We start from the raw sequence: 57,311 nt of genomic DNA, 5'->3' as shown, positions 1-57,311 counted from the left end.
CACGGCCCAGGTCTTGCCGGATGAAGAATCGTCCGGCAAAGGATATCAGGCCAAAACGGATCAACATACATTCTCGATGGCTCGGGGCGTCAACCGCGTAGATACAACTCCCCGCGAGTGGCTGCCGCGTCAGTCCGGTAGTCAGTGGAAGCACACGACTGCCGATTTTAACCCGCAAAACCAGCCCGATCCGGGCCCGGTTACGCAGGACATGGGCGGCATGTTTGAGGCGGAAGCGCCGCCGTTCCAAACGGGGTTCTTCATGACGAACTCTGGTTCGACCCCGCCCGACCCCATGATGGCCGTCGGCCTCAGCGACGTGGCGGCGGTGGTGAACTTCTCGCTCGTGATCCGGGATTTCGACGGAAACCTCATATCCTCGACCGGCCTCAACACGATTTGCAACAACTCGGGCGACTTCGTGTTCGACCCGCATATTCGTTACGACACCTTCCGAAACCGATTCATTGGCATTGCCGCCTCGAAGAACTCGGGGACGGACAACGGGGATGCCCGTTGGTGGATTTTCTATTCCGACAACTCTTCGGCAGAGGGTGATTGGACGGCGTTCTCGGTGAACGCTCGCCTAAACGGGGCCACGGATGACAACGCGTGGATGGACTATCCGCACCTCGCGGTTTCCGACCAAGCGGTTTGCGTAGCGGGAATCATGTTCTCCAACGACGCGACTCCGAGCTACGGCAAGGTGCGCTTTATGGATGCCACCGACGTTTATGACGGCGGCGGCATTGGCTGGTACGACAACTGGAATCTCAGCAGCGACGGCACCGACGATTTTCGTCCCGTGCCGGTGAACTTCAATTCCAGCACCAACAGCTTCTGGGTGTTGGTGGGGAAGGAAGGCGGTTCGAGCCGGGTCACGGCTCGCGAGTACGCGGACTCCGGCACCGATTTTGGTAACAACACGAGTTTGCTCGCTACGCGCCTGATAACAGTGAGTGCCTACGCGCCCGCGCCCGACGCGGACCAGCCGAGCGGGGTTCAAGACCTCGACAACATTGACTGCCGAATCATGCAAGCCGAAGGCATTGACGGCGACATTTACGCGGTGCAGACCGTGGTCGCCAACAGCCGTAGCTACATTCGGGCGTACAAGTTTGATGCGCCATCGGGAGCAACGCCGACCGTAACGTTCAGCACGACGTTCGGTAACTCGGACTTCGACTACACCTATCCTGGCGTGACCGGCACGACCGACGGTGACATGGTCGTCGTGTTCTGCCGTTCGAACTCAAGCACGTTTGCTGAATGCCGTTACACCGGCAAGCTCAGCGCAGACACCTCGCTCGAAGGCAGCGCCTTGCTTAAGGCCGGCGAGGGCACGTATCTGCGCCTCGTGGGTTCGCGCAATCGCTGGGGCGACTACCTGGCCTGTGCGCTCGACCCGTACGACGATCGCAACGTGTGGTTCATCGGCGAATACGCTGAGAGCAACAACTTCTGGGGAACCTGGGTTGGCTCGGCCAACTATAAGGACGACTACGTTGTGGTGGCCAACAACGCCAACATCGCGACCTCGGGCACCGGCAACCTGACGGCAAACGTCAAGGTGAACGGCGTAAATCAGAACGGGAAGTTCCTTTACTTCTATGTCAACAACGTGTACGTCGGTGCCGATGCCAGCGATGCCAACGGCAACTCGAGCTTGCAGTACACGGTTCCCTCGGGAACGGTCCCTGGCCCGGATACGATTCGGGTGGACGCGCTCCGCACGACCACGATCAACGCTGATAGCGATACGGCGACCTTGACGGTGTCGAAGGCCAACTCGGCCATCCAAATCACCAATGAAGCGGGCACGCCGGGCGAAGTGGTGAGCTTCACCATCCAGCTGATTCGGACGACGGACAGCACGGGGCTTTCGGGCAAAACCGTGAACGTCACCGTAAATGGCGTGGGCATCGGTGGCGCCGTCACCAACGCCAGCGGCTTTGCGCAGAAATCGTACACGATCACCAATCCGGTGGGCGTTTACAACGTCACCGCGAGTTTCGCGGGCGACACGCTCTACAACTCGGTCTCGGACAACACTGGGGTCCTGACGGTCAGTAAGGGTCTCACCAACATCGCCGTCCCGGCGGTCAATGGCACGATCGGCTCGAATGCGGCCCTGACCGGCACGCTCACGCGAACCGTGGACGGCCTGGCCCTGAGCGGCCGCACGCTCACCTTTACGGTGGATGGCGTTGGCGTAGGCTCGGCGGTGACGAATGCGAGTGGCCTCGCGACGCTCAACTGGAATGTCACCGCGGGTGTGCTTGGCGCCCGCACATACAGCGTCAGCTGGCTCGGCGACACTCAGTATAACTCGGACTCGACGGCGAGCACGTTTAATCGCTACGCGAACACGACGCTCACCGTGCCGGCCGTAACTGGTCAACGCACGCAAAACGTGGTGCTGTCGGCGACCCTACGCCGAGCGCACGACAGCGCGCTCATCACCGGCCAAACCGTGAACTTCACGGTGGATGGTGCTGGCGTGGGTTCGGCGGTCACCAACGGTAGCGGCGTGGCGAGCCTGAACTACGTGATTCCGGCGGGGGCAACCTTTGGTGCGCACCCGATTGGGGTCACCTTCCCAGCCGCTGGGTTCTTTAACAACTCCAGCGGATCAGGGACGCTGACGGTGGGCTTGCCCAGCTTCAATGGCAACCTGACCTTGCTGCAGTGGGGCGGCTCCAACGCGGTTAACGCGGTGGTGACAGTGCGCAACAACGCCAACGCGATCGTACAGGGTCCCTCAACGGTCGCGACGAACGTATCGGGCAATTGGTCGTTGCCGACCTCGCTCCTCCCCGGTACCTACCGGGTGACGGTGAAGAGTAGTCACTGGCTGAGTCAGCGCGTGCTGAACGTGAGCCTGAACAACACGACGGGAACCGGCACCATTCTGCACGACCTGCTGAATGGCGACTGCGACGGGAACGACATCATTGACGTAGGCGACTACTCAATCCTCGCCGCCGCGTTCGATGCGCTTCTCGATACGGACCCGGGCACGATCGGCAACCAAAGCAGCCCGAACTGGGATATCCGGGCGGATCTGAACGGAGATGGCATCGTTGACATCGCCGATTACAGCATCCTCGCCGGGAACTTCGACAAGTTCGGCGACGGCTAAACCAGGGGTTGGGGACTTGGACTTCGGTCTGGGTCCCCAACATTTTGGGTACACTGATCGTAAGAAATATTGCTGAATCCCAAATGGGCGGCTATGGCCGCCTTTTTTGTTACGGAAGATCGGCGATCGAGGAGAATTTATGGATATCTTGCAACAGTTGAAACAAGTGGCCACCGAGCGCGACATCCCCTTGGACGAACTCGTGTACGAGCTGGAGCAAGCCCTCGCCGTTTCTTATCGCAAGTCGGTCGGCGGAAGCGGGGAAGTCTCGGCCAAACTCGACGGCAAGAAGGGCTGGACCATGACGATCGAAAAGGAAGTCGTGGGCGAAGTCCTCGATCCGAGCTACCAAATGGGCATTGAGGAAGCGCGCAAGCGCCGCGCTGATATCGAAATTGGCGATACATTCCCGGTGGAAGTGGATCCCAATCGCTTTGGTCGCATCGCCGCCAGCACGTTTAAGCAAGTTCTCCAGCAAAAGCTTCGCGAAGCCGAAGTCCGCAAGATTCACGCGACGTTTAGCGACCTGATTGGCGACCTCGCCAGCGGGCTCGTGGCACGCCGCGAAGAAAGCAGCGTGATGATTCAGGTGGACAAGCTCGAAGCCGAGCTTCCCAAGTGGGAGCAAGTGCCGACCGAGCCTTACCGCGCCAACGATCGCCTGAAGGTGTACGTGGTCAAGGTCGAAGACGGCCGCCGCGGCCTCAAGGTCATCGTCAGCCGCACTCACCCGAACCTGCTCCGCAAACTGTTTGAACTCGAAGTTCCGGAAATCGAGCAAGGCATCGTCATCATCCGTTCGATCGCTCGCGAACCGGGTCAGCGAAGCAAAATCGCGGTGGCCACGACCGATGAGCGCATCGACGCCGTTGGTGCATGCGTCGGCCCGCGCGGGGCCCGCGTGCAAGCGATTGTTGACGAGCTCTACGACGAAAAGATTGACATCGTGCCCTTTAGCGAAGACCCGACGACGTTCATCACGAACGCGCTGAGTCCGGCGAAGGTTAACTCAATCAAGATCAACGAGGAAGAGCGCAGCGCGCTCGTCGTGGTGCCGGATGGCCAACTCTCGCTCGCCATCGGCAAGGGCGGTCAGAACGTCCGATTGGCCGCGCGCCTCACCGAATGGAAGATTGACATTCGCAGCGAGACCAACGCGAACGAAGCGAAGTAACTAGCGGTCTGAAGCGTAGACCCCAACTGGCAGGCCAGCCGCATCAAAGAGTGTCGGCTGGCCTGCCGCACTCCACATGTAGCGCACTCCGGTGGGATTCACCACGGAGAAGTTGCTCACGCGCACATTGTTGCCCTCCATCACCGCGGTCGCGGCGATGGGCATCCCCGCCTGGTTCACCAAACTAAAGCCGTTGTTCGCCGTGAGGTGATAGGGCGGGGCGCCCCCAAACACCGGCAGCAACACCGAACCATCGGGTTGCCACGAAGGCGAACCCAAGCGCGGACGAACCGGATTGGCGCCTTGCCCGAACGCCACTTCAAAGAAACTCGCAATGCGAGTCCCGAGCGCTTGTTTGCTCACCGGGTGCGGGCTGGTGATCTCGGGCGTAAGGTCGGCGCTCGGCACCATGGTCGTCGTCGGCGTATCCGCCACGCGATTCTGAATCGCCCGAATCCAGGGGCGGCCATTTGCATCGGCCGTGGTCAGGGGCGTGATCTCGACCACCTGCTGCACGAGATGTTTCCCGCGGATATGGAACATGCGCTGGGTCATATCAAGGAACGCCTTGAGCCGATCTTCATAGGTATCGGCATACTGCGCGTTCGCCTCGCCCTGATACCAAATCAGGCCGTCAACTTTGAAGTTCCGGAGCGGGAAGAGCCCCGCGTTATACACTTGACCGTAGCTAGATGAGGCTTCCTCATTGAGCTCCGCCGGGCCGCCGGGGAGCGTCGCGATAAGGTTGCGCGGCATCCACTCTTCAATGCGCGATCCGCCTCGCGCGACCTGAATAATGCCCACCGGGACCCCAGTTTCCAGGTGAAGTGCCTTGCCCGTGAAGTAGCCAATCGCCGAAAGCGCGCCCACGCTCGGGCTGGTTGCGCCATACCAATACGTGGTCAGGCTCGTAATCGGCGTCTCCGACGGGTTCGAAGAAATGCGTGCGTACCGCAGGTTCGGCAAGTTCACCGAGTTAATTTCGTTGAGCGCGCCGGGAATCTCGGGGTAACCACTTGGCGGAGCGTAGAGCGGCATCTCGGCGTTGCTTTGCCCCATCACCAAAATGACCTTGCCAAACGCCACGTTCCACAAGGTTAGGGTGCCGTCGGCATCGGTGAAGTGAAAAAGGTAGGGACCACCGGCGGGCGGCGTGAAGACTCGGAACGAGAATCGCCCATCTTTGCGCGTGCGAAACGTTTTTGTGACCGAGTTCCACGACTTGGTGAACGTGATGTTCTGCTCTTCGGCGAGAGTGGAGCGGCCTGAAATGGTGAGGTGAGCCCGCGCCGGAAGCACCATGTGCGAGTTGAACGGCGCGTCCAAAATGATCGTCGCTTGGGCAAGCCCAAACGTCGCAATTCCCGCTCCCGCTAGCAGTGCTCGTTTCATTGTTTAATATTCATCAGCCCGAACATCAGGCTTGCAAAAATAAGCGCACGGCATACGGCAAAGAAAATGCTGAGCGAAGTACCCCGCTTGTATCCGTACGTTGCGGCGGCCAAAAAAGCACCGGTTGTATAGATCGCGCTCCCCAATAGCAGACCGATCGTGACGAACTGGCCGTTCAGCACCCCTTGAATCTGAAGCGCCAGCGCCAAAATTGTGCCCACCACCGCCAGGCCGAGCCCGATTTTGCCCGCGATGGGCGGCAGCGGCGATCGCGCGTGACGCGCCGGAGGCGTGGGGGAATCCATAATGACAATTCTTATTGTGACGCATTCCCCCGTTTGGGACAAAAATCTCTCGCAGCTTCGGCAGTTTCTCACCGAGGCTTGCCTTTCGTGTTCGGACGAGCAAATCGCCCGATTCGCGACGTTTCGCGAGGCGCTCTACGATCGCAACGAGGTGATGAACCTCACCCGGGTTCCGCCGGAGGGCTGCGAGCTCCGCCACTTCATTGACTCGCTGCTGTTTGTGGACATGATTCCCACGGGCGCCCGGGTGCTCGATATCGGCACGGGTCCGGGGCTACCGGCGTGGCCGCTGGCGAACGCGCGCCCCGACCTCGACGTGGTCGCCCTGGATAGCTCGGGCAAGATGCTGAGCCTGTTGCGAAGTCAACCGCTGCCAAACGTGGAGGTGGTGGAAGCCCGCATGGAGGACGCCAACTTGCGCGAAGAGTTCGACGTCGTGACGGGGCGCGCGCTCGCGCCGCTGCCGATTCAGTTGGAACTTAGCGCGGCCGCGGCCAAGGTCGGGGGCGCAGTGATCCCGATGCGAAGCTCCAACGACCTTGAAGTCATGAATGGTTTTGTCGGCGAAGGGCTCGGCCTCAGCCTGGAAAGCCACGAGGTCCGATTACTGCCCGGCACGGACGTCGCGCGCATGTTCCCCGTCTATCGCAAAACCGAGGCGACCCAGCCGCGCTACCCGCGCAAGTGGGCCGATATCAAGCGCAAACCGCTCGTCTAGAACAGCGGATTCAGCTTGCCGGTGCTGTCGCCGAACTTGTCAATGTTGATCCCGGCGCGGTCGAACATGCCGAGGAACAGGTTTGTCATCGGCGTGCGATCGTTGTATGTGAGGTGCTGGCCGGTCCGGACGGCGCCGCCCGCCGAACCCGCGAGCAAGATCGGCAAATCGTCGTGGTTGTGACGGTCGCCGTCGCCGATTCCTCCCCCGAACACGAGCAGTGTGTTGTCGAGCAGCGTGCCCGTGCCTTCCTGAATCGAGTTCATTTTCGTGAGAATGTAGGCGAGTTGCTGCATGTGGAAGAGGTCAATCTGGCGCTTCATCTCCATCTTGTGCGCGTCGCGACCGTGGTGTGAAATCTCGTGGTGGCCCTCGTTCACGCCGACCATCGGGTAGCTACGATTACTGCCTTCGTTGGCGAACATGAACGTGCAGACGCGGGTCATGTCCGACTGGAACGCGAGGATCATCATGTCGCCCATCAGGCGAATGTGTTCGCCAAAATCGCTCGGGACGCCGGTGGGCGCCTTGGCCCCCGCGAGTTGGTTGTCCTTTTCAAATTTGACCAAACGCTGCTCAATCTCGCGCACGCCCACTAGGTACTCGTCCAGTTTGCTGGCGTCCTTGGCCCCCAGCCTGTTGCGTAGACTCGCGGCATCTTCCAAAACAAAGTCGAGGATACTGGCGTTCTGCTTGGCCCGTATGGCGCGACTCGCGGCGTTGTCGCTTGCATCGAGTGAACCGAAAAGGCGTTCGAAAACGAGCCGCGGATTGACCTCTTTGGCGACGGGCGTGCTAGCCGTCCGCCACGAAATCGCGCTGCTATAGGCGCAGCTATAACCGCTATCGCAGTTGCCGGCGAGGCCGCCGCGCTCGCAGCCGAGTTCGAGGCTCGCAAACTTGGTGTCCTTGCCCAAGGTTTGGGCCGCCAACTGGTCGGCGCTCAAGCCAACGCGGATGTCGCTGCCCGCGGTCTTAAACGGCTGGACGCCGGTGAGCCATGCGGCGGCGGATCGGGCGTGATCGCCCGGACCATCGCCATTGGCCTCGGCGTACTTTTGCGCCAAGCCCGAAAGCACGTTGATCTTGCCCTGCACGCCCTTGAGCGGTCGCAGAAGCTCGGGGAGTTCGCCGAGTTTCCCGGTCGCCGCGGGTCGCCAATGCTCCATGCTCATGCCGTTGGGCACAAACAAGTAGGCGAGCCGCACCGGAGTTTTGGCCGGGCTCATCGCCAGCGCGCGCATCGGCGACATCGCCTCCAGCGTGGGCAAGGCGACGGCGGTTCCAAGACCGCGCAAGACAGTTCTGCGAGAGATCATTTTTTTGTAGGCGTGACGGGCGGGCGAGGTGCCGGACCAGCGTTCCGCATGGGCGCGCTGAGCACAACACTTTCAATGAGAGACTGAAATTTGAGGCCGTTGGTTTTGGCTTGCTTGATGATTTCGTCGATGTGGCAACGGTCTTCGAGCTTCATGCCACGACCGGTCGCGTAGGTCAGCAAGCGGTCGGCGAGGCTCCGGGTGAAGTCGTCTTTGCGTTCCATGAGCACTCGCTTCAGTCCGCTGGGGCCGTCGAACTTCTCGCCGGTCGGCAAGTCGCCGCTCGCGTCCACCACCGCATTGCCATCATCTTTGGTGCGCCACTGCCCAATCGCGCTGAAATTCTCCAGCGAAAGGCCGAGCGGGTCCATTTTGCTGTGGCACGAGTTGCAAGTCGGGTTTTTGCGGTGAGCGACCATGCGCTGGCGCATCGTGAGGCCCGCGATCTTGGCCTTGTCTTCGCTCAGCGCGTCCACGGCGGGCGGAGGCGGCGGCGGAGGCGTGCCCAAAATGTTCTCCATGATGAACTTGCCGCGCTTCACCGGGCTGGTGCGCGTCGGATTACTGGTCACCGTGAGGAAGCTTCCTTGCGTCAGCACGCCGCCGCGATTCTTGTCCGCGAGCGTCACACGCTGCATGGCCGGACCGCTCACCGGGGGCAGGCCGTAGTGGGCGGCGAGCTCCTGGTTCACATAGGTGTAGTTGGAGTCAATGAATTCCAGGATGCTGCGGTTTTCGCGCAGGATGCCGTCGAAGTACAGCTCGGTTTCATCGCGCATGGCTTGCCGCAAGCTCGGCGTGTACCGCTGGAACATCTCCTGGCTTGGCTGCACCACGTCGAGGCTCCGCAGTTGTAGCCATTGCCCGGCGAAGTTTTCGGCCAGAGCCCGCGAGCGCGGATCGGCGATCATCCGCCGGGTCTGGGCGAGTAGCGTGGCGTCGTCGTTGAGTTTGCCCGCGGCGGCGAGCGTCAGCAGCTCTTCGTCAGGGCAGGAACTCCACAGAAAATACGAGAGCCGCGTCGCCATTTCGTAGCCATTGAGCGGGCGGGTTTGGGTCGTGTTCTCCTCGATTCGGTAGATGAAGTTGGGCGACACCAGGCACGCGGTGATCGCGAGTTGGATGCCGCGCTCAAAGCTCTCGCCATTCTTGTAGGCGAGCCCGGCGATGTCGGTCAGCCGCGCCACCTCGGTGTCGGTCGGCGGCCTTCGGAAGGCGCGCCGCGCAAAGGCGCTGATAATCTGGTTCGCCACCGCATCTTGGTTCGTCGCGTTGGGGCGCGCGAACAGGATTTGGCGGTGACTCGCCGGCATCTGCGTCGGCGGATCCAGCGGCCCAACCTGATCGATGCGCATCACGATGAGGTTGCGGTCGCGCTTTGACGCGTCGTTCTCGGTGGGCTGGTAGTAGTCGTTGATGTAGGCGATCGTCAGGGTTTTCGGCCCCGCGCCAGCAATATCAAACGGGAAATCGAACTTGACGGCCTTGCCCGGCACATCCACGGTTTGGGGAGATTGCCCCTCCAAACTCACGGTCATGCGGGGAAGCTCGGGCCCGGCCAGTTGCCCTCGCGCGGTCACGCTGATTCGATAGCGTCCGGCGCGCGGAAACTCCAGCTTCAGGGTGCCTTTTGCGTTGGTAAAGTAGTTGATGCCTTCGGCGACCGGCGAAGTGCCGCCGATGGACTTGAGCTCGGCCGCTTCAAACTGACGGACTTTCACCTCGTGAACCAGAATCGCGCGGCGAGCCACTTCCTCGGCGGCGGCCAGATACTGCTCCACATGCAGCGGCGAAACGCTCAACACGTCGCCGATATTGTCGAAGCCGTAGCCCACGTCGTCGCTGGGAAAACGATCGGCCGGCTTAAAATCAAACCCAAACAGGTCGCGGATCGTGTTGTTGTATTCCACCTTGTTCAGGCGGCGCATCGTCACTTTGCCGGGCTCGGTCAGGTCGCAATCGGTGGCCACCGACTTGGCGATGGCGTCAATGAGGTTCGTGCGCTCGGCTTTGCTCGGCTGGGTGACGTGGCTCGGAGGCATATGCCCGGATTCAATCGCCTTAAGGACCTTGGTCGTCAGCGCGGATTTAGCGCGCAGATCGCCGGCTCGCTTGAGATCACCCAAGTAGATGCCGGCCATGCTGGCCTTGGCATCGCCGTGGCAGGAGTAGCAGTATTTTTTGACGAGCGGTAACCCCGCGGTCGCAAAGGGATCGGGTTCGGGCGCTTTGGATTGCGCGCCCAGCGAGGCAAGCAGAGCCACCGCGCCGCCGCCGAGAAGAATCGCGTTCTTCATTCTTTGATGCTGATGGCACCCGACGGGCAGGCGAGCACGGTCGCGATGACTTCTTCCCGACTCGCATTTTCCGGACGAATCCAGGGGCGTTCGCGCGGCTTAAAGACGGCCGGAAGGGTCTGCGCGCAGTGCCCGCAATGGATACATTTGCTCGCGTCCCAGTGAACGGTGACGTCGCCGTACGAATAGTCGCGCCGAATCTCGTGAGTACTCATTAACTTACACAATAGTTATACGGGAAGTTTGGCCCAAAACCAAGGGCTGGGGAACGGGTCGGCGTAAGTTGCTGTTGAACGCGGCACAGATTTGTATGGCGGCAGTGCTAAAGGTAGAATGGGCAACCATGTGGTTTCGGTCAAAAGACGCTCAACGCGAAAAGTTTGAGCGCCTTGCCGAACCTGCCTATCCGAGCATTTACGGCATGGCCCTGCGCCTGACCCACGATCGCGAGGATGCCCACGACCTGGCGCAAGAAGCCCTGGTGCGTGCATACGAGGCATTCGATCGGTTCGATGGACGCAACTTTAAGGCGTGGATGCTGCGCATCCTCACGAATCTCTACATCAATAAATATCGGCGGAACCGTCGTGGCCCGGGCACGCTGAGCATGGATGAAGAAAACTTCATGGAGCCGGCGGGCAGCGAATCGGACATTCCCGATCGCCAGGTCATCGAGACCCTGTTTGGCTCGGAAGTTGAACAAGCATTGGCCAAGGTGCCGGTGGATTTTCGCACGGCGGTTTTGCTGAGCGATGTGGAAGGCTTCAGTTATGAAGAGATCGCAGAAGCCACGCAGGTGCCGATCGGCACGGTGAGATCTCGAATCGCCCGAGGACGGGCAATTTTGCGACGCGAACTGGAACTGTTTGCCGAGCAAGAAGGTTATTTACGAAAGAGCAAAGCAGATGAGTGAGTGGCAAGACCTCAATTTATTGGCCGATGGCCAGCTAACCGGCGATGAACTCGCCGCCGCCCAGGCGCGGGTCGCATCCGACCCCGCTGCCAAAGCGGAATACGACGCCATTCTTCAGCTGAAGTCGGCCGTGAAGGCCGAAGTCGCCCCCGTGCCCAATCGCGAGTCTTGGCAGCAAGCCGTTCGCCGACTGGACGAACTGGACCGCGTTCGCCCCGTCGAGCGCGTGGTGCAAAAGTATTCTTGGGCTCTCTGCGGAGTCGTGGCCGCCACTCTTATCGGCGCGCACTTCACCATGCGCGGCGCGGGCAACACGCTTAATCCGGCCATGGCGCAAGCGGGCATCAGCCCCATTCGCGATCGCGCCAGCACTTCCGACATCAGCGATGTGCTGAAGAAAGAGGGCATCATCCTGCCGCCGATCACTCGGCGCGGTCTGCACCCCACCAACTTTGCGCGCATGAGCGTGGATGGTCGCCCCGGCACCCGCATTTGGATGTCGGATGAGCGCGGCGGCTTGATCCTGGATATCGTCGCGGGCGTCAGCGCCATCGAAGGCGGCGAAGTGCCCGGCACCGATCTTACGCGCGTCAAGGTGAACTCGATGAACGGCGTGGCTTGGGTGCGCGGCGGCAACGGCTACATGCTGGTCGGCGATCGCAGCGAGAACGAACTCGCCCAAATTTCGCAGCGCTTGAATCTGCGCTAAGTTTTCTGCAATACTCTCAACACTTCAATCCGGAGGCGAACACTATGATGACAAAATCTGCAACTGAAATCACCGTTCGGCTCCACTTTGCGCTGGCGTAACTTCTTCGCGAGCTTGTGGAAGCCCAATCCGCGCCCTGTTCTAGGGTGCCGACTTTCCATTTGGATTCCACAAACAATTGAAGAACGAGATTTCTCAACAGCTTATCGGCAAGCTGTCGCACCTCAGCGGCGACCAGCTTGAACAACTCAAAACCAAGGCCCTCGCCCTCAAAAAGCGATCCGACTCGGGCGTCGAACGCACCGACTTTGACACCTGGGTGACGCGCGCCCTCCGCAAGGAGGAGCGTCTGGCCGCGCAGGGCGAAGGCGCCGTGGCCGGGCAGATCACTGAGGTCTTTCGCGACCGCGTGATCGTCCGCGTGCCGGATGTCGGCGAGGTTGATGCCGACCTCGGCTTCCAGTTCGCCGTGATCGGCGACCGCGTCGAAATCGCGAGGATGCCCGACCAGTCATTCCGCGTGGCGCGCGTGTTTGACCGCGCGACCAAGCTCTCCCGACCCGATGTCGGCACCGGCCAGGAGCAGTTGATCGTCGCGAACGTGGACATCATCGCCATCGTGGTTTCGGTCGTGAGTCCGCCGCTGCACCCGCGCCTCATCGATCGCTACCTGATCGCGACCCAACAAGGCGGCGCACGGCCCCTGATCGTGGTCAACAAGATTGACCTGCTGGGAGGGGATCGCCGCGAACTTGACGTGCTGAAACCGTACACGGAAATCGGATTGCGCGTCATTTTCTGCTCGACCGCGGATTCGGAGGGGCTGCCGGAACTTCGCGAGGCGATCGCCGGTCAGTGCTCGGCGTTTGTCGGACACAGCGGGGTAGGGAAGTCCTCGCTAGTGAACGGCCTGTTGGGTGAGCAACTGGCCAAGGCGGGCGACATTAGCGATGGCAACCGGCGCGGCGCGCACACCACCACGCGCTCGAAGATTTACGATCTGGACGGCGGCACGCAACTGGTGGACACGCCCGGGATTCGGAGCTTCGGACTGCGCGGGTTAGACTCGGCCACGCTGCGCAGCTACTTCCCGGAGTTCAATGGCATCGCCTGCCGCTTTGGCAACTGCATGCACATTCACGAGCCGGATTGTGGTGTCCGCGAGGCGGTTGAGGAGGGCCAGATTGACGAGGGAAGGTACGAGGCGTACTGCAAAATGATCGACGATCTGTAAGGCGCGTATTAAGAGGCTTTCCGAGCCAACAGCGGACAGCTATCCGGCTGTATCTTAAGTAAGGCCAGCAGATTACCCGTCATGAAGTTGGCTCGCACCTCAATCCTTACAGGTACCACTTGTTTCATGTTCCGATGCCGTCTCCACCCTATGTCCTGTTCACACACTCTAGCTATCTCTAAGATTTGTCCTGTTCAACTCCAATAAATGTCAGAATCACAAGTCATCGGGGAGTGGTCTCAGACTTATCTGAAGCTCAACGCCATCTTCCAGCATTTTATGCAAGAAGTTATTGCAAGTTTCGTGTATTAACCTCAAATAATGGATGCTGTCGCCACTGTCGAGATATTCGTTGATAATCTCAACAATTTTTAAAACACCAGCTTCGTCTAGAAGCGCTGGAAAGGACGCGAGAGCAAGTTGTGTGAGGGAGTTGGCTTCGTGAATTGCAAGTTCTTCGGAGCAAAACAGCAAATACCTAAGCTCTCGATCGATGGTTATGTTATCGAGAAGTTGCATCGCCTCCGCAAACTGTCCTTCGGATGCCCTATTGGAAGCACTATCATACTTATGGATTCGCTGGATCCTTTCTTGTACATGTATGAACAGCTCGATATCTTTCTCGAGGAGAGGGCGGAAATGACTGGTAAGAGTTTGAAATTGCTGGGTTTGCTCATCTCTAAGAATATAGCCCGAGAGGACTCGTCGAACCGTGAGCATTCTATCTTGCGACAAGGTGTTCGGCAGTTCCTCAATCAAAAACGTCATCAGGGCGTGCGCCTTCTCTTCCTGCTTTGTTACCGGAAGTGCAGATAAGTAAACTGAAATTAGTGCGAGCGACTCTGAAAATGAGAAGGCATCATATTTTGAGAGCAGGTCACGAATTTCGGACACTGGTTCGAGCGAAGCAATCTCCTGTTGTAGTTCGTTACTAATTCCAGCTTGCGGGTCCCGATAGTACCTCGCAAACAAATTTGCAAAGCGTGCTTTCGATTCGATTTCTGACCTCAGTAGTTCAACCTCATCCATTCTTTTCACTCACACCTTTTCTAGTCGTTAATTGCGTAGTGTCTTGGCGATGTAAGAAAGGCGCCAACTTATCACACTGGACCTGCGCTAGCGTACTCCTCTGGCTTTCGTGCGCATCTTAAAGGTGCTGGCCGTGCCGCAGGGTCCGCCGTTAACCAAGCTGGGTTACATGGACCCGAATGCACGAGCGCAAAATCCGCCGGAGAGCCCGCTCTCACCCAAAGAGTGTAACCCATGTCTCCGGTATGGACAAGGCGAAAATGGCAGGGGCAACAGGACTCGAACCCGCGACCTACGGTTTTGGAGACCGCCGCTCTACCAACTGAGCTATACCCCTGCGCGGACTCCCATCATACCAAATCACAAGGAGGCTCCGCCCGGCGTAGGTATACTTATGGGCACCGCGCTGGAGCCTCATGGCTCGCGCTCCCAGACTCAAAACACTATGCTAGATCAGCACGATGGACCTTTCTTGACTGACGAACCCGAGCCGCGCTCGGCCGACGCCGATTACGACCAAGAAATGGAGGATCTGCTCCAGGCGGTCGACGACGAACAATCCAGCGACCAGAAGAATATCGAGACCCTGCTCGCCCGCATTGACGAACTGGAAACCAGCGTCCGCGCGATGGAGGACGAGAAGCTGCGGACTCTGGCCGAGAACCAAAATTTCCGCCGCCGCATGCAAGAGCAAGCCGAAACCACGCGCAAGTTTGCCAACGAGAATTTGGTGCGCGAACTGATTCCGGCGCTCGACAATTTTGAGCGTACGCTCGCGGCCTCGCAAAACGGCGCGACGCTCGACAACCTGCTCATCGGCGTGCGCATGATCGACAAGCAGATTCGCGACGCCCTCCGCGGCCTGAACGTCGAGCGCATCGTGGCGCTCGGCCAGCAGTTTGACCCTGAGGTGCACGAGGCGATTGCGACCGTGCCGACCGAAGGCAAGGAATCCGGCGAGGTGGTGGACGAACTCGAAGCGGGTTACACCATGAATGGCCGCGTGCTTCGCGCCGCGCGCGTTCGGGTGGCAGAATAATGTTCGGCACCGACGGCGTGCGTGGCGTGGCCAACACGTACATATCTCCCGACCTCTGCTTCAAGCTCGGGCGAGCCGCGGGGTTGCTCATTTTGCAAAAGGGCCTTGCGCCCAGCGTCGTCATCGGTCGCGATACGCGCATTTCGGGCTCCATGCTCGGCGCGGCGTTGGCCAGTGGATTCGCCCATGTCGGCGTAAATGTGACCACGCTCGGCGTGTTTCCGACCGGCGGCATCAGCTACATCACGCGCACGCAAGGGTTCTCCATGGGCGCGGTGATTTCGGCGAGCCATAACCCGGCGCCCGATAACGGCGTCAAGTTCCTGGCCCACGACGGCCGCAAGATCACCGAGGCCGACGAGGCCGCGCTGGTCGCGATGCTCGAACCGGCGTACGAAATTCCGGTCGGCGAACACGTCGGCACGGTGCTCCCGAACCCTACTTACACGCGGGCTTATCTCGATTTCTTGGTCGGCCTCGTGCCGGAGCGTCTGGACGACATGACCGTCGCGATTGACGGCGCGCACGGCGCGGGATACGAGCTCGGCAGTGAAGTCTTCAGTTCGCTCGGCGCGAAGGTTATCAAAACCGGCGTGCATCCGAACGGCAACAATATCAACCACGAAGTCGGCGCGACCCATCCGGCGACGATTCAGGAACTGACCAAAACCAGCGGCGCCGACTTTGGCATTGCTTACGACGGCGATGCCGATCGGGCCGTGTTTAGCGATCCACAGGGGCGCCTCATTAACGGCGACCGCTTGATGGCCATTTGGTGCGACCACTGGAAAGAAAACCTTGAGCCCAAGGCCGTGGTCGGCACGGTCATGAGCAACGGCGGATTCGCCTCGGCCATGGAGCGCAGCGGCATCTCGTTGCACCGCGCCAACGTGGGCGACAAGTACGTCGCCGCAAAGATGGACGAACTCGGCGGCAAAATCGGCGGCGAGCAAAGCGGCCACATTATCTTTAGCGAGCGCGGCCCCACCGGCGACGGCCTCATCACCGCGCTCGAATTCGCCCGCGTGGTTCGGCGCAGCGGGCGTCCGGTGACCGAGCTGTTCGACATTTACCAACCCTGGCCCCAACTGCTGGCGAACGTGCAGGTGAGCGATAAAGACGCCTTTAAGAACAGCGCCGAGGTGCAGCAGGCGATCGTCGCCGCGGAATCCGAACTCGGCGGACATGGCCGCATCAACGTACGCGCGAGCGGCACTCAACCGATGGTTCGCGTGATGGTGGAGGCCGACGCTTACGACCTCCGCGATCGCGTCTTGGATCAGGTGGTCGCCGCGTTCGAAGAGCATATTGGTGTGGAAAAGGTCAAGCGAGTAGACTTGACGCATGCTCTGGGCGATTGACGTCGGCAATACGCAAACCGTCGTCGGCATCTATTTCGATGGCGATTGGCGTTGTCTTTGGCGGCTGAAAACCGACCATTTTCAAACCGAAGACGAACTCGCGGCGAGCCTGAGCGCCCTGTGCGAGCTCGACGCTATTGAGTTTCGCGCCGACGAAATGATCATCGGCTCGGTGGTGCCGGGCGTCAACGAAACCTGGTCGCGATTCTGCTTTAAGTGGCTTGGCTTTGACCCGACGTTTCTGACCAAAGGCGAGGAAGTCGGCCTGACCGTGCTCTATAACCCGCCGCACGCGGTGGGCGCCGACCGGATCGCCAACACGCTTGGTGGGCTCGCCGTCGCCGAGCCGCCGCTCATCATTCTGGATTTTGGAACGGCCACGACCTTCGACGTGATTTCGCCCGAGGGCCACTATCTGGGTGGCGTGATCATGCCGGGCGTCAACGTTTCCATGCGCGCGCTCACGTCGTCCACGGCAAAACTTCCTCAAATTGAGCTCGCCGCCCCCGACACCGTGATCGGCATGACCACGAGCGCGGCCCTCCAATCGGGCCTCGTTTTGGGTCACGCTGCCGCCGTGGATGCGCTCGCCGCGAAGATTAAGCGCGAGCTGGGCGAGCCGGCCACAGTGCTGGCGACGGGCGGAGTCGGCAAGGCGCTGCAGGACATCTGCACGTGCATCGACCGATACGACGAAAATTTGACGCTCGATGGCCTACGCCTTGCGGCCCAGTTGCTGTCAAAATGATTGCGAATCTATCATTGATTGCGAAGCGTCTATCCTTGGTAGTGGCGTTTTTGGGCCAATCACCATCCGTGACTTCATCATGTTGAATCTGCGTACCCGTACACTTCGAGCCGGCCTCGGACTCGCCCTCTTGGGGGCTGTCGTTGCCGCGTTCGCCCAAAGCCTGACCGTGACTTCACCGAGTTCCGGCGAGTTCTTGGGTCTCACCAATCAGCTGAAGTTTCTGATTGACGGGGCAACGAGCCAAGCCAAGGTGGTGGCGACCACCACCAACACCGGCAACTCGTCCATCTCCTTCCGCACGGAAGGGCTGTTCGACCCCGATAGCAACAACAAGATCAACGGTTCGCTCAACTTGAACTTTGACGAAGCGACTCCCGCCGGGACTTACAACATCCGCGTGGAGTACTTCTCGCAGGGCAACATTATTCAAACGCGCAACATCAGCAATGTCCGCATCGACACGAAGGCGCCGAAGTTCCGAAACCTGGCCCCTGCCAACGGCTCGTTCCTGAGCGGCCTGATCCCCATTTCGGCTGAACTCGAAGAGCCGAACGTGGACCTCTGGACGGTCAAGGTCAACAGTCGCGACATTCCGAGCAACACCGGCTCGGGCACCGCGATCAGCGTCATTTGGGACCCTTCGACCATTGAGCGCGACGGTTCGCAAACGATTTCCATTGAAGCCAAAGACCTGGCTCGCAACTCGGCTTCGCGCCAGATCGTGGTCAACCTCGACCGCATCAAGCCGTCGGCCGCGGTGCGCAGCCCGAGCACGATCGGCTATCGCCCCGGTTCCACGATTCCGGTGCAGATTGATATCACCGACCAGTTCGACGGTTCGGTGCGCGGCACCGGCGTCAGCGTGATCCTGCGGACCATGGATGGCCAGTTCATTCAAACCGTGGCTCGCCGCGCGATTCGCCAGAACGGCAATGCGCTGCAATGGGTTGGTCGCATTCAAAAATCGAACCGCATCCCCAGCCAATTTAAGATGGTGGTGACGGTGCAAGATCGGGCGGGTAATCAGGCGGTTACCCAAGAAGTCGTGGTACGGTATGGGAATTAGGTTAAACGGAATGAACCTTCGTCATAAGCTTATTGGTGTTCTTGTCGCCGCGTTTGCCCTGGGGGCAAGCGCGGTTGCGCAGATTCCGGACCTGCTGACCGGCCTTGATGCCGGCGGTCGGGCCATGGGGATGGGCGGATCGCTCTACGGAACCTCCGCCGACTCGTTCTCCGCGCTGAGCAATCCGGCGGGCCTCGGCTACGTTAGTGGCCGTCAGGTGACGCTCGCGTTCCGCAACTTGCCGGAATCGGCAACCACCGCACAAAACAATTTCCGCAATCCGGACCTTTCCACCGACGCGGGCTCGGGCGATATCGGCCTGACGCATGCGGGCCTAGTGCAACGCCAAGGCAAGGGCGCCATCGGCCTGAGCTACACCAAACTCGGTCACATCAACGATTCGCGAGTGGGTCTCGGTGACCTGACGTTGGACGCGGGCACGAGCATCCGCAACTACCGCGAAAAGCAGCGCGCGAGCATTGACATGTTCACGCTTGCCTATGGCCAAGCGGCCAACGCGACCGGCTACACCTATGGCTTTGGTCTGGTGTTCGCTTCGACTTACGTACGCAACACACAGAGCTACGATCTGGTCTCGGGCGGCAACGCTAACCCGACCACTCCGCTGGATATCTCGGGCTCCGGGAACGGCGTTGGCGTCGTCGCCGGCATGCAATATGTCCCGAAGAATTCAAAGATGGTCTACGGAGTTTCGGTCCGCACACCGATTGATCTGCAGGGCAATGCGGGCACGTCGCAAATCCTCGACCGGATTCCTGGTCGGCTGGAACTAAGCGTGGCCAAGCGCCAAGAAAACTATCGTGGCGAAGGCAACTACCTCCTTTACGGCGCATCGGCCGGGCGAACCTTTGGCTCCAACTACGGGCAGCTGTTCCAGCGCAAAGGCCAGTTCTTTGGTGGCCTCGGCGTGGAGTTTAATCGCGTGATGGGGAACGCTCGCATTCCGCTTCGTGTTGGTTATCAAGTGATCCCGAACGCGGGTCGCGGCTTTAAGGATCGAAACTCGCTCACTTTCGGAGTCGGCTATCGTCCTTTTGATCAGAATTATTCGGTAGATCTCAACTTTGCCACATCGAGCGGCTCGTTCGATCGCGGCATCGCGATCACCTATCGGCTGAAGTAAGAGTACTTAAACATGGTTTCACGGAAGAGCTTAGTCCTTGTCCTTGCCCTCGCTTGCGGGGCCGTCTCGTTTGCCCAAAGTTGGAGCGAATCGTACGAGGCCGGTCTGCAACATGCGCGCACCCAAAAGTGGGTAGACGCGCGGGTGGCATTTCGCCGAGCGGCATCCATGCGGCCCGAAGATTTCGCCCAGGCGACCACGCTCCCCGGTTCGGTAACCGATCCGCAGTTGTGGCGCAACGGCGCTCCCTATAGCCCCAACTTCCTGGCTGCCTACGCGGGCATGAAGCACGCCGGCACTCTCAAGGAAGATGCCACGCGCACCGACCTGCTCAAGCGAGTCGCCGAAGAGTTTAAGATTTTGCTGGCCAAGGGCCAAAAGGCACCGGAAACGGTCTTCTTCCTCAACAACACCTACGGCATGCTCAACATGACCGAGGATCAGAAGGGCGTGTTCGCGCAAGCCACCAAGCTGAGCGAACTCACCTGGCGCGTGGATGGCGAAGTGATTGCTCCCGATGAAAAGGCGGGCATGACGGCGTTTCTTTCGCAAGCCGCGAACAGCGGCTCGGCTGCCACGGTGACCGTGGAACCTGCGGTCAAGCCCGAGACGGCTCCGGCCACAATTCCGGCCACTCAGGTCGCCCCGCCGGTGAATCCGCCCAAGAAGGACGACGGCCCCAAGCCGACGAACCCGACTAGCGACGACATGCCGGTGCGCACCAAGCCGCCCAAGACGAACAACCCCAACACCGGCCCGACCGGCATTCCGATGCCGCCGGAAAAGGTGCTGAGCAAGTACGCTTTGATCATCGGCAACAGCGCGGGCAGCGCGCCGGGCAGCATTGACTTTGCCAGCTCCGACGCCGAAGCGGTCAAGAATCAGTTGATTCAGTTTGCTGGCTACCAAGAAGAGAATATCCGCGTGCTCGCCAACGTAAGTGGCGTGGCCATGCTCGATGCCGCTCGCAAGCTTGCCGAGTCCGTGCCGGAAGATGGCGTGGTTCTCATCTATTTCTCGGGCGTTGGTGCCCATATCGGCGGCAAGGATTACCTGGCCGGCGTGGATACCGCCAAGCTCACCGACGCCAGCACCATGCTGGAGAAGTCGGCTCTGTTCCGCGTGTTCATGCAACGCTCGGCGAAGATTTTCGCCTTCTTCCAGGTCAACCGCCCGATGAATCGCGGCGACTTCTTCGGCAAGGAAGACATGATGGTTGGCCAGATCGCACAGATGCAGGCGACGATTCCCGGCGGGAAGGTCAGCAGCATTATGAAGGGCGGTAAGGCTGTCGGCCTGTTCACCGATGCCTTTGGCAACGCTCTGCAAGCAATGCGCACCAACAAGGTGCCGATCCTCGAGTTCGGATGGCAAGTCTTCGAAAAGATTCGCTCCGGCGGAGGCTCGGGTGCTCTGGCTGGCGGTTCGGCTCAGGTGCCGACGCTTCCGAGCTACACCAACATGAGCGCCGACACGCGCTTCTAATCGGAGGAGAGCCGTGCACGGTTCACTCCCGACATCACATCTCAAGGTGGTCCGAACCCTCGCTGGGTTCGGACCTGCCTATTTTGAGGACTTTGTTTTGCCCCAGTTTTATGGCGCAGCTCGCGTGGATCGCGGCGACGACGAGGCCCTAGCCGCGGCTCTCGATGATCCTATCGTCGCTCTGCGCTTGTTCCTGCGTTCCTACGCATTCGCGCGGCGCGGCAAAGATCGGCAACCGCTTTCCGACGCGGCTTCGGGCGCGCTCAAGCGCGCGGTCGAGGCCAACGGCCCCGACGCCCTGCTCAAGGGCGAAGACGGCGAGGCGGTGTGGGACTTCTTTGTGGAAGAGTGCGCCGAGCAGCGCATCAAGCCGATGGAGCAGCTCAATCGCGGCGTGGTCCAAGGCATGGTCGAACTCGCCCAGGAGGTCTATCGCCTGCCGGACCAGCCTTCCATTTGCACCTGGATCCGAGTGGCGATTGAGAATCGCGGTGAACTCGCGCTCCTCTTTGAGAGGATCGTGGACATTCGTGGGGTCGGCCCGAAAACCGCGTCGTGCTTCTTGCGGGATGTGGTCGCCGTGTTTGACCTGGAAGAGGATATCCCGAATGTGGACCGGCTGATCATGCAGCCGATTGACCGCTGGGTGCGGAGCATCACGCTGCGTTACGCGCCGGACATTCACGATGAGGACCCGGTGGATTGGGTGCTCGCGGGCAAGGCGTACCGCTTGGCGCGGCTGGCCGAGGTCGGCGGAATTGACTACAACATGGGTTGTACGTGGTTTGGCCTGAAACAAGTGCGGCGCCCGGAACTTCTGGACGCCGCACTGCGGGCCGTCGAGCGGGATTGACCTAGCCCACCAGAAAGTCAGCCGCCTCAATCGGGATCGCTTGGTGCTCGGGGAGCTTGCCCGCGAGCGTGGGTTGATAGGGAAAAACGCGGTGCGCCAAGAACGCGAGATGTCCATCGCGGTCTTGAGTTTCGCCGATGAGCGTGGCGTAGGGCGAGCAGATAATCGAGTGCCCATCGCGGCGATACGTCTCGTCGAAACAGGTCACGTTGAGGAGCCCCGTTTCGTCTTCGAGGTCAAAAAACACGACTCGGCGACCGCTTGGCGTCGGCGGGAATCGCAGCCGAATCGGGTTGCCGACCACGATCGCCTTTGCGCCGGGGCGCAGTTGCTTGGTTTGCTGCGTGGTGAGTCCGCCCCGCGCCAGCACGCGCTCTCGCTCAAACGCCATGAGGTGGTGGTGCACGTCGAGGTTGAGGATGCGCCGCTCAAACACGGCGCGCTCGGCGATGCTCCAATCGGCGACGCCCTCGGGCATGGGCGGGGTGGGGAAGTGCAGGTCCAGCGCCGGTTGGTGCGACGAGCCGCTCCGCACCGCGAATTCTAAAGCGTCGGGGATGGCCAGCATCATCGCCCGCCGATTGTCGTGGAGCGCATCGAGCGCGCCGCACATAATCAGCAGTTCCAGTTCGTCGCGGTTGGGATTGACCTGCCGAACGAACTCAAAAAGCGAGCGGGTGGCCGCCTCGGGCAGGGTAAGAATGCGTTGCCGCAGATTCATTGAGATGCCCTCGATCTGCATGAGCCCGATGCGGATGCCCGCGTTGGGGAGCACGATGCGCGGGTCCATGGCCGACTGCACGCTCTCCACCGAGAACTGCAATTGGCTGCGCTGCACGCACGGCGGCAGAATCGCGGCTCCGCGCGAGCGCGCCTCGTTGATGATGGTGCACGGCCCGTAATAGCCGGCGGGTTGCGCGCTCAGCAGGGCGGCGAAGTATTCGGCCGGGTAATTTTGCTGGCAATAGATGGAGCGGATGGAGACCTCGGCAAAGGCCAGGGCGTGGCCCTGAGCAAAGCCGTAACCCTTGAACGCGGCGACCAATTCGAAGACGTGCTCGGCGACCGCCGGCGCATAGCCTTGGCCCAAAATTCGGCTCATCACCTGCTCGCGAATCTGCCGTCCGTAGTCTTCGCCGCGCCGCTTATGAATCGCCTCGCGCGTGTCTTCGGCCTCGCCCGAGGAGTATCCGGCGAAGGTCTGGAGCAGCTGATCTACCTGTTCCTGGAACACCACCAGCCCGTAGGTGAGGCCCAGAATTTGCTCGAGGTCGGGGTGGACGTAGGTGAATGGTCGCCCGCGTCGCCGCGCGATGAGCTCGTTGATTTTGACCGCGCCGCCCACGCCGGGGCGGATGCCCGCCTGCACAAGGCTGGCGTCGTGCAGGTTCGCCGTGCGCATGCGAATGTGGGCTTGCCGCATGGCGGGTGAGGCCGATTGCGGGATGCCGATGAGCTCGCCCGAGCGCATCGCCCGGTAGGTCTCCTCGTCGTCAATCGGCACCTGTTCCACCGAAAATCCCGGTTCGCGAACCCGGAGCCGGGTCTGCGTGCCGGAAAGCACATCCTGCCCGCGCAGGCAAAGAATGTCGAATTTGTCGAAAAAGTGCTTGGCGCTGCGCTTATCCCACTGAATAATCCGCAGATGCGCGGGCTCGTCGGGGTCCGGTTGCCCGAGGTCATCATCAATCGTGGTCGCCGAAAATTGGAGCGGCACCGTCTCGGCCATCGGGCGATCGGAAATGACCACGCCCGAGGAGTGGCTGCGCATGTTGCGCGGCACGTCCATCATCCGCTCGGCAAGCTCCATCACCCAGCGAAATCGTTCGCGCGGGATGTTGCTGTTGCGGAGCTCGGGCCGGTTTTCCAGCGCGCTTTCGATATTGCGCGGCGAAATGCCGCCATGGAGTTTTTTGGCGAGGAATCCGATGACCGCCGGGGGCAGCCCCATCACCTTGCCGACCTCGCGAATGATGCCGCGCGAGCCGTAGGTGCCGACCGCGGCGACGGTGGCCACGCGATCCACGCCGTACTTTTTGGTCACGTAGGTCCGCACATCCTCGCGCCGCGCGGCCTCAAAATCCACATCAATGTCGGGTCGCTTACTGCCGTCGGCGGGCAAAAATCGGTCGAAGTGGAGCCGGTGGGCAAAGGCATCAATCCGCGAAAAGCCGAGGCAATACGAAACCGCGGCATCCACCACCGACCCGCGACCGGAGAACAAAATGCCGTGCTCGTTGGACCACTGGCAGATATCCCACATCGTCAAAAAATGGTCGGCAAAGTTAAGATCGCAGATGCGCGTGAGTTCAAAATCCAGGCGTTTGCGCAGGGCGGCGGTGATTTTGGGGTGCCGCGCGTGCGCGCCGGCCCACGTGATTTCGCGCAGGGCGTGCACCGGATCGGGATAGAGCTGCGGCAGGCGGGTGCGGCTGGGCAGCACGTCGTCATCGCAAAGCTCGGCAAAGCGCAACGTGTTGGCCAGCAGGTCGGGGCGATCGCCGAAAAGCTGCGTCATCTCGCGCGCGGTGCGCAAGTAGCGCTCGGCGTTGATTCCGCGCTGCGGAGCCTCCCAGCGCGGCGCGGGTTGGTGCTCGTCGCGGCGCGGTTTGCGGCCCGTAATCTCCTCCACCAGGCTCAGGCTCTCCACGCAAACTAGCGTGTCTTGGCAGAGAAAATGCTCGGGCCGGGCGTGGGTCACCAGACCGCCCGCCACGCAGGTGAGGCTGTGGGCGGCGGCCAAATCCTCCAAGCGGCGGTTGACGCTCATTTCCCACGGCACAAAACTGCGCTCGATGCTGATCCAAACCGGCATCAATTCGCGCATGCGCCCGATCCACTGCTCGGCCTCGCGATCTTGATTGTGGGCGAGCATCAGGTTGACGGGGCTGTTGTGGCCGCCGGTGAGGCAGACCAAATCGCCGGCGTAGCGGGCAAGATTCGCCCAGGTCGCCATGGGGAACCGCAGCGGCTGCTCCAAATGGCAGGCCGTGATGAACTGCGAGAGGTTGCTGTAGCCGCGCTTGCTCCGCGCAAAGAGGGCAAAGCTCCCGCCTTCGGGGAGCTCAATCGTCGCGCCGATGAGCGGCTTGATGCCCGAACTGAGCGCGCGCTTGGTGAACTCCACCGCCCCGCACAGACTGAATCGGTCGGCGAGACCGATCGCGCGCAAGTCGGCTTGCGCGGCCAGCACCGGAATCTCCTCGGCGAGCATGCAGCTTTGGCCGAAGCTGTAGCCGCTGAGCGTGGTGAGCAACCCCACCGATTCCGGGCGCGCCGATCGGATGAGCGTGGTCGGCCCATCGAGCGGGTCGGGTGGAAGGTAGCCGCACGCCTGCGCCACCTTTTCGTCGCGCCGCTTTTGGATCCGCAGACTCCAGTCTTCGGTGTGCTTTTCCGGTTCGGGCTCCGAGATCGGGGTGAGCGCCAGCGGGTTGAACTCGCGAATTTCTTCTCGTCGAATCCCTTTGGCGTCCAAAAATTGGGTGATCTCGCGGGGGCTTTCGTATTGCCACCACTCCCCAATTTCGCGCCATTGCGCCATCACCTCCCGCGACTTCATGACCTACACCCGCGCCGACCGTCCGGGGCCGAAGTTCCAGGCTTGCAGCACCTGCACGCGGCGGGGCCGCGGCAACTCGCCGGCGCGCTGCACCACGGTGTCGCCGAGCGCTTTCTTCAGCGTGTTCAGGGCCATGTGGGCCGCCGCTTGCGCCTCTTTGCGATCGGGCAAACCGTCCAGTCGCGGCTGCGCCTGACCCTTCTTTTCCAAGCCGCGCAGCTCCACCTGCAGGCGCACCAGGGCCTGATGGGCGGGCGGCAAGGTGAGTGTGATCGCCCGATAGAGCATCGCTTGACCCGAAAGCGGTTTGGCAAAGGGACGGCAAATCTCTTGCCGCTGACCATCTTCCCATTCGAGTTCCAGCACCAACTCCGAACTCGTCTCGTCGCGTTGCTGTAGCTGAGTCACCAGGCGCTCGCTCAGGCGGCGCGCGATTCCTTGCAACGTGGCCTCCTCGCTGCACCCACCGGGGAACTCAAACGCGGCCATGATGCGCTGGTCGGGGTAGCTGGTGCGCAGCGATTGCCACGGCCCGCCCTCGCGAGCCGCGACATAGGTGGAATACGCCATACCCAGCTGGCGACGAAGCACCGCGGCGGGCACGGTGTCCACGTCGCGCAGGGTGGGGTAGCCCAAAAATAGCAGACGCTCGCGTGCCTTGCGCTCCAGCGGTTCGCACTCCATAATCGGGCACGATTCCAAAAAGCGGCGCGGATGGCGAATGGCTTCCTCCCATTGCAATTGCCAAGCCAGGCGATCGTAATCGGGCATCAATTGCGCGCACCGACGCGCCACCCATGGGCTCGAACCCATGCCGATGACGGCGCGATATCCCGCGCGGCGCAAGGTTTCGTAAAGCTCCAGCGCCGGACCGGCCGGGTCGGGGTGACCCGAAAAATCGAGCAACGCCTCGTGCGCCAAAATCGGCTCCAGCCGATCCACGCAGGTGAGGCAGCGATTGAGCCACAGATTCCGCGCTTCCTCAAAATCCGACGCCGAATAGACGCGAAACGCGAGCGGCATCCGCAAGAGCGTGCGCGCCTCGCGGGTAGTCATCCCGAGGCGGATTCCAGCTTCCTGAGCCAGCGGACACGCGGCCAAAACCAAGTCGTCGTGAAGCAACACGCGCGGTGTCTCTTCGGCTTGGGGGAAGTAAAACCCATCAATTCGAATGTAGACGAAATGGTACATACGTCTACTATTATAACGACATGTCTACTGAATCACAAGAGTAAACAGGACCTTTTTTCGCAAAAAAGTGCGGTGGAAAACTCTAGCCGTAAACCAGCATGGAGCCGAAGTGGCCAGCGACCGTCAGCACGATGCAGGCCGTTGCCAAAAACGCCCAATATCCGGCGCTCACCGGTTCGCGACCCTTGCGCCACCACGCCACGCTCAGCATCAGCACCGAACTCGACACGCCCAAAATGAGGTGGATCAGCACGGTGCCCTCAAAGGTGTATTCGTTTAGATAGCGCGCTAACAGGCCGCTGACGACCGCCCCGATTGAGGCGATGGCGCCAAAGCCCAGGTTCCACAGCGCTGCGATCCGTAACTCGGGTCGCTTGCGCCAATGCCCCAGCGCATCCAAAAACGCGCCGAACAGAAACAGGGCTACGGGGAAGTGCACCACCAATGGGTGGAAGCCATGCTTCGGAATCGGGGAGGTCGCCGCTTCGGTCGGCGGCGTGGCGGCCGATGTCGAACCCGTCGCGGGAGTGGACAACGCATCGCCGGGGAGTTTGCCGGCTTCGAGCTCGGCCATGTTGCGCGCGCCGTCCTTGTCGGCATCATCGTTGGCAATCGCCCAGAGAACTTGCGCGTTCAGTTCGCGTTTGGTGAGCTTGCTCTTGATCTGCAGGCCAAACGGATTGAGCTTGGGCGGGCCGCCCAGATGGCACGTTTGGCACTTCGCCGCCTCGTAATCCGAGCCTTTGATGGGCATCACAATCTTGTGCAACGAATCCAAGAACGGCGGAATCGCCGCTGCCGGGATCACCAACCCCACGAGCAAAATCAGCGCCGCGAGAACTCTCATTGTCGTAGGTTGGCCGGAAGGCCGTTGGGGAACATCTCGCGGATGTGCTCTTTGATGTGGCCAATGCGGTTGCCCGGGTTCGGGTGCGTGCTCATGAATTCGGGTTGCCCGCGGCCCCCGCCGGTGGCGCGTTCCAAAATCTCCATCACGCCGATCATCGAACGCGGATCGTAGCCCGAATCCACCATAAACTGCAGGCCGAGTTTGTCGCTTTCAAGTTCGTCTTCGCGGCCATATTTCATGTTGATCATGTTGCCCACCATCATCGCCAGTTGCGCGGAGTTTTGGCTCCCGCTGGCCATCACCGCGGCCCCGGTCAATCCCTGCGTGAGTTGTTGTTTGGCCATGCGCTCCGCGCCGTGACGCGCCAATACGTGGCCAATCTCATGGCCTAAAACGCCGGCGAGCTGGGCCTGAGATTCAAGTTTGCCGAGCAAACACTCGGTGATGAACACCTGCCCGCCCGGCAGGGCAAACGCGTTCACCGTATCGCGATCGGCCAACAGGTGAAAATCAAAGCGATAGTCAGATTGCGCGGCGACCGAGTTGCGGACCAACTCGGCGCCCACTTCTTTCACCAGTTGCGTGGCGCGGGCATCGCGGCTCTCGCCACGGAATTCTTGCAGCATCTGCGGTAACGCTTGCAGCCCCATTTGAACTTCTTGGGCGGGCGTGATGCTGCCAATGTGCTGCACTTCGCCCGTCACGGGGTTCTTTTGCGAACTGGAATAGTAGGAGCAAAGCGAGAAAAGAGCAATGAGAACCGCAATTGCGAGCCTCCCCTTCATCATATCCATGCCGGAACCCTGGCGCATCATACGCTCATTTTAACCCGACCGGGTAGCCTAATTGCCATGCTTTACTTCCTGTGTATCGCGGTCTTGCTGATTGCCGGTGGGATCGTGGCGTACACAGCGAGCCAAGCACGCAACGGTAACAATCACGATGCAAGGTAAACGGGTTCTTGTCACTGGTTCTTCGCGAGGCATTGGCCGCGCGATTGCGCTTCGATTGCGCGAGGCGGGCGCCTCGGTCGCGGTTCATGGCGCGCGCGGAAAGTCCGCTGATTTCAGCACGATCATCAAGGAACTGGGCAACCAGGCCGCGGGCGCATATGCCGCTGACCTGAGCGATCCAAAGGCCTCGGAAAAGCTGTTCCAAGAAGTGATTGACGACGGACCCTTGCATGCGGTGGTCAACAACGCGGGCATTTACATGCCGATGGATTTTCTGCGCTCAACGAGCACCCAGTTCGACGCCACGTTCTATCGAACTTTCGCTGTTAATTTCGAGTCCCCCTTACGACTCTGCCGCGCGGCTGCGATCTATTTTGCCGAGCGCGATGGCGGCAAGATTGTCAACGTGTGCAGCCGGGTTGGATTCAAAGGCGAGGCTGGCGCGGCGCTGTATGCCGCCTCGAAAGCCGCGCTGATTAACCTCACAAGGTCGCTGGCCATGGAGCTTGCGAGCAAAAACGTGCGGCTGTTTGGCATTGCGCCGGGCTGGGTGGATACCGCCATGGCGCGCGAAGGAATGAACGATCGATTGGACCAAATTTTGCGAGATATTCCGGCGGGCCGCATGGCCTCGCCGAAGGATTGCGCGGCGGTGGTGAACTTCCTGCTCAGCGATGAGGCGGAGTATCTCAGCGGCAACGTGATCGATATCAACGGGGCGAGTTACTTCCATTGAAGCCGTTCGCCGCAGCTTTGGTGTGCCTGGCCGCGGCGAGCGCGTGGGCCGATTCGACCCGAATCCGCCGCACCTTGGTCGGCGGCGCGACGATCTTTGTCGAGTCGTTTAAGGATGCCGAGAAAGTCAGTCTCCAGGTCATTGCCTCGGCGCGCGGAACTGAAGATTCCGCCGAAACTCATGGCGCGCGCCACTTGCTCGAGCACCTCGCCGCGTTGGGACGAACCGGCCAAGTTGACGCGCTGCTCGAAGGCGAAGGGCTGTACCTCACCGCTGCGACGAACCTGGAAACGATGCGATTTGAGGTCAGCTGCCGGCGCAGTCAGGTGCCGCTGGCGATCCGCGCGCTCGACGACATTCTGAGCGGATTACGCGTCAGCGAAGATGACATCAAGCGCGAGGCCCGCCTGATCAAAGAAGAATTGGCTTTGGTTTCGGATCGCCGCAACCGGTTCCGCGAGATCACTGAGATGGCGCTCGGGTCGCCCGCGTGGGATCCGCTGGGCACGCCAGAACTCATTGCTCGCGTCACGCCGGATGCGCTGAAAAAGCTTCATCAAACTCACTTTTGTCAAGCGAACCTGACCGTGGTGGTGAGCGGCGCGGTGAGCCTGACCGAGGGCGAGACTTGGGCCGATCAGATTGCCAAACTTGCGCCAGCGAGCCCGGCGTTGCCACTGGAATGGCGAGCCCGTCCGATCGCGCAGACCGCGCGCATGCTCAACGATAACGCGTGGACCTTCGCCATGCCTTACCGAGAGCTCACCGCGCCCGATTCGATTGCCCGCATCGCGCAGGCATTTGGCTTGGCGACATTGGCCGGCGGGGAAGTGAGTTTTTCGCCCGCCCGCGACCACGGCTTGGCGATGATTGACGTGCCGAACGACGACACCTACCGCTGGGCCCTGGCGCAGAATGCGGACGCGATTACGTGGTACGGGCTGCGGGCGATGCGTCGTTGGTTCAACGCCGAGGCTGCGGATCCGACTCGAAGCGGCACGCTTCGCGGGCGTCTCATCGCCGCGCAACCCTTCTTGACGCCCGAAAAGGTGCTCGAGGCGATCGCCGATCTGAAGGCTCCGACCAAAGCCAGGGCCTGGGAGGAGTGGCAACGACTATGCCGATCTTAGCCTCCGCTTGGTTGTTGGCTCAGGCGGCGCTGCCGCCGGTTGATGAAATTTATCTGCCCACCAGTCCGGTGCTGGCGGTGGCGGCCGTCATTGATTTGAAGGGCGCGACCGACGGCGAAGAAGCAGCGCTGCAGGTGCTGGCCGGTTGCATGGAGCAAGGCGGAAAAACCTACACCCGCGCGGCCATGGCCAACACCGATGGCGTGGCCCAGCTGCCAGTGGTAGAAGCAGGGCAGGGGTACTTGCTCATTCGCATGGCAGTGCAAACAAGCACGCCCGATGTGGCCGCGCCGATGCTGGCCTCGCTGATCACCGAGCCGATTGTCAACGAGGATTCGGTGGCCGCGGCGCAGTCGCGGCTGTCGGTTTCGCCCGACCTGCTCAGACGGGTTTGGCGTCCGGTGGAGTTCAAGGGCGACGTCACCGAACGCGACGTGCAGTACGTGTTGCGGAAGTTTGTCCGACCCGAGCGGGTTTCATTTTGTTTGGCGGGGGCCTTTAAGGCGGGCGACGGCGTCGCCGCCATGCGCAAGGCGAATTGGACTTGGAGCGATCTGCCGGAGCGGCGCGAATTTTTGCGCCACAAGCGCTTCCCGCTGACCACCTCACTGGCCGAGGCGAATGCTTGGACGACCCGCTTGCCGCTCGCAAAATCGGGCGCGGGCGTGAGCACGGCGATGCTCGCGGCGAACCTGTTGGGCGTGGGCAAAGCCTCCACAATGTTCCGCGTGCTTCGCACCGACCTGGCCTACTCCTATCGGCAAGAGGCAACGTTGCTCCCAACCCGAGAAGGATGGCTTTTGGGCCTCTCCGCGTTTAGCACTCAACGCACCACGACCGAAACGGTCGCCGCCCAACGGCTGCGGCTGCAAGAGGCCGTGAGCAAGTGGACCGATGCCGACCTGCTGCGGGCGAAGCGGCAGTGGCTGGCCGCCAACGACGGCGTGTTTCCGTTTGATCCGGCGATGTCGAGCCCCGGCATCGCCATCGGCGACGGCGCGTGGGGCGAGTCGGCCATGGGCGCACTCAACCGCCTCATTATCGGGCGGCCACTGTCGCGTTCGATGCTGCTGAGCATGACCGACAACCCAAAGATCGGTGACGTCCGCGCGCTCGCGACGAAGCTGCTTACGGAAGGTCAGGTTCAGATTCTTCCGGCTCGTTGAAATCTCCGCTCTTGCGGCACAGCGACACGAAGTCGCAGTTGCGGCAGAGCGGTTTCCACGTCGGGACCACGTGTTCCCAATCGCGATTGAGCATGTGATCGCCCAGGAAGATGAGCTCCCGCCGAAACTCGGTGAGCTCGTCTGAGGTCGGAGTGTACGAGGTGCTGTCGCCGGTCTGGAGGGCCAGAATCGTGCTGGTCACGGGCCGATCCGGGAATTCTTCGCGGATCATGAGCTGGTAGCAGTTCATCGCGAGGTCGGATTTCAGCATGTCCAGCGGCGTGGCCGATCGCATGGATTTGTAATCAACGATCTCCAAGCGGCCATCGGGATATTCGTCGAGGCGGTCAATCTGCCCGACCAAATCGAACTGGCCGAGGTCAATTTTCATGCGCTTTTCCACCGCGATGGTGGTCGCCTCCGAGGGCCGGTCGAGGTGTTGCCGCACGTGGCCCTCCAAAATCTCGACGCCCGTACCCCAGGCTTCCTCCATCTCTTGCTGCGAATCGTAGCCGGATGTGAGCCACGATTCTTCTAAGGCGGCTTTCGCCTCGGTGAGGGTGCTCACGCCTTGATCCTCCGAATCATGAAATCGCTCCAAGACTTTGTGGAGCGACAATCCAAAGGAATAGTAGGAGTGCGAGCGCAGCAGGTAGCGGCCCCGCGGGTCCAGGAAGGTCCACCGATACTTGAGCGAGCAAGCCAGATAGGTGCTGAGCCGAGAAGGACTGACGGAGGGACGGCGCGTTGCCACGTTCAAAACAATACCCCGGCGGTTTGAAATGCCAACTTTCAGATAAAATTGAAATATGGCGACGACCACAAAGCATATTCAGTTGGGCCACTCCCCCGACTCCGACGACGCGTTCATGTTCTGGGGCCTCGCTTCGGGCGAAGTGAAGACCGACCTTGAGTTCGAGCACATTCTGCGCGACATTCAAACGCTCAACGTTTGGGCAATGGAAGGCAAGCTCGAATCCTCGGCGGTGAGCGTCCACGCCTTCGCTTATGTGGCCGACAAGTACGCGCTGCTCCGACACGGGGGCAGCTTCGGCGAACTCTACGGTCCGATGATTGTGGCGAAGCCGGGCGTGGAGAAGGAAGCCCTCAAGAGCATGGTGATCGCCGTTCCCGGCCTGCTGACCAGCGCCTTTTTGCAGCTAAATCTGTGGTTCGAAGACCAGTTTGGCCCGGAATTCAAGCCGAACTATGAGATCGTTGCGTTCGACGAGATCATCCCGGCGATTCAAGAAGGCCGCTTCGACGCGGGCCTCATCATTCACGAAGGTCAACTGACTTACGAGCGCGAGGGCCTGATCAAGCTCGCCGACATGGGCATTTGGTGGAATGAAAAGACCGGCGGGTTGCCGCTTCCGCTCGGCGTGAACGTCGTGCGTAAGGACCTCGGCCCGGATGTGGTGACCGAAGTGAGCCGCTGCATGCGCGAGTCGATCAGCGCGGGCCTCAATAATCGCGGCAAGGCCCTAGATTATGCGCTGCAATTTGCGCGCGGCATGGACACGCCGACCAGCGACGAGTTCGTGGGCATGTACGTGAACAATCGCACACTCGATATGGGCGACGAAGGCGTGAAAGCGATCAAGCTTTTGCTGGCCGAAGGCGCTCGCATCGGCTTGGTGCCGGCGGTTGAAGTCGAAGTCGTCGACTAAAACCCGACCCCCGGAAAACTAAAAACTCCATCCGGATTCGGATGGAGTTTTTTATGGCTAAGCCCCAGAAGTAGCCAGGTAGCCCCACACAAAATCCGTTGCATGGGGCCTTGGTTTGGGAGAGAGAGTTCCCGGTTTACTTTGTTCGGCGTCGGAGCAGCATGCCAGCGCCAAGGGCGATGGCGGCGATTCCGGCCGGTTCCGGCACGACTTCGATGCTTTGGTTGTTTACGGCAACCGCGGCGAGGTCGAAGGCCGGCGAGTTCGGCGCGCTCAGTTGGAAGTTCTTCACAACGTAGATCGCGTTAGCCGGTGTGCTCAGGCTGATGGTGCCCGAGAAGTTCGGGCTACTCATCGAGTTGAATGTGTGGCTGATCGAACCGAGGATTCCGCCAACCGTCATGGTCATGAGGTTGTACGAGTACACCGTTTCGGTGAAGACGACCATTCCCGAACCGAGTGCCGGAGCACCGATGTTGGAGAAGGCGTTGACTGCAACCATGGCCGGGCCGCTTGCGGCGACGTAGGTCAGGTTCATCGAATCAGCCGCAGTGGGGCTACCGTCACCCACAATCGCGTTCGGCGTGCTGAACGAGATCGAGTTGCCACCCATCACGGGGATGTTGTAAGTCGTTTGGTCGATGAACGGGTTAGCGCTCGAGAGGGGAACACCGGCGGCAAGGGCGTTTCCGTTCACCATCACGTTGCTGAACGTGATTGCGGCGGAAGCAACCTGCACCGAGGCTACAGCCAGACAGGCCATTACTAAGAATTGCTTTTTCATGAATCTCCTTTAAGGTGGCCAAATGGCCGAAAAAAAGTTTGCCAGGGTGAGGGAGTGGGAAACACTCCCTCACGAGTTGAGCTGATTGTTACTTGCTGCGGCGTCGCAGAACGAGCACACCACCAAGGGCCAATGCGGCGAGACCTGCGGGTTCCGGCACGATTTGGACGCTTTGGTTGTTGATGGCCACGGCGGCGAGGTCAAGACCTTGCGTATCCGGAGCAGCCAGGATGAGGCTCTTCTTCATGCGAAGGCAAGCGACTTGGCGGCTGAGGGTGATGGCACCACTCCAGTTGGGGTTGGATGCAGCCGTAAAGATGTGGCTGATCGAACCGATTGCGCCACCGACTTCGTTACCCAGCGAGTCAAGTTCGAAAACTTGCTCAAGGAAGTAGACCGAGCTGTTGGGGCCGAGGACGGCTGCGCCGAGGTTGACGTTGGCCGTCACCACGTTGGCGTTGCCAGCAGTCGACTTAGCGTCGTATTGAAGATTCACGATTGCGCTGCGGAGCGGAGCAACCGGATCGCCAACGAGTGCGCCCGGGGTGCTGAACGAAACTGCATTACCAGCGGTCGTGTACGACGCACCGTTAATGACTTGGTTCGAGCTGACGACGGGTACGCCGGCGGTCATGGCAACACTATTAATAAAGAAGTTGCTGAAAATGATCGATGCCTGGCTGGCGGCTGCCATCGTGGCAAGACCAGCTACTACTAAAGTTCTCATAAGTATCTCTCCTCTGATTCCTGGGTCCACACTCGTTGGTGCAGACTCCACTATTGTAAAGCATAAGAAAGGCACTGACCACCGTAAATATACGGGTTTCAGTGCCTTTTTTCCTTTCGAGGCAGAAAAAGCCTAAAGATTTAGACTGTTCTTACTTCTTGCGGCGAGCCAGGAAGGCGACGCCAGCCAGGCCGATTGCCAGGATGCTTGCCGGTTCCGGAACGACCATGGCAACCGATTGGTTGTTGATCGCGAGGGCGGCGAGGTCCAGAGCAGGAGTGTCGGGCGAAGCGGTCATGACGAACGACTTCTTGATGCGCAGGTAGCGCTTCGGAGCGAAGACGTTGGTGGCACCCGACCAGTTGCCGCTCGACATCGGCGTGAAGTTGTGGGTTGCGGTACCGATGGCGCCGCCAACTTCGTTGCCCATCGAGTCGAGTTCGAAGACTTGCTCAATGAAGTTGATTTGGCCGCTGCCCATGGTTACTGCGCCGAGGTTGGCGAGAACTTGGTTGATGGCCGAACCTGCACCTGCGTCCACATCGTAGATGATGTTCAGGATGCCGCTGCGGGTTGCTGCCGGGTCGCCAACGATGGCGTTCGGCGTGCTGAACGAAATTGCGTTGCCGCTGGTCGTCCATGACGCGCCAGTGCTAAGCGGGGCCGATGTGATCGAGATCACATTAAAAGTAATGGCAGCGTGCGCCGATGCGGCGGCAACCATAATGAAAGCGCTAAGTGCGAGCTTGTTATTCATTTCTACCTCTCCAAACGGATTTAAGATTCAAAGGAACCTACGGGATTAGTGTATCAGCGGGTCTCCAAATTTAGTACAGTAAAAGTACTAGGTTTAAAAAATACTGTCACAAACCGGATTTCGTTTGGTCACATCAGGATTATCGGCAACTTCCGGGCCAAAGCTCATTTTGGGACTTTCGAACCATATTATTAACAGGGCTCGAACAGACGAAGAATAGTTGGCGACAAACCCAAAGCGGGAAACAAAGGCCACCCCTAAGGCCGGCGGGACCCGCGATAGTTCGAGAAGAGCAATAAAAAAGGGCGCCCCGCGGGGCGCCCACATTTTTGTGCGCTCTTAGGCGAACGGGTACGTAGGAAGCACCTTTGCTAGGGGCCGATCCTGGCGGTAACCGAGCTCATACTCGGCTTGCATGATCGTGTGGATCTCGTGCGTGCCCTCGTAGATCATCGCGCCGCGCGAGTTGCGGAAGTATCGCTCCACCGGGAACTCGTCGCTAAAGCCGTATGCGCCGTGGATTTCAATCGCCTTGTTGGCGGCGTCAAAGGCGGCGGCGCAGTTGTGCCACTTCGCCAGGCTGCATTCCTTGGTGTGCCGCTGGCCGGTGTTCTTCATCCAACCCACCTTGTAGTAAAGCAGTCGCCCGATCTCGCGGCCTTGCACCATGCTTGCGATCATCTGTTGGACGAGCTGCTTGCGGCCGATGGCTTCGCCGCCGACCGTTCGCTCGTTGGCGTACTTGACGCTCGCATCAAGACAAGCTTCGATGATGCCCACTGCGCCCGCGGCCACCGTGTAGCGACCGTGGTCGAGCGCCGACATGGCGACCTTAAATCCGTCGCCTTCCTCGCCCAGCATGCAATCGGCAGGAATGCGCATGTCCTCGAAAAAGAGTTCGCCGGTGTTACCGGCGCGCACGCCTAGCTTGCCCTTGAGCGGTCGGCTGGAAAAGCCCGGCGTCGTTCGATCGACAATAAACGCGGCGTAGGGCGCTTTGGCGTTGCTGTCGCTCAGCCGCGTGACCACCAAAAACTGGTGCGCGTAGTCCGCAAGGCTGATCCACGTCTTGCTGCCATTAATAATGTAGCTGTCGCCATCCTTTCGGGCGGTCGTCTTGATGTTGGCCGCGTCGGAACCGGCGTTCGGTTCGGTCAGGCCAAACCCACCCCAGCGCTTGCCGGAAGCAAGGTCGGGAAGCCAGCGCTGCTTTTGCTCCTCGGTGCCCCATTGCATCAAGGTCATGCAGTGCAGGCCGCTGTGGACGCTCATGACCACGCGCGCGCTGGTATCGGCGCGCTCAAGCTCGTCGCACACGATGCCCAGCGAAATATAGTCCGTGTCGGTGCCGCCGTACTTTGCCGGGATCGACGTTCCCAAGATTCCTCCGCGGGCCATGGTTTCCAGCATTGTCGCGTCGCTCACATGGTTGCGATCGCGTTCGGCGAGGCCGGGGAGAATTTCGTTTTGGCCAAACTTGTAGGCCATCTCGCGGACGAGTTCGTGTTCTTGCGTCAGGGCAAAGTCCATGCCTAAGATTGTACCTAGGCGAGTTCGTCGGCCAAGGCCGCCATCGCGCCCCGATCGGTCCAATCCAGCGTAATCGGAGTCACGCTTACATAGCCTTGGCTCACGCTGTGAACATCGGTATCCGGCGCCTTCGCGTCCATCACCACCACGCCGCCCTGCCAGTAATAAGGCCGTCCCCAGGGATCGCTGCGGAGCTCGACGCGGTCTTCATAGACACGTTGCCCCATGCCCACCACCTTGACGCCCTGAATCTCGGGCGCGGCAATCGCGGGAATGTTGACATTGAGGAAGGTGCGCTCAGGCAGTTTGGTCTCCACCAATCGAGGCAGATATTCGTTCAGCCAGATTTCGGCGGTGTCCAAGTGAAGCGGTTGCCCTTCGACAAACAGCGCCATGCTCAGCGAAATCGCGCGGACATTATTAATGGCGCCCTCCATTGCCCCCGCGACGGTCCCGCTGTAGGTCACGTCGAACCCCAGGTTCGGGCCGTGATTGATGCCGCTCAGCACCAGGTCGCACTCGGGCCAGCCTTCGGTCAGGCCGACGTTGACGCAGTCCACGGGAATGCCGTTGACTTCAAACGCCTCGGCCCGGCTCGGTTCACCCCAATAGCCGCAGACTCGCTCCCAATTCACCTGACGCACGCGCAACGGATCGCGCAGCGTCATGCCGTGACCGCAGGCGCTGCGCTCGCGGTCCGGAGCGTAAATCTTCACGTCGCCGAGTCGCTGGGCAACCCGCGCCAGCACGGCAATTCCTTTGGCATGCACGCCATCGTCGTTGGTGATCAAAATCTTCATGGAATGCAAAAACCCAGCCCCCTCATTATAGTCGTCGGGCTCGCGTTCCTTGGGTGGCTGGTCGTGGGCTGGGCGCAGTATGACTTGCGCACGTTTTTGGCGCTGGCCCTGGCGGCCATGTTGACGCTTGGCGCGGGCTCCGCGCAGAGCTTTGCCGTGGCCACCTTTCTTCACGGATTGGTCGCCTACCTACCGTTGGTCACAACCGCGTTTTTGTGGTCGGCCTATAAGAGCAGTATTCCGAGTGCAATGTGGCAGCCCTATTTGGCGCTGGCCGGAGTGAGCGTTTGTGTGAGCCTTCCAAGCTTGGTTCGCGATGTTTCCCTGCGTCGGAGTTTAGGGTGGTTTGTCGTCGCCGGCTTGCTCGGGCTCTCGATCGCCTATCTCAGCGGAGCGCGCGGCGGACCCGACCCGATGCGCAACTTCTTTATTCAGGCCTTTGGGCTGAGCTACGACGCGGCGTACGCGCTTACGCACATCGTCCGCAAGACCATTCATTTTGTGTTCTACGGATTGCTCGCGTACAGCACGATGCGCGCGGCGTTGGCCGCTCGGGATGACCTCCGGCGAGCCGTTTGGTTTGGCGTGGGGTGGGCGATGTCGCATGCGATTTTCGATGAATGGCGGCAGAGCTTTTTGGTCGGGCGGAGCGGTTCGGTGTGGGATGTCGCGCTCGACCTGGCAGGCGTCGTCACGATTGTGGGAATCTTTATGGTGTGGCGCTTAGTGCGTCCGCGTCCTGAATCAAGGTGAATGTGTCGATGAAGTTTTTGATCCTGGGGAGTTTGTGTGCGTTGCCCGCTCTGGGTGCGGCCCAGCTCACTGAAGCGGAGCGCGCGGGCCTCGAAGACGCGCTGTTCATCGGCAATATGCGGGTGGAGGAACTCAATTACGAGCGCCGCGGATTCCTCGACCGCCTGCGACCCAGCATCATTGACGACGCGATTCAGCGACCGATTGAGACCGCCAACGCCGTGATGGAGATGCACTTGGTCACCAAACGCAGCATGTCCGACATGCTGCGAGCCGGGCGACAGAAACTCGTCCCGACCCAGCGGGCCATTGAAACCGTGACCAAGGATATGGAAATGTTTCCGGCCCTGCCCGCGAACATCCGCAAGCCATTCGGCACGCTGATCTCGGCCTTGCAAACCGCCAACGCGGACGTGGAACTTGCGCTGAGCGCGCTCGGCCCGGCGGAGCGGCAGACTCTTATACAGTCGCTCCCCTACTGGGCGGTGGAGGAAAAGGCGGTCAAGTTCGACTTTGTCAATCGCGCGCCCGCGAGTTGGGAGCAGACCCTCGGCTTGGCCCGACAGGTGGATTTTGACAAACTGCTGGCGGCCGGCGTGAGCCTGAGCGTCGGGGTGGAGAAGGCCATGAATCAGCTTCGCGGGGTCGTGGCCGACATTCCCGCGCCGATCAAGTTGCAGCTTGGCGATCTCAAAATTCTGGTCACCGGGCGCGGCGACGACAAGATTTCGGGCAGCGACTACGACCTCATTCTGGACCTCGGCGGCAACGACACCTATTCGGGACGCCCCGCGTTTGGCGTTCAGCGCGCCAGAGTGGCCATTGATCTGGGCGGCAACGACACCTTTGATGTGGCGGATGGCGGCGGCGGAGTCGGTCTCCTTGGTTGCGGAATCATGCGGGTGGTCGGCGGCAACGATGTGTTTCGCGGTGGAAACCTTGCCTTCGGCGCAGGTTTGCTGGGCGTCGGCGCGCTGGCCAAAGAGGGCGGGGAAGACGTTTATATTGCGCAAACTCTGAGCCAGGGCTTCGGCCAGTTCGGCATGGGCGTGCTCATTGATACCGATGGGACCGACCAGTATCGGTTGGGGCTCATGGGGCAAGGGGCTGGCCGCACGCAAGGGCTCGGATGGCTCGTCGATCGCACTGGCGACGACACCTACAAAGCGGGTGGCATCACCTTGAACTCGCCGCTCTTCAAAGACATTTACTATTCGTTCGCGCAAGGCTTCGGAATGGGTTACCGAGAGGATTCGGGCGGCACGAGCGGCGGCATTGGCCTGCTGACCGACCTCTCGGGCATGGACAGCTATCTCGGCCAGACCTATTGCCAAGGCGCAAGCTATTGGTACGGCCTGGGGTCACTCTTCGATGGCTCGGGCCACGACACCTATTCGGCCTACCACTACGCCCAGGCCAGCGCGATGCACATTTGCGCGGCGTACCTCTTTGATCTGCGCGGCGACGATGGGTATCTCACCAAGTTCGGCGCGAGTCACGCGATCGGTCACGACGCGGCGACCGCGATGCTGCTGGATCGGGATGGGAACGACATCTACTCCGCGCGCGATAGTGCGCCCGGCACCGGCAACGCCGGTGGCGTCGGCATTTTCCTGGATTCGAGCGGCGAAGACCGCTATCAGGGCCCGCCGGGGCAAGGAAACCCGAGCCGCGGGAGCGGATCGGTGGGCCTGTTCGTTGATCTCGGCGGTCAGGACAAGTACTACGCGGGCATCCACGACAGCGAAGCCGCCGCCAGCGGAAGTTGGGGGGTGGCCTACGACCTCGAAGACCCCTTCCGGCCGAAGAGTGAAACGCCCGAGGTCGAGCAACCCGTCGCCCAGCCGGGGTCGCTTGCCCGCCCCAACGACGCCGAGCTCAAGCGCATTTACGATTTGGCGCGGCAGTGGGGCGTCGGCACAGCCCAACAAAGCGTGGCCGATAACATCCAAAAGCTCGTGCTGATCGGCATGCCTGCCTTCGATTGGATGCTCGACAAGGAGCTCGCCAACGTGGATCGGCTCTCCGTGCGTACTTTCGCAGCGGTGATTCGCGGCATCGGCCAACCGGCTCGCGATCGCCTGGCCGAACGATTGCTCCAGAGTCAGAAGGAAGCCGAATTGCGCAATGGGCTCAGCATCGCCTCCGAAGCCGGGGTTAGGGAAGTCGGCCCGGTGCTCAGCCGTCTGATCCGGACGCCGAGTCTGCAGCGCCAAGCGGTGCGGGCCGCGGGCACGATTCAGGCTCGCGAGGCCGTGCCTGAGCTGTTGCCGCTCGTCGCGGGAGTTGACCGCACGATTGCTTTGGCGGCGATGGTTTCGCTCAGCCAAATCGGATCGGAAGAGGCGTACACGACCGCCGAGGCCGTGGTGACCCAGCCCAACCTGATGATGCGCAAGGCCGCGCTGGCCCTTCTCGCCAAGTTCCCGACCAACGCGTTGGCCACGTCGCGACGACTGCTCGAAGGCACGAGCGAAACCCAGGCGCGCACTGGGCTGGAACTTCTCTCGCTAATCGGCACCGCCGATGCGCTGAAGGAACTCGGCGAGCGACTTGGCGACCCGAGCGCGGGGATGCGAATTCAGGCGTTGCTCGGCCTCGCCGGGCGTTGCCCGGCGGAGTTCCGTCCGCTGTTCACCTCGCTACGCGACGACCCCGTGCCGACCGTCAAGGCGGTGGCGCGGCGTCTGACGCCTTAAGCAGCGAACTGTTCGGCGAACCGGATAGACCCGAGAAGCTCGACGTCCACCTTGCTCGCGACTTCGTTGTAGGCCATGACCTGCAAGAAGGGGAACTCGTGCTCGATAAACCGGCGCAGCGGCAACCGCACCATGTTCGAGGCGAGCAGCACGGGCTGGTTGCCCATCATCATCGCCTTATCCGTCTCCGCGCGCAACGCCGTAAAGAGTTGTTCGCGCATTTGGGCGTTGAGCACCAGCACCGAGCCGAGCGTGGTGTTTTGCAGCGCGCCGTTCAGCACGTCCTCCACATGGGCGTCGAGCGTTAAGCAGAACAGCTTATCGCCGTCCATGTTCTGGCGAGTCACGGTGCGGCAGATTTCGGCGCGCACAAGCTCGCCCATCGAATCAAAGTCCTTAACGCGGTCGGCGTAGTCCGACATGGTTTCCAGGATCGTGACCATGTCGCGGATCGGCACACGTTCGCGGAGCAGGTGCCGGAGCACCTTTTGCACGTCGCCCACCTTCACCACGCTCGGCACCAACTCGTTGACGACGGTCGGGTTTTGGACCTTCGCCTGGTCGAGCAGCGTGTTGACATCTTGCCGGGTGAGGAGTTCAGGCGCGTGGGTCTTGACGATCTCGGTGAGGTGAGTCGAGATCATGATATTGGGCTCGACGACGGTGTAGCCCGACATCTTCGCGTCTTCGGCGTGGCCGCGGTCGATCCAGTACGCTTCGAGGCCAAACACCGGCTCCTTAGTCGGAATCCCCACCAGCGGCGGGTTATCCGAACCGCCCTTCATTGCCAAGAGCATGCTCGGTTCGATGCGGGCCCGGCCAATTTCTTCGCCCCGGACCTTGATGCAGTATTCATTGGGGCCGAGGTTGATGTTGTCGCGGATGCGAACGCTCGGCATGACAAAGCCAAGTTCCATCGCGATTTCGCGGCGGCTCGCGCCGATGCGATCGGGCAAGTCGCCGCCCGCGCGAGTATCGGCGAGACGCGTGAGGCCATGCCCGATCTCGATTTCGAGGGCGTCCACCTGCAAAAGCGGGAGCACGGCCTCGGGTCCGGTCGGTTGCGCCTGCGCCACCTGCTGGGCTTGAGCATCGATTTCGGCTCTTTTCTCTTCGTCGGTTTTCAAAACTTGAGTGAGGTCGGGGTTCTTAGTCGCAAACTTGTACGCGCCAAAAAGGGCCGCCGCCATGCCCAGGAAAATGGTGGCCGGGAACCCGGGAATGAACGCGAAAACGGCGAGCGCACCCGCCCCAGAAAGCAGAGCCTTAGGCTGGCCGAGCACCTGGCTCAGCACTTCGCCGCCCATGCCGCGCTCTTGCCCGGCGCGGGTCACGAGCAAACCGCTCGCGGTGGAAATCAGCAGCGCGGGAATCTGCGAAACCAGACCCTCACCGACCGAAAGCAGGGCGTACGTCTTGAGAATCGTCATCGCGTCGCCGTCGCCGCGCATAAAGCCCATGGCGAATCCACCGACGATGTTGACGATGATGATGAGGATCGAGGCAACCGCGTCGCCCTTGACAAACTTCGAGGCACCGTCCATTGCCCCGTAAAAGTCGGCCTCTCGCTTGACGTTTTTACGGCGCTCGCGAGCTTGGGTTTCGTCAATCATCCCGGCCGCGAGGTCGGCATCAATTGCCATCTGCTTACCGGGCATGGCGTCCAACGTGAAGCGGGCCACAACTTCCGAGACCCGGCCCGAACCATTCGTGATGACCATGAACTGCACGATCATCAGGATAAGGAACGCGATAAACCCGACGATGAAGTCGCCACCCATGACGAAGTTCCCGAAGGTTTCGATGACGGCACCCGCGGTTCCCGAACCCAAAATCAGCTTCGTGGCGGCAATGCTTAGCGCCAATCGAAACAGCGTGGTGAGCAACAGCAGCGAGGGGAAGACGCTCATCTTGAGCGGGTCGTCCACGTTCACCGCGGACAGCAGAATCACGACACTGGATGCGATGGCGGCAACCAAGCCAAGGTCGAGAATCCAGTGCGGCAACGGCAAAATCAGCATGGCGACGACCACAAGGAGGGCCGCCCCGATCAGGAGGTCAGTTTGCCGAAGAAGCTTTTGAATGGTGGGCATCGTTCAATGAGGTCCAAATGGGCTCCATTGGATTGTCGGCACGAACTGCGGGTTTTGAAGCCAACGCGTGAAACATGGCACCGAATCCGCCTAGAATGAGTCTGTATTCAGTAGGATTTCAATGCAGGATTATCATCACTCGGGTCAGCGCATTCTCGCCGCCATCATGTTCACCGATATCGTCGGCTTCTCCATGCTCATGGGGCGCGACGAACGCGGCACCATGACGGCCCTGGATCGCGACTTTGCTCTGATGGAGCAAGAGTGCGCCCTGCACGGCGGCCAAGTAATCAAGCGCACCGGCGACGGCTTGCTGATGTACTTCGTCAGCGCGTCCGACGCCGTTCAATCGGCCCTTTCGATGCAGCAGCTTCTGCACGACCAGGCGCGCAACATCGCGCCGGGCCAGCTTCTGGAGCATCGCATGGGCATCCACCTGGGCGACGTCGTGATAACCGAAAACGACGTCATTGGCGACGGCGTGAACGTGGCTCAGCGTCTGCAGGGCGAAGCAAAACCTGGCGCGATCTGCATGTCGCAAGTGGTGTACGACACGATTAAAGGCAAGATCAAGGTGAGTCCGCTCAGCCTCGGAACCAAGCACCTCAAGCACATCATCGAACCCGTGGTGGTGTGGATGATTCCGCCTATTGGCGGCTCCGGAACGGTGCACCGCATGACCGCCACGCCGCCCATGGAGGGGATTGACCTCACGCCGATTCAGGTCGCCGAACCCACGCGCGGTCGGTCGCTGCTGGTCATGTTTGGGGCGCTCGTGGCCCTGACCGTGGCCGCCGTGGGCGTGCTCACGATTCTCAAGAATTCGGCGAAGCAGGCAAGCGATTCGCAGCGCGCGGTGGAGCAAGCCGCCATCAATCGCGAGAAGCGGGATACCGCCAAAAAGGATGCGGACAAGCCCGCCACCCCGCCCACCACGCCGGAGCAAGTGGACCCGGACGCCGACATTTTGGCCCCGGTCAGCGAGTTAGATGCCGCGCTCTCGGCGGACCCCGAGCGCTTGGCTGCCATCGCCGAGTTTCGTAAGAAGTACGAATTCAGCTTCATTGCCCAGCGGGTTGCGTCAAGCAGCCTGAGCGGCACGCCGAAGGGTCGGCAGTTTGCCAACCACTACAGTCAGCTTTCGCAGTTTATGGCGTTCGTGCAAACCAACGCCACGCAGTTCCCCAAGGACGCGCCGCTCGATGTGATGGGGAGCAAAATCGCGGGCGACGGAGGTCGCCTCATGGTGCTGGGGAGCGACGGCAACTGGGCCGAAATCACGGTGGACGAGATGCAACCCGGCGGGGTCGTGGCGATTGCGAACGCGATTGGGCAAGCGAAGCCCGAGCTGGCGACTGCCGAAGTCACCCGCCAGCTCAAGGCGTTTCAGCGCGAGTTTAGTTTGAGCGTCGGCGACGCATCAGGATCAGGCCAGCTAGGCCCATCGCCAGGATCGAACTAGGTTCCGGCACCACGTTCACGCTCCCCATCATGTCGTGGTGGAAGTTGCACATGTAGTCGTAGCTGCCCGCCGCGGTGAACGTAAAGGTGAACGATTGGCCATTGCCCAGAGTCCCGCTGTTGAACGACATCGGCCCGGCCGTGCTGCTGGCGGTGTGCGGGGCAAAATCGTTGTTCGTCCAACGCACCTGGTCGCCCACATTGATGGTGAGCATGTCGGGACTAAACGCAAAGTTGCGGATATCCACATTGAAGAGGGCGGCCTGAGCCGCCACACACGAGCCCACGAGGGCGAGACACACGAAAATACGCATAACAAATTCCTTGGCAAAATTGCCGGACACCACCGTTATAGCGAGTCTTTGGTCGAAAACCTTGCTTAAGCCGGAAAGCCAGTAGTTTTGCGGGGATTAGTTTTCCAGCCCCTTTTTGCTTCAAACGGGTAGATTAACGTTTCGTTTATGGCTCAAAGACGCGTCGCTGGGGTGATACTCGCCGCCGGGAAGGGAACCCGGATGAAATCTGAGTTGCCCAAGTGCGCCCACCCGGTTTGCGGACTGGCCATGGTTGAGCATATCGGCCGCGCGATGAAGGCGCTCGGCGTGGAAACTCCGGTGCTCGTGGTGGGTCATGGCGCGAGCCAATTGCAAGCCTCACTCACCGATCCGAACTACCTGTTCGAGATGCAGGAGACCCAAGAAGGCACGGGGCACGCGGCGAAAATGGCGATGCGATCCCTGCCGGATTTCGAAGGTCCGGTCCTGCTGACGCCCGGCGACACGCCGCTGCTTAATCGCGAGGGTTTGGCGCAGGTGCTAGAACTGTTCAACCAGGGCGGGTTTGCCGCCGTGGTCGCGACCTTCACCGTGCCCGATGCGGGCAACTATGGCCGCATTGTCCGCAACGCGAGCGGCGACTTCGCCAAGATTGTCGAGGCCAAGGACTGCAACGAAGAAGAACGCAAGATCGGCGAGGTGAACTCGGCGGTCTATTGTTTTGATGCGGCGCGGCTCCGCGCGATTCTGCCTCGGCTGGACAAGAACAACGCTCAGGAGGAGTATCTCCTCACCGACGTGCTGCGGTTTATGGTGGAAGATGGCGACCGAGTCGGCATTGTCGAGTTCCCCGACGAGAGCATCTTCAAGGGCGTCAACAACCGCTGGGAACTCGCCGAGGCCGGCGAAATTCTGCGCCGACGCCTACTGCGCGAGCACGCCATGAACGGCGTGACCATCGTGGATCCCGCCACCACCTTCATTGAGCCCGACGTGGAATTGGAGCCCGATTGCCTGATCGAGCCGATGACCACACTTCGGGGGAAGACCCGCATCGGCGCGGGCTCCATCATTGGCCCCATGAGCGTCATCATTGACGCCGAAATTGGGCGCGAGTGCTGGGTGCGCCAAAGCCAGGTGCAAGCCTCCAAGGTCGCCGACGGAGTCAAAGTCGGCCCCTACGCGCACATCCGGCCCGGAAGCACCGTGGGCCGCGGCTGCAAGATCGGAAATTTTGTGGAACTGAAAAACGCTCAGCTTGGCGACAAAGTCGCCGCCGGGCACCTGGCTTATTTGGGCGACGCCACCGTTGGCGACGGCACAAACATCGGGGCCGGGACGATCACGTGCAACTACGACGGCTATGCCAAGCACCGAACCACCATCGGCGCGAATACCTTCGTCGGGACCAACTCCACGTTGGTTGCACCCTTAACCATTGGTGACGGCGCATACATTGCCGCGGGCAGCACAATCACCAAGGATATTGAAGCGGATTCGCTCGGAATCGGACGAGCGAGAACGGAAGAAAAACCACAATGGGCAGCACGCTACAAGCAACGGAAGGGGACTCCTTAAGCATGAACTTGGATAATCGGCTTCGGCTATTCTGCGGCAACGCGCACCGCGAACTCGGCGAGCGCGTCGCGGATTATCTGGGCATTCACCTGGGATCGGCGACGTCAACCAAGTTTAGCGACGGCGAAATCCGTCTGATGATTGATGAGAGCGCCCGCGGGAACGACGTTTTCGTGATTCAGCCGACTTGCGCGCCCGCCAACGACAGCATCATGGAACTGCTGATCTTGCTGGATGCCTTCCGCCGCGCCAGCGCCCAGCGCATCACCGTGGTGATGCCTTACTTTGGATATGCCCGCCAAGATAAAAAGGTCAAGCCGCGCGAACCGATTACCGCTCGACTGATCGCCGACCTGCTTACGGTGGCGGGGGCTAACCGCATTGTCTGTGTGGACCTTCACGCCGAACAGATTCAAGGTTTCTTTGACATCCCGGTGGATCACCTTTACGCCGGCCCGATTTTGGCTCGCCACTTTGAGGAGACCATCAGCCCCGAAGAAGATGTTGTGGTCGTGAGCCCGGACGTGGGTGGCGTGAGTCGCGCTCGAAGCCTGGCTGAGCGCCTCAAGGCCCCGCTGGCCATCATCGCCAAACGTCGTCCCGAACCCAACAAGGTGGACATCATCGAAATCATCGGTGATGTCGCGGGCAAAAAGTGCGTGGTCATTGACGACATGATTGACACCGGCGGAAGCGTCGTGATGGGTGCTGAACAGCTGATGAAGCGCGGCGCGACCGAGATTATCGTTTGCGCAAGCCACCCGGTGCTCAGCGGCAACGCCAGCCAGCGCCTGCAAGACAGCGTGATTTCAAAGGTTGTCGTCACGGACACGATTCCCATCGCCAGCGAAAAGCGATTCCCCAAGCTGCATGTGCTGCATTGCGCGCCGCTGGTGGGCGAGGCCATCCGCCGTATTCATAACAACGAATCGGTCAGCGGCATCTTCGAAAACTGGAGATAGCGCATGAGCGGCGAGTCGGCACCCTTGGAATGGCAGGTCATGCTGCCGCAGGCCAAGCCTATCAATCGGGTGATTGTTGGGTCGGTGGCGGTGATCGTCGGGGTGCTCGGATTTCTGCTCACGCACAACCTCATCGCCGGTTTGTTCGGGTTGCTCGCCATTCTCGGAAGCTCGCTCGAACTGTTTTTTCCGCTTAAGTTTCGCCTCGACGAAAAATCCGCGCAGGCGAAATGTGGCTTCATTGCCAGTGAAATCACCTGGGATTTGGTGCAACGTGTGGAAGATGAGGGCACAAATGTGCTCTTATCTCCGTTTTCTAAGCAATCAAAGCTTGACCGCTTCCGCGGAGTTAGGTTAAGATTCTCAAGCAACCGCGAGGAAGTTTTGGCTAAAATTGCGGGACTTTGGAGGAAGGATGAAGGAACTTTGGAAGGAGGAGCTGACGCCGGAGCAGATCGATCAACTGATCGAGAAGATCGCGGCGAGGGTGCATAAGTACCGTATGGAGACTCCCGCTATCTTCGCCCTCGAAATGCACAAGCCGCTCGCGAATGTCGGCGCGACGCTGGCCGTCACGGTATCGCCAATGCTCATCCCATTTTTGGGTTTTGATGCTTTTGACGACTACACTCGTCTTCTCTCCAAAAGGGAGAATTGGGAACGGCTCATCAACGCGCTTGAAGAGTCGCGCCTACAACCCGACAACAAGGAGCAATCCGCCTAATGCAATATCAAGGTTATGGTTGGGTGCCATATCTGATCACGATCACCTTCTGTCTGTTCATTCTCTTGAACATATGGCGGGCGAAACGGTCCGGAGGGAACCTATTTATTCGCCGCATCGCCGGCCTCAACGCAATTGATGACGCCGTCGGGCGGGCCACCGAAATGGGGCGCCCGGTTCTGATGGTGCCTGGTCTTGGTGGCCTCAACGCCATCGCCGTGCAGGCGCTCAACGTCTTTCAATACGTCACCGGCATCTGTATCAAGTTCGCCACGCCCATCCGCGTTTGTTGCGGTGAGCCGGCGGTCTTTACCGTGGCGCAGGAAGTCATCCGCGACGTGTACATGCGGGAAGGCGCGATGGATCGTTACCAAAACGACTACGTGCAGTTCCTTTCGAACCAGCAGTTTGCATTTGCCGCGGGCGTAAGCGGCCTCATTCGCCGCGAAAAGGTCGCCGCCGCGTTCCTGCTCGGCGAGTTCTTTGCCGAATCGCTTATCTTCGCCGAATCGGCCAACGCCATGGGCGCGATCCAGGTGGCGGGCACGACCTCGACCACGCAAACCCCGTTCTTCATCGCCTCGTGCGACTACGTTCTCATCGGCGACGAATACTACGCCGCCAGCGCCTACCTGTCGCGTGAGCCGATCTTGGTCGGTTCACTCGTGGGTCAAGACTGGGCGAAGATCGCCAGCGCCTTACTGGTGATCGCGGGCAGCCTGCTTACTTCGTGGGAAGTGCGTGAGAAAAAGCCAAGTGATCCTGGCCCGAACGGTGAACAGCCCCAATGGATTAACAACGGCAAAGCTGATTTTACGATGACGAAGTACCTTTCACCCGACGCCATGACTCCGGAAGAAGTTGAGGTGTGGAAGGAGCGTAATCCGCGACAGAAGGAAACGGCGGAGGCCACGAAGTGAACCAATTCTTGATGCAAGCCCAGGACTTGACGTTCTGGCAAGCCGCGCCCGGATTCAATGGCAAGACGCTGCTCGGCTTGTTTATCGGCCTCGCATTCTTTGCGCTGTGCTACTTCCTGCCGACGCAGTTCCGCAAGTACATTCTGTGGGTTATCCCCTTTGTTTGCGGTAGCTACTATATTTTCCAATACCTGCTCCCCGATCCGATCGGGCGCGATCCCGGCGAACTTCCGCGCAACACCATGGAAGCCGTCAAGTTCTGGCTCGATGACGGGGCAACCCACGTCGGCCGGTTCAGCAACGTTCTCACCGCCTTCCTCATTGGGCTTGGTACGTTTAGCCTGGTGAGGCTGCACGTGACGCGGGTTCGAAGGAAGCAGGAGAACTGGTCGTTCAGTGTTGTTCTGCTGGTTTCGTTCCTGCTCATGCTGACGTTCGGCGTGTGGGACTACCACCTTCGTGAACTGAATCCCGACCTTGAGCTCATGGATAACTGGGCCAAGCTGAGTGGGTTCAATTGGCTTTCAGTCTACGGGTTCGACTTCCTGTTCGATGGCATGTTCCAGCAGATGGACGCGACGATGTTCTCCATCATCGCCTTCTTCATTCTGAGCGCCGCCTATCGGGCGTTCCGCATTCGCAGCGTGGAATCAACCGTGCTGCTCGCCACCGCGCTGATCCTGATTCTCGCCAACATGGGGGCCGTCGCGCAACTTTCGACGAGCATGGTCGAGAGGTGGACCGGAGGCGAATCCTCTCACTTGTTGAACAACTTGAAGCTTAGCGAAATCGCGGCCTGGATTCGCGGGACGATTCAATCGGGAAGCCTACGGGCGATTAACTTCGGGATTGCCGTCGGGGCGTTGGCCATGGGCCTGCGACTCTGGCTGGGACTCGAAAAGGGGACGGGTAACTAATGGATATCGGACGAAAGCTCCAAGGTTTGAGCTCGCACACACTGTACGTGCTACTCATTCTGTTTGCGGGACTCCCGCTCTTCCTCAGCTGCAAGATTCCCAATGAGCCCGAGGCGAGTTCGATTGACGCGTTTGCCACGCTCCGCGAACTCTCGAAGGATAAACCGGTCCTCATCGAAACCGACTGGTCGCTGAGCACACGCGGCGAATCGGGTGGCCAATTCGAAGCTCTGATGCGCATGCTCATGCGGCAAGAGATCAAGTTCGCCTTTTACTCGGTGGACCCGATTAACATCGCCGTTGCTCGCACCACCATCGCTCGATTGTCGAAAGAAAACCTCGACGCGGGTGGCAAGGAGTACAGGCGCTGGGACGATTACGTGGACCTCGGCGTAAAGCCCGGTCTTGAAGCGACCGTCAAGGCGTTTGAGCAAGACATGGGTAAGGCCCTCGCCGCCAACCGTTCGTTTAAGACGGATGGCTCGCCCGGGTTCGCCAAAGATTCACCGGTCTTGCAGAACGTCAAGAAACTCAGTGACTTCAGCGCATTGGTCATCGTCACCGGCACCGGTTCGTGGCAGATCGTCACCGACCGACTCGCCGGCAAAATCCCCATCGTCGCGATGCTCACGGGGGTTATGTCTCCCGAAGCTCTCCCGTATCACAAATCCGGGCAGCTCACTGGCCTGAGCGGCGGGATTAAGGGCGTGTACGACATCGAAGGCATGATGGAGCGCGGCCTCGCTCACGAAAGTTTGGCGTCCGCTCCCAAGGAAGCGGTCAAGACGAACAATCCCAAGTACGCCGGCAAGTACATCGAAGGCTTCCCGGGTAAGAAAAACATGGATCGGGCGATGGCCTACTATCCGGCCCTGCACTTTGCTTTAGCCTTGCTGATCATCCTCGTGATCATCGGCAACGTTGGACTCCTGATGAGTAAGCGGAACGGAGGCAAATAACATGGACTACGGCACACTGAAAATTGTCACTGGGGTCCTGGTTACCATCGGCCTCTACTCGGTTCTCTACCGGGAAAACAAGTTCTACCGATTGGTCGAGCACATCTTCCTGGGTCTGGCGAGCGGCTTCGCGATCATCAGCTACTGGAAGGAAACAGTTCGCACTGACTGGTACGACCAAGCCTTTGGGCGCGTTGGCGAAACGGCGGCTGATACTCAGCCCGCGTTTTGGATGTACGCCGCCCTGCTGCCGATCGCGATGATGGGCTACATGGCGTTCAGCAAGAAGAACGCGTGGATGAGCCGGATTCCGATCCTCATCATCATCGGCCTTTGGGCGGGTCAGCAGATTCAGGTGTTCAACAACGGTTGGATTCCGCAGCTGTTGAACACGATGCAGCCGATCTATCCGACCAACATGACGCGGTTTACGGTTCCGGGAACCGCAGGTCTGAGCAACGCGGACATCACGCGAATCGGGGCGGAGGTCTATCCGAGCGAAGCCTTGACGAACCTGGCGTTGGTCATCACCTTCATCACGGTTCTCAGCTACTTCTTCTTTAGTTTCGACTTGAAGAACAAGTTCATTGCGAGCACCAACAAACTGGGTCGCTACATCCTGATGGTCGGCCTTGGCGCGATCTTCGGCAGCACGGTTCTGATGCGCTTTACGCTCGTCATTGACCGCCTCTTCTACATCTTCATCGAGTTCTTCAAGCGAACCGTTTTTAAGATGGAATAGTGGCCGAGCAAAGCGTTCACGCCATCGTGTTGCGGCGGCGGGATCAGGGTGAGTCGGACCGCCGACTCACCCTGCTTTGCCGAGAGCAGGGCAAATTGGAGGCAATCGCCCGCGGCTCGCGCAAGAGCGGCTCGCGGCTGGCCGGCATCAGCGAACCCCTCTGCGAGGCGAATCTTCATCTTTCGAGTGGCCCGCGGCGTGCCTACGTCACCCAGGCGGTACCGTTGCAATCCTTCCGCGAACTGCGCACCGACTACGAACGCCTGACGTTTGGGCTTGCCCTGGCCGAAATCGTCGAAGCGATCGCCGTGAGCGAACAAGGCGCAGCGGAACTCTTTGACCTGTTCAAGCTGAGCCTGACGTACCTTAGCCTGCACGAGAACCCGGGCACGTGCTTCCTTTGGTCGGCGCTGCAACTGATGGATCACGAAGGACGCCAGCCGAGTTGGAACCGCTGCGTTGAGACCGGCGTGGCCGTCGCTGAAAACCCGGCGTGGGTCTCGCCGATGGTCGGCGGATATCTTTCTGCGGGTGCGCACCGCGACGCGCCCGACCGATTTCAGGTGCGGGCCGAAGTATTGCTCGGGCTCGCCGCCCTTACACCCCTCGAGCGTCCGCCCGCGAAGATGAAGTTCCTCGCCGAATCCATCCGCCTCGTGTACGACTTTTGGGTGGAGTACGCGCACAAGCCGCTGCCCGCCACGGTCGCTGTCCTGCAGTCCTTGAACCTAGTATCCTAAGGCAAGGAAGCATGAGTTACCAAAACATTCGCGGCACGCACGACATTCTTCCGGCTGAAATTGCCCTGTGGCAATGGCTGGAGCAGACGTTTGGCGCGCTTGCTCATGCTTACGGATACCAAGAAATCCGCACCCCGATTTTCGAAGCGACCGAGCTTTTCGAGCGCAGCAGCGGCGATACCAGCGAGGTGGTGACCAAGGAGATGTACACCTTCCTCGACCGGAAGGGCCGCTCGCTCACGCTGAAGCCCGAGGGCACCGCGCCGGTGATTCGCGCTTACTTGCAGCACCGCCTGGGCCAGCCGAATCAGGTGACCAAACTGTGGTACCTCACCCCATTTTTTCGGTATGAGCGCCCACAGAAGGGGCGCTTCCGCCAGCCGCACCAGTTTGGCTTGGAACTGATCGGGGCGAAGGGGCCGGCGGCTGATGCCGAAATCATCGAGCTGACCTGCCGCTTCTACGAAGCGGTCGGGATCAAGGACACGGTGGTGTTGCTCAACTCGATCGGACGCTCGGCGACGCGCGCCGCGTTTCGCGACGTGCTGCTGGAGCACATGGCGGGCTACATCGAAACCATTAGCGACGAAGACCGCGCGAAGGTCACTAAGAATCCACTGCGGCTCATTGATACCAAGGAGCCGGTCGCGCTGGAACTTTTGAAAAGCGCGCCCCAGATTCTGGACTACTTGGAGGACGACAGCCGCGCGCACTTTGACGGGGTCAGAGCGGCGCTTGATCGCGCCGGAGTGAAGTATCGTCTAGCGCCCGAGGTCGTGCGCGGGCTCGACTATTACACCGACACGGTGTTCGAGGTTCACAGCGAGCACCTTGGCGCGCAGGGCGCGCTCTGCGGAGGCGGACGCTACGATGGCCTGATTCAGGAACTCGGCGGCCCGGCCACACCGAGCGTCGGGGTGGGTATCGGGGTCGAGCGCCTCGGCATCGTGCTTGAAGGCATGGGCATCGCCCGCGAACCCGGTCGTCCGACCGCCTACGTGGTCGCGGCCACACCCGAGGTGTGGGAAGCCGTCGAAAGCCTGGTGCGCACCTTGCGCGGGCAAAGCATCGGCTGCCAGTGGAGCCTCGACCGGGCGAACCTGAAGAACCAGTTCAAAGAGGCCGACCGGCTGGGTGCGCGATTCGCCGTGGTTATCGGCACCGACGAGTTGGCGGCGGGGAAGGTCTCCCTGCGCGACCTCGTGTCGGGCGACCAAAGCTTGGTTGATCCCGCGGAACTCCCGGCAACGTTCAAGAAGGAATGAAGGTTGCCGCTATCCTGGGGGGAGCGCTGATCGCGGGCATGTGCCTGGCGCAGGACCCCAACGTCGCGTTTCGGGTGGACCTAAACCTCAACTACACGAGCACCAAGGGCAGCCAAAACCGCGTGCGCTGGTTCGATCCGCGCGGCAAAATGAGCACCGTGGGCTTTGGCATCAACCTGGAGCCGGGCTACTACGTGCTGGTTACGCAGCGCCTGCAGACCGTGCGCGGCAATCCCGATCGCGAGGTTCTGGAGGACCTCTACATTGAAGACCCCGGTCTGTGGCGGGTCGGTCGCCAAAAAATGGTGTTCGGCGGAGATTCGTTGGTGCAGGAAAGCATCCAGGGGGTGCGCGTTGAGGCCGATCCGGCGGGTCGGAGATTCCCGATGGTCATCGCCGCGTTTGATAATGGCCCGCGCAACGCGCGCGGGATCGCCGGTCGCGCGGGGACGGATCGCCTCGGGATTAGCGCGGCTTACGGCGAGCGGCTCTTCCGCTCGTCGACCAATTTTGCCGCGCTCCGGACTTTGGAAGTCGCCATGCCTGGCCAAGGGTATCGCGCGGCGATTGCCCTGGACGGCGCGATCCCTTGGGGCATCGCTCGCGTGGAGGGTGAAGTCGCCGCGTTTCGCCGGGGCAAGGCCGGCGCACCGCCGCTGGACCTGAGCGACCTGCGAGTCGTGTTCATCCGCACCGTGAACCGTCAAATGGTGGCGGGTTGGGCTCGCGATTGGCGCTCGCGGCGAGATTTCTACCGATTGGAGACCGAAGTCCCGCTCAGCAAGAACCTCAGTCTGCTGGGTTACTTGCGTTTTCAGGGCGGCGAATGGCGCGACTTGAGCATCGGAACGCGAGTCCGGCTGTAAGGCGTCTAAAATAGAGCTTCTATGGGCAGTTCGCGCCGCGCTTACGACTTACTTCGAGGTTACGTCAACCATCACATGGATCGCATTCGCGACCTCGATTCGGACGCGGCCGCTCGCGAGGAACTCAACGCCTCGCTCAGTCCCGGCGGGGTGGATGCCGCGCCGACAACTCAGGCACCGAGCGCCGAGCCGATCAATCAGCAGGAGATCGCGCGCAAGATTTTGGGCGTCCCGGAAGGCGCGCCGTTCACGGATGTGCGCCGCGCGTATGAGCGGCTGAGCAAGCGCAGCGACCCCGCCAAATTTGTGGTCGGCACCGAGGAACGTCGCCTCTCGGAAGAACTCCACGCCCGCATCGAAACCGCCTATCGAATCCTCTCGGCCGAAGTACCGGCGGTCGAAAAGCGGTTCAACAACCTCGAAATCGACTAGTTGCGCAGCGGCTTGCCGACGTCGAGCATGTGCTGCACGCGCAGCACGGTGTTGCCGTGCTGGCAAAGCTTGACGAATTCCTCGCGCTCGCGGGCAACCGCCTCGGTCCAGGTGCCGGGCTTGGTCATCGTCCACTTGATCGCCTCGCACACGTGCTCGTCGTAGGGCGCCCAGTCGCTGCCGGTTTTCAGTTCGTCAATCACGCGATCAACCACGCCCACGAGCGGCCCTTCGGGCATTTCCCACTTCGCTGGTTCCTGCACTTGCAGGTTCAACGCAAGTTGCTTGGCGTCGTGGAGCAAGCGGTCGGAGTGCGGAGCGATCACGTCGCTCGCGCGAAGGTAGCCGAGACCAAAGCCTTCAAAGGCGTTCGTCGTCACCGCACCCGACATCGCGGACTTCGCGTAGTGAGCGATGAGCTTGAGATTGCTCCCCGCGCGGCGTCGAAGCTCGCAGGTGCCGGCGCCGCCGGGCAGAAGGCCGACCCGCACTTCGGGCAGGCCGATCATGCTTTCCGAGTGAGCGATCACCTGCGGGCAGCCCATGGCCATTTCAAGTCCTCCGCCCAATGTGTAACCAAAAATCGCGGCGACCACCTGCTTCTTGCTCAGCGTGTCGGCGAGGCCCTGCAGAGCGAGCAGCCCGTCGTTGACCATATCCATGTCCTTGGCGGCCATCGCCTCGCTAAAGACGCGCAAATCGAATCCGAGCGAGAAGTGCTTCGCCTCGCTGGTGAGCACGAGCGGCCCGGTAGTTCCGTTGAGCCAGGCGGTGAGCGCTCGACACACCGCGGGGTTGTAAGTCCCCATCTTGGTGGTCGTGGTGATCGCCCGAACGCCGTCGCCGAGGTCCCGCACATTGAAGCCTTCGCCGGTTTCGGTCACGGGAAACTCGTGGATTGTCGCAAACTGCGGTTCGACTTTGCGGTTGACGTAGATGCCGGTGAAGTCGAGCTGCTCCTTGCCTTGGAAGTTGGGCGGCGCTTCCGACCAACCGAGGGCGTCGCGGCCAATCGCGTCGATGAGGGCAAACGGACCCATTTCCCAACCGAATCCCCACATCATCACGCGGTCAAAATCTTCCACCGAGTGGCTGATCTCGGCGCGCAGTTCTTCGGCGTAGCGCAAGGTCGGGATCAAGTAGAGGCGCAGGAACTCGGCCGCCTCGTCGCGTTCGGTCAGGGTCGCGCGGATGCGCTCGCCGAGCGGCATCTTGGCAAATTTTTCGAGGCTTGGAATACTCACTGGCAGTTGCTGTCGATAGGCGTGGGTGGTCAGGTCGAGCGCCAGAAGCTCTTTGCCTTCCTTGCGATAAAAGCCCATGCCGGACTTCGCGCCAAGGTGGCCCTGGCTCAGTAAGAACTCAATGGACTTTGGCGTGGCCAGCGCGTCGGTCCGAGGGTCTTGGGGGCAACGCTCGCGCAGATTCGCGGCGATATCCACCATGATGTCCATGCCGACCAGGTCGTTGAGGCGGAACGAGCCGCTTCGCGGACGTCCCAGGAACGGCCCGGTGATCGCGTCTACGGCCTCAATCGGAAGCTGCAACTTCTCGGCGATGTGGGTCGCGTGGAACATGCTCCACATACCGTAGCGGTTGGCGATAAATCCGGGTGTGTCTTTGGCGAGCACCACGCGGCGAGCCACATGCTCCTCCAAAAACTCGACGTAATTCTGCAGGATCGCGGTGTCCGTGCGCGAAGTGGGGATGAGTTCCAGGAGCTTAAGATAGCGCGGCGGATTGAAGAAGTGGGTACCCACAAACTTGCGGCAGAAGTCGTCGCTGCGGCCCTCAATCAGCAGTTCAATTTGCAGACCGCTGGTGTTGGTGGAGACCAGAGCTTCGGGCCGGACGAGCGGCTCAATCAACGCGTAGAGGTTCTTCTTGGCGTCCAGCTTTTCAATAATCGCCTCGCACACCCAGTCGGCTTCGCGGACCCAATCGAGATTCTCGTCAATGCCGCCGACGCGAATGCTTTCGGCGTGATTCGCCGAGTAGAAGTGCGGCGGACGCATGTTGCGCGCGCGATCTAAACCGGCCTTCGCCGAGGCTGCCGTTTGGTCCAGCAGGGTCACCTGAAAGCCAAGGTTGGCCAGCAGGGCGGCGATGCCGCTGCCCATGGTGCCAGCACCGATCAC

General features: G+C 60.6%; 51 protein-coding genes and 1 tRNA gene (2 of these 52 only partly in view). 32 read left to right on the top strand and 20 right to left on the bottom strand.

Going from position 1 to position 57,311, the window contains the following annotated elements:
* Positions 1-3,142, top strand: the 3' portion of a protein-coding gene (locus tag JNJ45_07180; protein ID MBL8048449.1) for a hypothetical protein. It extends 71 nt beyond the left edge of the window; 3,142 of the gene's 3,213 nt are visible here — the last part of the coding sequence; the start codon falls outside the window, past its left edge; the stop codon is at positions 3,140-3,142.
* A 157-nt stretch (positions 3,143-3,299) separates the two neighbouring features.
* Positions 3,300-4,316, top strand: a complete 1,017-nt coding sequence (gene nusA, locus JNJ45_07175; protein ID MBL8048448.1) for a transcription termination/antitermination protein NusA — start codon at positions 3,300-3,302, stop codon at positions 4,314-4,316.
* Here the strand turns inward: nusA and JNJ45_07170 are convergent, their stop codons facing one another.
* Together JNJ45_07170 and JNJ45_07165 are read right to left on the bottom strand one after the other, a co-directional pair.
* Complete coding sequence (locus tag JNJ45_07170; GenBank protein ID MBL8048447.1) at positions 4,317-5,708, bottom strand: hypothetical protein; 1,392 nt, start codon at positions 5,706-5,708, stop codon at positions 4,317-4,319.
* A complete protein-coding gene (locus JNJ45_07165) occupies positions 5,705-6,013 on the bottom strand; it encodes a hypothetical protein (GenBank protein ID MBL8048446.1) in 309 nt (102 codons plus the stop codon). The genes JNJ45_07170 and JNJ45_07165 overlap by 4 nt, the downstream gene beginning before the upstream one ends.
* Positions 6,014-6,029: 16 nt before the next feature.
* Here JNJ45_07165 and JNJ45_07160 point away from each other — a divergent pair, with 16 nt between their 5' ends.
* Positions 6,030-6,731, top strand: coding sequence for a class I SAM-dependent methyltransferase (locus JNJ45_07160; protein MBL8048445.1), 702 nt, complete (start codon positions 6,030-6,032; stop codon positions 6,729-6,731).
* On the opposite strand, the gene JNJ45_07155 is transcribed toward JNJ45_07160, so the two are convergent.
* Genes JNJ45_07155 through JNJ45_07145 form a run of 3 tightly spaced genes read right to left on the bottom strand, consistent with a single transcriptional unit; the run spans position 6,728 to position 10,562 of the window.
* Positions 6,728-8,050, bottom strand: coding sequence for a DUF1552 domain-containing protein (locus JNJ45_07155; protein ID MBL8048444.1), 1,323 nt, complete (start codon positions 8,048-8,050; stop codon positions 6,728-6,730). The genes JNJ45_07160 and JNJ45_07155 overlap by 4 nt on opposite strands.
* Entirely contained in the window at positions 8,047-10,347 is a 2,301-nt protein-coding gene (locus JNJ45_07150; protein ID MBL8048443.1) for a DUF1592 domain-containing protein, read from the bottom strand. Before JNJ45_07150 ends, JNJ45_07155 begins: the two co-directional genes overlap by 4 nt.
* Complete coding sequence (locus JNJ45_07145; protein MBL8048442.1) at positions 10,344-10,562, bottom strand: (4Fe-4S)-binding protein; 219 nt, start codon at positions 10,560-10,562, stop codon at positions 10,344-10,346. The genes JNJ45_07150 and JNJ45_07145 overlap by 4 nt, the downstream gene beginning before the upstream one ends.
* Before the next feature lie 128 nt (positions 10,563-10,690).
* On the opposite strand from JNJ45_07145, the gene JNJ45_07140 reads away from it, so the two are divergent.
* From JNJ45_07140 to rsgA, 3 genes are all read left to right on the top strand, one after another.
* Positions 10,691-11,260 (top strand): sigma-70 family RNA polymerase sigma factor, encoded by a 570-nt coding sequence (locus JNJ45_07140; GenBank protein ID MBL8048441.1) that lies wholly within the window; start codon positions 10,691-10,693, stop codon positions 11,258-11,260.
* Positions 11,253-11,969, top strand: a complete 717-nt coding sequence (locus JNJ45_07135; GenBank protein ID MBL8048440.1) for a hypothetical protein — start codon at positions 11,253-11,255, stop codon at positions 11,967-11,969. The genes JNJ45_07140 and JNJ45_07135 overlap by 8 nt, the downstream gene beginning before the upstream one ends.
* Before the next feature lie 178 nt (positions 11,970-12,147).
* Positions 12,148-13,203 carry a ribosome small subunit-dependent GTPase A gene (rsgA, locus tag JNJ45_07130; GenBank protein MBL8048439.1) on the top strand — a complete coding sequence of 352 codons (1,056 nt, stop codon included), beginning with the start codon at positions 12,148-12,150 and terminating at the stop codon, positions 13,201-13,203.
* A 216-nt stretch (positions 13,204-13,419) separates the two neighbouring features.
* On the opposite strand, the gene JNJ45_07125 is transcribed toward rsgA, so the two are convergent.
* Complete coding sequence (locus tag JNJ45_07125; protein MBL8048438.1) at positions 13,420-14,232, bottom strand: hypothetical protein; 813 nt, start codon at positions 14,230-14,232, stop codon at positions 13,420-13,422.
* Positions 14,233-14,493: 261 nt separating this feature from the next.
* Positions 14,494-14,569: transfer RNA gene (locus tag JNJ45_07120), tRNA-Trp, on the bottom strand.
* Between the two features lie 108 nt (positions 14,570-14,677).
* Between JNJ45_07120 and grpE the strand changes: the two genes are divergently transcribed.
* From grpE to JNJ45_07085, 7 genes are all read left to right on the top strand, one after another.
* Complete coding sequence (grpE, locus tag JNJ45_07115; GenBank protein ID MBL8048437.1) at positions 14,678-15,271, top strand: nucleotide exchange factor GrpE; 594 nt, start codon at positions 14,678-14,680, stop codon at positions 15,269-15,271.
* On the top strand, positions 15,271-16,632 hold the full coding sequence (glmM, locus tag JNJ45_07110) for a phosphoglucosamine mutase (protein ID MBL8048436.1): 1,362 nt from the start codon (positions 15,271-15,273) through the stop codon (positions 16,630-16,632). Before grpE ends, glmM begins: the two co-directional genes overlap by 1 nt.
* The gene (locus tag JNJ45_07105; protein MBL8048435.1) at positions 16,616-17,380 is read left to right on the top strand and encodes a type III pantothenate kinase; all 765 of its coding nucleotides are present in this window, start codon (positions 16,616-16,618) and stop codon (positions 17,378-17,380) included. Before glmM ends, JNJ45_07105 begins: the two co-directional genes overlap by 17 nt.
* A gap of 130 nt (positions 17,381-17,510) precedes the next feature.
* The gene (locus JNJ45_07100) at positions 17,511-18,449 is read left to right on the top strand and encodes a hypothetical protein (GenBank protein MBL8048434.1); all 939 of its coding nucleotides are present in this window, start codon (positions 17,511-17,513) and stop codon (positions 18,447-18,449) included.
* A gap of 10 nt (positions 18,450-18,459) precedes the next feature.
* The gene (locus JNJ45_07095) at positions 18,460-19,593 is read left to right on the top strand and encodes a hypothetical protein (protein ID MBL8048433.1); all 1,134 of its coding nucleotides are present in this window, start codon (positions 18,460-18,462) and stop codon (positions 19,591-19,593) included.
* Positions 19,594-19,605: 12 nt separating this feature from the next.
* Positions 19,606-21,078, top strand: a complete 1,473-nt coding sequence (locus tag JNJ45_07090) for a caspase family protein (GenBank protein MBL8048432.1) — start codon at positions 19,606-19,608, stop codon at positions 21,076-21,078.
* 46 nt (positions 21,079-21,124) lie between these two features.
* Positions 21,125-21,931, top strand: a complete 807-nt coding sequence (locus JNJ45_07085; GenBank protein ID MBL8048431.1) for a hypothetical protein — start codon at positions 21,125-21,127, stop codon at positions 21,929-21,931.
* A gap of 1 nt (position 21,932) precedes the next feature.
* Here JNJ45_07085 and dnaE read toward each other — a convergent pair whose 3' ends face one another.
* The 4 genes from dnaE to JNJ45_07065 all read right to left on the bottom strand — a co-directional run bounded on the left by dnaE (position 21,933) and on the right by JNJ45_07065 (position 28,349).
* Positions 21,933-25,493: a DNA polymerase III subunit alpha gene (dnaE, locus tag JNJ45_07080; protein MBL8048430.1), complete on the bottom strand. Its 3,561-nt coding sequence runs from the start codon at positions 25,491-25,493 to the stop codon at positions 21,933-21,935.
* A gap of 3 nt (positions 25,494-25,496) precedes the next feature.
* A complete protein-coding gene (locus tag JNJ45_07075; protein MBL8048429.1) occupies positions 25,497-26,684 on the bottom strand; it encodes a hypothetical protein in 1,188 nt (395 codons plus the stop codon).
* 82 nt (positions 26,685-26,766) lie between these two features.
* Positions 26,767-27,531 (bottom strand): DUF2231 domain-containing protein, encoded by a 765-nt coding sequence (locus tag JNJ45_07070; protein MBL8048428.1) that lies wholly within the window; start codon positions 27,529-27,531, stop codon positions 26,767-26,769.
* Positions 27,528-28,349, bottom strand: coding sequence for a M48 family metalloprotease (locus JNJ45_07065; protein MBL8048427.1), 822 nt, complete (start codon positions 28,347-28,349; stop codon positions 27,528-27,530). Before JNJ45_07065 ends, JNJ45_07070 begins: the two co-directional genes overlap by 4 nt.
* 127 nt (positions 28,350-28,476) lie before the next feature.
* Between JNJ45_07065 and JNJ45_07060 the strand changes: the two genes are divergently transcribed.
* Genes JNJ45_07060 through JNJ45_07050 form a run of 3 tightly spaced genes read left to right on the top strand, consistent with a single transcriptional unit; the run spans position 28,477 to position 31,519 of the window.
* Positions 28,477-29,223 (top strand): SDR family oxidoreductase, encoded by a 747-nt coding sequence (locus tag JNJ45_07060; GenBank protein ID MBL8048426.1) that lies wholly within the window; start codon positions 28,477-28,479, stop codon positions 29,221-29,223.
* Positions 29,220-30,353 (top strand): insulinase family protein, encoded by a 1,134-nt coding sequence (locus tag JNJ45_07055; protein ID MBL8048425.1) that lies wholly within the window; start codon positions 29,220-29,222, stop codon positions 30,351-30,353. Before JNJ45_07060 ends, JNJ45_07055 begins: the two co-directional genes overlap by 4 nt.
* Entirely contained in the window at positions 30,341-31,519 is a 1,179-nt protein-coding gene (locus JNJ45_07050; GenBank protein ID MBL8048424.1) for a hypothetical protein, read from the top strand. The genes JNJ45_07055 and JNJ45_07050 overlap by 13 nt, the downstream gene beginning before the upstream one ends.
* On the opposite strand, the gene JNJ45_07045 is transcribed toward JNJ45_07050, so the two are convergent.
* Complete coding sequence (locus JNJ45_07045; protein ID MBL8048423.1) at positions 31,482-32,273, bottom strand: PD-(D/E)XK nuclease family protein; 792 nt, start codon at positions 32,271-32,273, stop codon at positions 31,482-31,484. The genes JNJ45_07050 and JNJ45_07045 overlap by 38 nt on opposite strands.
* Before the next feature lie 55 nt (positions 32,274-32,328).
* Here JNJ45_07045 and JNJ45_07040 point away from each other — a divergent pair, with 55 nt between their 5' ends.
* Positions 32,329-33,189 (top strand): hypothetical protein, encoded by an 861-nt coding sequence (locus tag JNJ45_07040; GenBank protein MBL8048422.1) that lies wholly within the window; start codon positions 32,329-32,331, stop codon positions 33,187-33,189.
* Between the two features lie 136 nt (positions 33,190-33,325).
* Here JNJ45_07040 and JNJ45_07035 read toward each other — a convergent pair whose 3' ends face one another.
* From JNJ45_07035 to surE, 5 genes are all read right to left on the bottom strand, one after another.
* Positions 33,326-33,973, bottom strand: a complete 648-nt coding sequence (locus tag JNJ45_07035; protein MBL8048421.1) for a PEP-CTERM sorting domain-containing protein — start codon at positions 33,971-33,973, stop codon at positions 33,326-33,328.
* Between the two features lie 88 nt (positions 33,974-34,061).
* Positions 34,062-34,700: a PEP-CTERM sorting domain-containing protein gene (locus JNJ45_07030; GenBank protein ID MBL8048420.1), complete on the bottom strand. Its 639-nt coding sequence runs from the start codon at positions 34,698-34,700 to the stop codon at positions 34,062-34,064.
* 151 nt (positions 34,701-34,851) lie between these two features.
* Complete coding sequence (locus JNJ45_07025; GenBank protein MBL8048419.1) at positions 34,852-35,382, bottom strand: PEP-CTERM sorting domain-containing protein; 531 nt, start codon at positions 35,380-35,382, stop codon at positions 34,852-34,854.
* Between the two features lie 414 nt (positions 35,383-35,796).
* A complete protein-coding gene (locus JNJ45_07020; protein ID MBL8048418.1) occupies positions 35,797-36,987 on the bottom strand; it encodes an acyl-CoA dehydrogenase family protein in 1,191 nt (396 codons plus the stop codon).
* Between the two features lie 14 nt (positions 36,988-37,001).
* Positions 37,002-37,787 (bottom strand): 5'/3'-nucleotidase SurE, encoded by a 786-nt coding sequence (gene surE / locus JNJ45_07015; protein MBL8048417.1) that lies wholly within the window; start codon positions 37,785-37,787, stop codon positions 37,002-37,004.
* Positions 37,788-37,790: 3 nt separating this feature from the next.
* On the opposite strand from surE, the gene JNJ45_07010 reads away from it, so the two are divergent.
* Positions 37,791-38,540 (top strand): VanZ family protein, encoded by a 750-nt coding sequence (locus JNJ45_07010; GenBank protein MBL8048416.1) that lies wholly within the window; start codon positions 37,791-37,793, stop codon positions 38,538-38,540.
* An 8-nt stretch (positions 38,541-38,548) separates the two neighbouring features.
* Positions 38,549-41,239, top strand: coding sequence for a hypothetical protein (locus JNJ45_07005; GenBank protein ID MBL8048415.1), 2,691 nt, complete (start codon positions 38,549-38,551; stop codon positions 41,237-41,239).
* Here the strand turns inward: JNJ45_07005 and flhA are convergent.
* Entirely contained in the window at positions 41,236-43,332 is a 2,097-nt protein-coding gene (gene flhA, locus JNJ45_07000; GenBank protein MBL8048414.1) for a flagellar biosynthesis protein FlhA, read from the bottom strand. The two genes, JNJ45_07005 and flhA, sit on opposite strands and share 4 nt — an antisense overlap.
* Before the next feature lie 121 nt (positions 43,333-43,453).
* Between flhA and JNJ45_06995 the strand changes: the two genes are divergently transcribed.
* Positions 43,454-44,794: an adenylate/guanylate cyclase domain-containing protein gene (locus tag JNJ45_06995; protein MBL8048413.1), complete on the top strand. Its 1,341-nt coding sequence runs from the start codon at positions 43,454-43,456 to the stop codon at positions 44,792-44,794.
* Here the strand turns inward: JNJ45_06995 and JNJ45_06990 are convergent.
* The gene (locus tag JNJ45_06990) at positions 44,730-45,107 is read right to left on the bottom strand and encodes a cupredoxin domain-containing protein (protein MBL8048412.1); all 378 of its coding nucleotides are present in this window, start codon (positions 45,105-45,107) and stop codon (positions 44,730-44,732) included. The two genes, JNJ45_06995 and JNJ45_06990, sit on opposite strands and share 65 nt — an antisense overlap.
* A 147-nt stretch (positions 45,108-45,254) precedes the next feature.
* Between JNJ45_06990 and glmU the strand changes: the two genes are divergently transcribed.
* The 12 genes from glmU to JNJ45_06930 are packed head-to-tail and all read left to right on the top strand — an operon-like array spanning position 45,255 to position 55,173.
* Positions 45,255-46,646, top strand: coding sequence for a bifunctional UDP-N-acetylglucosamine diphosphorylase/glucosamine-1-phosphate N-acetyltransferase GlmU (glmU, locus tag JNJ45_06985; protein MBL8048411.1), 1,392 nt, complete (start codon positions 45,255-45,257; stop codon positions 46,644-46,646).
* A 2-nt stretch (positions 46,647-46,648) separates the two neighbouring features.
* On the top strand, positions 46,649-47,608 hold the full coding sequence (locus JNJ45_06980; protein MBL8048410.1) for a ribose-phosphate pyrophosphokinase: 960 nt from the start codon (positions 46,649-46,651) through the stop codon (positions 47,606-47,608).
* A gap of 3 nt (positions 47,609-47,611) precedes the next feature.
* The gene (locus JNJ45_06975) at positions 47,612-48,103 is read left to right on the top strand and encodes a hypothetical protein (GenBank protein MBL8048409.1); all 492 of its coding nucleotides are present in this window, start codon (positions 47,612-47,614) and stop codon (positions 48,101-48,103) included.
* A gap of 7 nt (positions 48,104-48,110) precedes the next feature.
* On the top strand, positions 48,111-48,332 hold the full coding sequence (locus JNJ45_06970) for a hypothetical protein (GenBank protein ID MBL8048408.1): 222 nt from the start codon (positions 48,111-48,113) through the stop codon (positions 48,330-48,332).
* A complete protein-coding gene (locus JNJ45_06965; GenBank protein ID MBL8048407.1) occupies positions 48,332-49,252 on the top strand; it encodes a hypothetical protein in 921 nt (306 codons plus the stop codon). Before JNJ45_06970 ends, JNJ45_06965 begins: the two co-directional genes overlap by 1 nt.
* 11 nt (positions 49,253-49,263) lie before the next feature.
* The gene (locus JNJ45_06960; protein MBL8048406.1) at positions 49,264-50,169 is read left to right on the top strand and encodes a hypothetical protein; all 906 of its coding nucleotides are present in this window, start codon (positions 49,264-49,266) and stop codon (positions 50,167-50,169) included.
* Positions 50,169-51,128 carry a hypothetical protein gene (locus JNJ45_06955; protein ID MBL8048405.1) on the top strand — a complete coding sequence of 320 codons (960 nt, stop codon included), beginning with the start codon at positions 50,169-50,171 and terminating at the stop codon, positions 51,126-51,128. Before JNJ45_06960 ends, JNJ45_06955 begins: the two co-directional genes overlap by 1 nt.
* A gap of 1 nt (position 51,129) precedes the next feature.
* Positions 51,130-51,870, top strand: a complete 741-nt coding sequence (locus tag JNJ45_06950; protein MBL8048404.1) for a hypothetical protein — start codon at positions 51,130-51,132, stop codon at positions 51,868-51,870.
* Complete coding sequence (gene recO, locus JNJ45_06945) at positions 51,870-52,610, top strand: DNA repair protein RecO (protein ID MBL8048403.1); 741 nt, start codon at positions 51,870-51,872, stop codon at positions 52,608-52,610. The genes JNJ45_06950 and recO overlap by 1 nt, the downstream gene beginning before the upstream one ends.
* An 11-nt stretch (positions 52,611-52,621) precedes the next feature.
* The gene (locus tag JNJ45_06940) at positions 52,622-53,875 is read left to right on the top strand and encodes a histidine--tRNA ligase (GenBank protein MBL8048402.1); all 1,254 of its coding nucleotides are present in this window, start codon (positions 52,622-52,624) and stop codon (positions 53,873-53,875) included.
* Entirely contained in the window at positions 53,872-54,741 is an 870-nt protein-coding gene (locus JNJ45_06935) for a hypothetical protein (protein MBL8048401.1), read from the top strand. The genes JNJ45_06940 and JNJ45_06935 overlap by 4 nt, the downstream gene beginning before the upstream one ends.
* Positions 54,742-54,762: 21 nt before the next feature.
* Positions 54,763-55,173, top strand: coding sequence for a J domain-containing protein (locus JNJ45_06930; GenBank protein MBL8048400.1), 411 nt, complete (start codon positions 54,763-54,765; stop codon positions 55,171-55,173).
* Here the strand turns inward: JNJ45_06930 and JNJ45_06925 are convergent.
* Positions 55,170-57,311, bottom strand: partial view of an enoyl-CoA hydratase/isomerase family protein gene (locus JNJ45_06925; protein ID MBL8048399.1) — the 3' portion only. It continues 30 nt past the right edge of the window; 2,142 of the gene's 2,172 nt are visible here — the last part of the coding sequence; the start codon falls outside the window, past its right edge; its stop codon occupies positions 55,170-55,172. The genes JNJ45_06930 and JNJ45_06925 overlap by 4 nt on opposite strands.

It is taken from the genome of Chthonomonas sp., assembly GCA_016788425.1.
Lineage (GTDB): Bacteria > Armatimonadota > Fimbriimonadia > Fimbriimonadales > Fimbriimonadaceae > JAEURQ01.
The sequence above is the reverse complement of the archived record's forward strand: the minus strand, read 5'-3'. Positions and strand labels throughout refer to the sequence as shown.

Coding starts and splice junctions, on each gene's coding strand:
- JNJ45_07170 (MBL8048447.1), bottom strand. CDS start 5,708: ATGAAACGAGCACTGCTAGCGGGAGCGGGAATTGCGACGTTTGGGCTT.
- grpE (MBL8048437.1), top strand. CDS start 14,678: ATGCTAGATCAGCACGATGGACCTTTCTTGACTGACGAACCCGAGCCG.
- JNJ45_07090 (MBL8048432.1), top strand. CDS start 19,606: ATGGTTTCACGGAAGAGCTTAGTCCTTGTCCTTGCCCTCGCTTGCGGG.
- JNJ45_07010 (MBL8048416.1), top strand. CDS start 37,791: ATGCAAAAACCCAGCCCCCTCATTATAGTCGTCGGGCTCGCGTTCCTT.
- JNJ45_06995 (MBL8048413.1), top strand. CDS start 43,454: ATGCAGGATTATCATCACTCGGGTCAGCGCATTCTCGCCGCCATCATG.
- JNJ45_06990 (MBL8048412.1), bottom strand. CDS start 45,107: ATGCGTATTTTCGTGTGTCTCGCCCTCGTGGGCTCGTGTGTGGCGGCT.
- JNJ45_07035 (MBL8048421.1), bottom strand. CDS start 33,973: ATGAAAAAGCAATTCTTAGTAATGGCCTGTCTGGCTGTAGCCTCGGTG.
- JNJ45_06940 (MBL8048402.1), top strand. CDS start 52,622: ATGAGTTACCAAAACATTCGCGGCACGCACGACATTCTTCCGGCTGAA.
- JNJ45_06930 (MBL8048400.1), top strand. CDS start 54,763: ATGGGCAGTTCGCGCCGCGCTTACGACTTACTTCGAGGTTACGTCAAC.
- JNJ45_07050 (MBL8048424.1), top strand. CDS start 30,341: ATGCCGATCTTAGCCTCCGCTTGGTTGTTGGCTCAGGCGGCGCTGCCG.
- JNJ45_06980 (MBL8048410.1), top strand. CDS start 46,649: ATGAACTTGGATAATCGGCTTCGGCTATTCTGCGGCAACGCGCACCGC.
- JNJ45_07105 (MBL8048435.1), top strand. CDS start 16,616: ATGCTCTGGGCGATTGACGTCGGCAATACGCAAACCGTCGTCGGCATC.
- JNJ45_07150 (MBL8048443.1), bottom strand. CDS start 10,347: ATGAAGAACGCGATTCTTCTCGGCGGCGGCGCGGTGGCTCTGCTTGCC.
- dnaE (MBL8048430.1), bottom strand. CDS start 25,493: ATGAAGTCGCGGGAGGTGATGGCGCAATGGCGCGAAATTGGGGAGTGG.
- surE (MBL8048417.1), bottom strand. CDS start 37,787: ATGAAGATTTTGATCACCAACGACGATGGCGTGCATGCCAAAGGAATT.
- JNJ45_06935 (MBL8048401.1), top strand. CDS start 53,872: ATGAAGGTTGCCGCTATCCTGGGGGGAGCGCTGATCGCGGGCATGTGC.
- JNJ45_06965 (MBL8048407.1), top strand. CDS start 48,332: ATGCAATATCAAGGTTATGGTTGGGTGCCATATCTGATCACGATCACC.
- glmM (MBL8048436.1), top strand. CDS start 15,271: ATGTTCGGCACCGACGGCGTGCGTGGCGTGGCCAACACGTACATATCT.
- JNJ45_06975 (MBL8048409.1), top strand. CDS start 47,612: ATGAGCGGCGAGTCGGCACCCTTGGAATGGCAGGTCATGCTGCCGCAG.
- JNJ45_07065 (MBL8048427.1), bottom strand. CDS start 28,349: ATGATGCGCCAGGGTTCCGGCATGGATATGATGAAGGGGAGGCTCGCA.
- JNJ45_07095 (MBL8048433.1), top strand. CDS start 18,460: ATGAACCTTCGTCATAAGCTTATTGGTGTTCTTGTCGCCGCGTTTGCC.
- JNJ45_07020 (MBL8048418.1), bottom strand. CDS start 36,987: ATGGACTTTGCCCTGACGCAAGAACACGAACTCGTCCGCGAGATGGCC.
- JNJ45_06970 (MBL8048408.1), top strand. CDS start 48,111: ATGGAGACTCCCGCTATCTTCGCCCTCGAAATGCACAAGCCGCTCGCG.
- JNJ45_06955 (MBL8048405.1), top strand. CDS start 50,169: ATGGATATCGGACGAAAGCTCCAAGGTTTGAGCTCGCACACACTGTAC.
- JNJ45_07145 (MBL8048442.1), bottom strand. CDS start 10,562: ATGAGTACTCACGAGATTCGGCGCGACTATTCGTACGGCGACGTCACC.
- JNJ45_07060 (MBL8048426.1), top strand. CDS start 28,477: ATGCAAGGTAAACGGGTTCTTGTCACTGGTTCTTCGCGAGGCATTGGC.
- glmU (MBL8048411.1), top strand. CDS start 45,255: ATGGCTCAAAGACGCGTCGCTGGGGTGATACTCGCCGCCGGGAAGGGA.
- JNJ45_07005 (MBL8048415.1), top strand. CDS start 38,549: ATGAAGTTTTTGATCCTGGGGAGTTTGTGTGCGTTGCCCGCTCTGGGT.
- JNJ45_07135 (MBL8048440.1), top strand. CDS start 11,253: ATGAGTGAGTGGCAAGACCTCAATTTATTGGCCGATGGCCAGCTAACC.
- JNJ45_07030 (MBL8048420.1), bottom strand. CDS start 34,700: ATGAGAACTTTAGTAGTAGCTGGTCTTGCCACGATGGCAGCCGCCAGC.
- flhA (MBL8048414.1), bottom strand. CDS start 43,332: ATGCCCACCATTCAAAAGCTTCTTCGGCAAACTGACCTCCTGATCGGG.
- JNJ45_06960 (MBL8048406.1), top strand. CDS start 49,264: ATGCAAGCCCAGGACTTGACGTTCTGGCAAGCCGCGCCCGGATTCAAT.
- JNJ45_07040 (MBL8048422.1), top strand. CDS start 32,329: ATGGCGACGACCACAAAGCATATTCAGTTGGGCCACTCCCCCGACTCC.
- JNJ45_07070 (MBL8048428.1), bottom strand. CDS start 27,531: ATGAGAGTTCTCGCGGCGCTGATTTTGCTCGTGGGGTTGGTGATCCCG.
- JNJ45_07125 (MBL8048438.1), bottom strand. CDS start 14,232: ATGGATGAGGTTGAACTACTGAGGTCAGAAATCGAATCGAAAGCACGC.
- JNJ45_07165 (MBL8048446.1), bottom strand. CDS start 6,013: ATGGATTCCCCCACGCCTCCGGCGCGTCACGCGCGATCGCCGCTGCCG.
- JNJ45_06950 (MBL8048404.1), top strand. CDS start 51,130: ATGGACTACGGCACACTGAAAATTGTCACTGGGGTCCTGGTTACCATC.
- JNJ45_07075 (MBL8048429.1), bottom strand. CDS start 26,684: ATGTACCATTTCGTCTACATTCGAATTGATGGGTTTTACTTCCCCCAA.
- JNJ45_07140 (MBL8048441.1), top strand. CDS start 10,691: ATGTGGTTTCGGTCAAAAGACGCTCAACGCGAAAAGTTTGAGCGCCTT.
- JNJ45_07155 (MBL8048444.1), bottom strand. CDS start 8,050: ATGATCTCTCGCAGAACTGTCTTGCGCGGTCTTGGAACCGCCGTCGCC.